Raw genomic sequence first — 56,302 nt, 5'->3', positions numbered from 1 at the left:
CCCGTAGTCCACCTCGCGGACGGCCACCCCGCGCCCGGCCCAGGCGGCGGCCTTCTCGGGCGAGCGCACCGCCACCGCCAGTTCGGCGGCGGGCACCTTCGCCAGCAGGCCCTCCACGACCAGGCGGCCCAGCTGTCCGGTGGCACCGGTGACGACGATCATGTCCTTGCTCCCTCGCTCGTTTCCGCTTCGACAACGAACGTAGGCGGGACACTAACTTCTGGTAAGTACGCACTTCGAAGTACGGTACTGACGTGAAGGTGAGTGAGACCGTCCCGGACCTGTACGACCGCAACTGCCCGCACCGCCTGGTGCTGGAGCACGTCACCAGCAAGTGGGGCGTCCTCGTGCTGTCCGCCCTCCAGGACCGCGGCCACCGCTTCAGCGAGCTCCGCCGCCGGGTCGCCGGGGTCAGCGAGAAGATGCTCGCGCAGACCCTGCAGACCCTGGAGCGCGACGGCCTGGTGCACCGCGAGGCGCACCCCGTCATCCCGCCCCGGGTCGACTACACCCTCACCCCGCTCGGCCGCGAGGCCGCCGAGGCGCTCAGCGGCCTCACCCGCTGGGTCGCCCTGCGGATGGACGACGTCGACGCCGCCCGCGAGCGCTACGACGCACAGCGGTGAAAGGCCGGGGGCGCGGGGGGCTGCGCGTCCGGCCGTGCGCCCCGGGAGGGCGGTGGCCGGCCGCGCGGCCCCCCGCGCCCCTGCCGGGCCGCTAGACGACCGCCCAGGTGTCGTTGCCGGTGAGGAGGCCGGCCAGGTCGCCCCGGCCCTTCTCGGTGGCGGCGCGGGCCAGCTGGTCGGCCATCAGCGTGTCGTAGACCGGACGGCCGACGGACCGCAGGACGCCGATCGGGGTGTGGTGCAGGGTGTCCGCGTCGGCGAGCCGGGTGAGCGCGAAGGCGGTGGCCGGCCCGGCGGCCGCGGCGTCGTGGACCAGGACGGCGTCCCGGTTCGCGTCGGTCACGGTGTCCACGTGGAGCTCGCCGTCCGGGCGGCGGAAGACGCCCTGGTCGGTGCCGAAGCGGATCGGCTGCCCGTGTTCGAGGCGGATCAGCGCCTCGTCCCTGGTCCCGGGCTCCTTGAGCACCTCGAACGCGCCGTCGTTGAAGATGTTGCAGTTCTGGTAGATCTCCACCAGCGCCGTGCCCTCGTGCTCGGCGGCGGCCCGCAGCACCGAGGTCAGGTGCTGCCGGTCGGAGTCGATGGTGCGGGCGACGAAGCTCGCCTCCGCGCCGATCGCCAGCGACAGCGGGTTGAACGGGGCGTCCAGCGAGCCCATCGGGGTGGACTTGGTGATCTTCCCGACCTCGCTGGTCGGCGAGTACTGGCCCTTGGTCAGCCCGTAGATCCGGTTGTTGAACAGCAGGATCTTCAGGTTGACGTTCCGGCGCAGCGCGTGGATCAGGTGGTTGCCGCCGATCGACAGCGCGTCGCCGTCGCCGGTGACCACCCACACCGACAGGTCGGGGCGGGAGGCCGCGAGGCCGGTGGCGATCGCCGGGGCACGGCCGTGGATGGAGTGCATCCCGTAGGTGTTCATGTAGTACGGGAAGCGCGAGGAGCAGCCGATGCCGGAGACGAAGACGGTGTTCTCCCGGCGGATGCCGAGCTCCGGCATGAAGGACTGGACGGCCGCCAGGATGGCGTAGTCACCGCAGCCCGGGCACCAGCGCACCTCCTGGTCGGTCTTGAAGTCCTTGGCGGTCTGCGGCTCGTCGCTCCTGGGCACCAGCCGGAGCGAGGGGAAGCGGTGCTGCTGCTCGGTCATCGGTTGTCCTCCTCGTCCAGGTTGCCGATCGCGGCCCACAGGACGTCCGCCAGCTGGGCCGCCTTGAAGGGGAGTCCGCGCACCTGGTTGTAGGACTGGGCGTCCACCAGGTACTTGGCGCGCAGCAGCAGGGCGAGCTGGCCGAGGTTCATCTCCGGCACGATCACCTTGTCGTAACTGCGCAGCACCGCGCCGAGGTTGGCGGGGAAGGGGTTGAGGTTGCGCAGGTGCGCCTGGGCCACCGCGCCGCCGTCCGCCCGGACCCGGCGGGCCGCCGCCGCGATCGGGCCGTAGGTGGAGCCCCAGCCGAGCACCAGGACGCGGGCGTTGCCGCCGGGGTCGTCGACCACCAGGTCGGGGACGGTGATGCCGTCCACCTTGGCCTGCCGGGTACGGACCATGAAGTCGTGGTTGGCCGGGTCGTAGGAGATGTTGCCGGTGCCGTCCTGCTTCTCGATGCCGCCGATCCGGTGTTCGAGGCCGGGCGTTCCGGGGACGGCCCAGGGGCGGGCCAGGGTCGCCGGATCGCGCAGGTAGGGCCAGAAGGTGCCGTCCGGGCGGTTCGGCTCGGTGGTGAACTCCACCGTCAGGTCGGGGAGTTCCCCGACGTCGGGGATCTTCCACGGCTCGGAGCCGTTGGCCAGGTAGCCGTCCGAGAGCAGGAAGACCGGGGTGCGGTAGGTCAGCGCGATCCGGGCCGCCTCCAGTGCGGCGGTGAAGCACTCGGCCGGCGTCGCCGGGGCGACGATCGGCACCGGCGCCTCGCCGTTGCGGCCGAACATCGCCTGCAGCAGGTCCGCCTGCTCGGTCTTGGTCGGCAGGCCGGTGGACGGGCCGCCGCGCTGGATGTCCACCACCAGCAGCGGCAGCTCCAGCGAGACGGCCAGGCCGATGGTCTCCGACTTCAGCGCCACCCCGGGCCCGGAGGTGGTGGTGACGCCCAGCGCGCCGCCGAACGCCGCGCCGAGCGCCGCGCCGATGCCGGCGATCTCGTCCTCCGCCTGGAAGGTCCGCACGCCGAAGTTCTTGTGCTTGGACAGCTCGTGCAGGATGTCGGAGGCCGGGGTGATCGGGTACGAGCCGAGGAACAGCGGCAGCCCGGAGCGCTCCGCGGCGGCGATCAGGCCGTAGGAGAGCGCCAGGTTGCCGGAGATGTTGCGGTAGGTGCCCGGCGGCAGCGAGGCGGGGGAGATCTCGTAACTGACCGCGAAGTCCTCGGTGGTCTCGCCGAAGTTCCAACCGGCCCGGAACGCCGCGATGTTGGCCTCGGCGATGTCCGGCTTCCCGGCGAACTTCTGGCGCAGGAAGGTCTCGGTGCCGTGCGTCGGCCGGTGGTACATCCAGGACAGCAGGCCGAGCGCGAACATGTTCTTCGCCCGCTCGGCGTCCTTGCGGGCCAGGCCGCTGTCCTTGAGCGCCTCCAGGGTCAGCGTGGTCAGCGGCACCTTGTGCAGGTGGTACGCCTCCAGTGAGCCGTCGGCGAGCGGATCGGCCGCGTAGCCGACCTTGGCCAGCGCCCGCTTGGTGAACTCGTCCGTGTTGACGATGATCTCGGCGCCGCGCGGCAGGTCGGGCAGGTTGGCCTTGAGGGCGGCCGGGTTCATCGCGACCAGGACGTTCGGCGCGTCGCCCGGGGTGAGGATGTCGTGGTCGGCGAAGTGCAGCTGGAAGGACGACACGCCGGGCAGGGTGCCGGCGGGCGCCCGGATCTCGGCGGGGAAGTTCGGCAGCGTGGAGAGGTCGTTCCCGAACGACGCCGTCTCGGAGGTGAAGCGGTCACCGGTGAGCTGCATGCCGTCACCGGAGTCACCGGCGAACCGGATGATCACCCGGTCCAGCCGCCGGATCGGCTTCGCCGGCCGGCCGTGGCGTCCTGGCGGGGAGACCGGGCCCGACCGGCCCTCCCCGTCCGAACCGTCCACTGCCTCTGACTGATCGACCTGACTGGTCACTGCCGCGGACCTCCTCGTGGGCGCCAGCCGCGGGCGTGAGCCGTGTGCCCCGTCCGCCTGGTGCACCGAATCGCATCCTAAGCGGGCCGAGCTTGGCTGGAGGGGAACTCAGGCACACGGCCCGGCGCCGTCGGACCCCACCGGACGCTTCTTCCCCTACGACCAGGTACAACGCGTCACCGGCCGCCGAACTTCCCCGGGCGGCCGCGGTCAGGACTCCAGGTAGGTCAGCACGGCCAGGACCCGGCGGTGGTCGTCCGTGCTCTGACCGAGGCCGAACTTCTGGAAGATGTTCGACACGTGCTTCTCCACCGCGCCGTCGGAGACCACCAGCTGCTTGGCGATCGCCGCGTTGCTGCGGCCCTCCGCCATCAGACCCAGCACCTCCCGCTCGCGCGGGGTCAGCCCGGCCAGGGAGTCGCCCTGCCGGCTGCGGCTGAGCAGCTGCTGCACCACCTCCGGGTCCAGCACGGTGCCGCCCCCGGCCACCCGGACCACCGCGTCGGCGAACTCCCGGACCTCCGCCACCCGGTCCTTCAGCAGGTAGCCGACCCCCCGGGTGGAGCCCGCCAGCAGCTCGCCGGCGTAGCGCTCCTCCACGTACTGCGACAGCACCAGCACACCCAGCAGCGGGTACCGGGCGCGCAGCGCCACGCAGGCCCGCACGCCCTCGTCGGTGTGGGTGGGGGGCATCCGGACGTCCGCCACGACGACGTCGGGCAGCGCGTCGGCGGCGGCCAGCTCGTCCACCGTCTTCAGCAGCGCCTCGCCGTCCCCGACCCCGGCGACGACCTCCATCCCCCGGTCCGTCAGCAGCCGCGTCAGCCCCTCCCGGAGCAGTACCGAATCCTCGGCGATCACCACTCGCAACATGGGGTCACCCTAGCGGGAACCACCGGGGGCGCGGTCTCACATGGTGCGGATGGCCACGGAGTCGCAGAGCTCCTGGAGGGCCGCCTTGGCCGGGCAGTCCGGGAGCGGGTCGAGCAGGGCGCGGGCCTCCTCGGCGTAGCGCAGCGTCTCGCGGCGGGCCCGCTCCAGCGCCGGGTGCCGGCGCAGCAGTCGCAGGGCCTCGGCGTGCGCCGCGTCGTCCGCCGCGAGGTCGGTGTCGAGGAGCTCGCGCAGTCGCGCGTCGTCGGGGTCCGCGGGGTCGGCGGGCAGCTGGCGCAGCAGCAGCACGGGCAGGGTGGGGACGCCTTCGCGCAGGTCGGTGCCGGGGGTCTTGCCGGACTCGTGGCCGTCGCTGGCGATGTCGAGGACGTCGTCGGCGAGCTGGAAGGCGGTGCCGATCTTCTCGCCGTACTGGGCGAGGGTGTCGACCATCCAGCGCTCGGCGCCGGCCATCATCGAGCCGAAGCGGCAGGAGACGGCGATCAGGGAGCCGGTCTTGCCGGAGATGACGTCGAGGTAGTGGCGCAGCGGGTCGTCCTCCGGCCGGGGGCCGGCGGTCTCCAGGATCTGGCCGGTGACCAGGCGCTCGAAGGCGTCGGACTGGATCCGGACGGCCTCGGGGCCGAGGTCGGAGAGCACCTGGGAGGCGCGGGAGAACAGGAAGTCGCCGGTCAGGATGGCGACCGAGTTGTCCCAGCGGCTGTTGGCGCTGGGGGCGCCGCGGCGCACGGGCGCCTCGTCCATCACGTCGTCGTGGTAGAGCGTCGCCAGGTGGGTGAGCTCGACGACCACGGCGGACGGGACGACGCCGGGGGCGGCGGGGTCGCCGAACTGGGCGGCGAGCATCACCAGCAGCGGCCGGAAGCGCTTGCCGCCGGCCTCGATCAGGTGGCTGGCGGTGACGGTGATGAAGGGGACGTCGCTCTTCACCGCCTCGATGAGGGCGGCCTCCACGGCGTCCATTCCGGCCTGGACGTCACGGGTCAGATCGCGGTCCTGCACGCTCAGCCCGAAGGGCCCCACGACGGTCACGAAGACCACTCCTGTCCCTGATCTATCCAGCGAGGCGGTCCCTGACCCCCGCCGTTGCACGTAACAGGCAGCGTATCCGGTCACGAGTGGATCACTGCACGGGCGTGCTGGTCCGGCCGGTGCCGGATCGGTCTGCGCAGGTCAGGCGGGGGAACATCGGTCCGGCCCCCGCCCGTGGCGGGCGGGGGCCGGAGGTACTGCGGTCGAGGGCTCAGCGGACGAAGACGGAGGCCTTGGTCGCCAGGTCCAGGAAGTACTGCGGGAGCAGGCCGAGGCCCAGGGTGACCAGCACGCCGACGCCGATGGCGGTGGCGGTGAGCGGGCTGGGCACCGCGACGGAGGGGCCGCCGGGCTGCGGGTCGGAGAAGAACATCAGGACGATCACCCGGATGTAGAAGAACGCGGCGACCGCCGAGCTCAGCACACCGACGATCACCAGCGGGGTGGCCCCGCCCGCGGCCGCGGCCTGGAAGACCGCGAACTTGCCGGTGAAGCCGCTGGTCAGCGGGATGCCGGCGAAGGCGAGCAGGAAGAGTGCGAACACCGCGGCCAGCAGCGGCGAGCGTCGGCCGAGACCGGCCCAGCTGGAGAGGTGGGTGGCCTCGCCCTTGGAGTCGCGGACCAGGGTCACCACGGCGAAGGCGCCGAGGGTGACGAAGGAGTACGCGAGCAGGTAGAAGAGCACCGCGCTCAGGCCCTGCTTGTCGGTGGCGATCAGGCCGGTGAGGATGAAGCCGGCGTGCGCGATCGAGGAGTACGCCAGGAGGCGCTTCACGTCCTGCTGGGTGACGGCGAGGATCGCGCCGACCACCATGGTGAGGATCGCGACGCCCCACATCACCGGCCGCCAGTCCCAGCGCAGGCCGGGGAAGGCGACGTAGAACAGCCGCAGGAAGGCGCCGAAGGCGGCGGTCTTGGTGGCGGCGGCCATGAAGCCGGTGACCGGCGTCGGGGCGCCCTGGTACACGTCCGGGGTCCAGGAGTGGAACGGGACGGCGCCGACCTTGAAGAGCAGGCCGACGGAGACCATGGCGAGGCCGATCAGCAGCAGCGCGTCGTTCTGCGTGGTGACGGCGAGCGCCGGGGTGACCGGGGCCACGCCGGAGATCACGTCGGCGATGTCGGGCAGCGCGACCGAGCCGGCGTAGCCGTACAGCAGCGCGGTGCCGAACAGGAAGAACGCCGAGGCGAAGGCGCCGAGCAGGAAGTACTTGACCGCGGCCTCCTGGGAGAGGAGGCGGCGGCGCCGGGCCAGCGCGCAGAGCAGGTAGAGCGGGAGGGAGAAGACCTCCAGCGCCACGAACATGGTCAGCAGGTCGTTGGCGGCGGGGAAGAGCAGCATGCCGCCGACCGCGAACAGGGTGAGCGGGAAGACCTCGGTGGTGCGGAAGCCCTCCCGGGTGGCGTCGCGCTCCTGCTCGCCGCCGGGGGCGGCGGCCGCCTGGGCGGTGAAGGCGTCCACGGTGTGGCCGTTCAGGCGCGGCTCCAGCCGGCCCTCGGCGAAGGTGAGCACCGCGAGGACGGCGGTCAGCAGGATCACGCCCTGGAGGAAGAGCGCCGGGCCGTCGATCGCGACGGCACCCATCGCCAGCAGGCCGGCCTTGGTGGTGCCGTGGCCGGTGGCGGCGAGCACCACCACGGCGGCGAAGGCGCCGCCGAGGCCGAGCAGGGCGGTGGTGACCTGGGCGGTGAAACGCATCCGGCGGGGCAGGAAGGCCTCCAGCAGGATCCCGACCAGGGCCGCTCCGAAGACCACCAGCATCGGGGAGAGCTGGCCGTACTCGACGTGCGGCGCGGGGATGCTGGGGCTGTTGCCGCCCGCAGCAGCGAGCCAACTCACTTCTGCTCACCTCCGGTGGTGGCGGCGACCGGGTGGGCCGGTGCCGGGTCGGTCTCGTGGACCTGGGAGAGGGTGGCGTCCACCGCCGGGTTGACGATGTCGGTCAGCGGCTTGGGGTAGACGCCCAGCAGCAGGGTCAGGGCCACCAGCGGGACGACCACGGCGAGCTCGCGGGCCTTCAGGTCGGGCATGCCCTCGACGGAGGCCTTCACCGGGCCGGTCATGGTGCGCTGGTAGAGCAGCAGCGCGTACAGCGCGGCCAGCACGATGCCGAAGGTGGCGGCGATGCCGATCGCAGGGTACCGGGTGAAGGTGCCCACCAGGACCAGGAACTCGCTGACGAACGGCCCCATGCCGGGCAGCGAGAGGGTGGCCAGGTTGCCGATCAGGAAGGTGCCCGCCAGGACCGGCGCGACCTTCTGCACGCCGCCGTAGTCGGCGATCAGGCGCGAGCCGCGGCGGGAGATCAGGAAGCCCGCGACCAGCATCCACGCGGCGGTGGCGACGCCGTGGTTGACCATGTAGAGGGTCGCCCCGGACTGCGCCTGGCTGGTCATCGCGAAGATGCCCATGATGATGAAGCCGAAGTGCGAGATCGAGGCGTACGCCACCAGGCGCTTGATGTCCTTCTGGCCGATGGCCACCAGCGCGCCGTAGACGATCCCGATCAGCGCCAGCACGGCGATCACGGTGGAGAAGTTCCGGGACGCGTTGGGGAACAGGCCGAGGCAGAAGCGCAGCATCGCGAAGGTGCCGACCTTGTCGACCACCGCGGTGATCAGCACGGCCGTTCCGGCGGTGGACTCGCCCATCGCGTTCGGCAGCCAGGTGTGCAGCGGCCACAGCGGCGCCTTGACGGCGAAGGCGAAGAAGAAGCCGAGGAACAGCGCCCGCTCCGCGTTCGGGTCGATGGCGAGCTTGCCGCTCGCGACGGCGTCGGTCAGCGTCGGCAGGTCGAAGGTGCCGAAGCCCTGGCCGGCGGCGATCACGTACAGGCCGATCACGGCGGCCAGCATCACCAGGCCGCCGAGCAGGTTGTACAGCAGGAACTTGACCGCGGCGTAGGACCGCTGCCGGTCCGACTCGGGGCCGCCGGCCCGGTCCCCGAAGCCGCCGATCAGGAAGTACATCGGGATCAGCATGGCTTCGAAGAACACGTAGAACACGAAGACGTCGGTGGCCAGGAACGACACGATCACCATCGCCTCGACGGCGAGGATCAGCGCGAAGAAGCCCTGGGTGCGGCGCTTGGACTCGAAGCCGCCCTCGACGGCCGCCGGGTCGGCGTCGTGCCAGCCGGCCAGCATCACCAGCGGGACCAGCACGGCGGTGAGCAGGACGAGCACGGTGCCGATGCCGTCGGCGCCGAGCGAGAAGCTGATGCCGAAGGAGCGGATCCAGCTGTGGGACTCGGTCAGCTGGTAGCGCGCCCCGCCGGGTTCGAAGGACGCGGCGACGGCGGCGGCCAGCGCCAGGGTCGCGGCCGAGACCGCCAGCGCGACGGTCTTGGTGGTGCGGCGGCGGGCCTCGGTGGTGCCGGCCGGCAGCGCGGCGGTGAGCACCGCGCCGGCCGCCGGCACCGCGCAGGTGGCCGAAAGCAGGTAGCTCATGACGACACCTCCGAGCACGGGTGGGTCCCGCGGAGCGGGCGGAGTACAGCCATCAGACCGACCTCATCAGGAGAGTGGAGGCGACCAGCACCAGCGTGCCGCCGAACATGGAGAGCGCGTACGTGCGGACGAAACCGGTCTGCACCCGGCGGAGCCGGGAGGAGACGCCGCCGATGGTGGCGGCCAGGCCGTTGACGAAGCCGTCCAGGCCCCTGCTGTCGAACCAGACCAGGGTGGCGGCCAGCGCGGTGCCCGGGCGGACCAGGACGGCGTGGTTGAAGTCGTCCTGGAGCAGGTCGCGGCGGGCCGCGCGGGTCAGCGGGGAGCCGACCGGCGGGATCACCGGCACCGGGCTGCGGCCGTACATCAGGTACGCGACCGCGACGCCGACCAGCATGCAGACGGTGGTGATCGCGGTGACGGTCAGCGCGGAGAGCGGCGAGTGGCCCTCGGAGAAGCCGGTGACCGGCTCCAGCCAGTCGACGAAGGAGTCGCCGTAGACGAAGAGCCCGCCGGCGAAGACCGAGCCGAAGGCCAGCACGACCATCGGCAGGGTCATGGTCCTCGGGGACTCGTGCGGGTGCGGCTCGTGGCCCTCGGCGTCGGTCTTCCAGCGCTTCTCGCCGAAGAAGGTCAGGACCATCACGCGGGTCATGTAGAACGCGGTGACGGCGGCGCCGACCAGGGTGCACAGGCCGAGGATCCAGCCCTCGGTGCCGCCCTTGGCGAAGGCCGCCTCGATGATCTTGTCCTTGGAGAAGAAGCCGGACAGGCCGGGGAAGCCGATGATCGCCAGGTAGCCGAGGCCGAAGGTGGCGAAGGTGATCGGCATGTACTTGCGCAGGCCGCCGTAGTGACGCATGTTCACTTCGTCGTCCATGCCGTGCATGACCGATCCGGCGCCGAGGAAGAGCCCGGCCTTGAAGAAGCCGTGGGTCACCAGGTGCATGATCGCGAAGGCGTAGCCGATCGGGCCGAGGCCGGCCGCCAGGATCATGTAGCCGATCTGCGACATGGTCGAGCCGGCCAGCGCCTTCTTGATGTCGTCCTTGGCGCAACCGACGATCGCACCGAAGAGCAGGGTGACCGCGCCGACCACGACCACCGCGGTCTGCGCGTCCGGCGCCAGGTTGAAGATCGCCGAGGAGCGGGTGATCAGGTAGACGCCGGCGGTCACCATGGTGGCGGCGTGGATCAGGGCCGAGACCGGGGTCGGGCCCTCCATCGCGTCGCCGAGCCAGGACTGCAGCGGCACCTGGGCGGACTTGCCGCAGGCGGCCAGCAGCAGCGTCAGGCCGATCGCGGTGAGCCTGCCCTCGCTCGCCTCCCCGGCGCCCTGGAAGACCGGCCCGAAGGCGAAGGAGCCGAACTCGGCGAACATCAGCATGATCGCGACCGACAGGCCGATGTCGCCGACCCGGTTGACGATGAACGCCTTCTTGGCGGCCGTCGCGGCGCTCGGCTTGTGCTGCCAGAAGCCGATCAGCAGGTACGAGGCGAGGCCCACGCCCTCCCAGCCGACGTACAGCAGCAGGTAGTTGTCGGCCAGCACCAGCAGCAGCATGGCGGCCAGGAACAGGTTGAGGTAGCCGAAGAAGCGGCGGCGGCGCTCGTCGTGGGCCATGTAGCCCACCGAGTAGAGGTGGATCAGGGTGCCGACGCCGGAGATCAGCAGGACGAAGGTCATGGACAGCTGGTCGAGCTGGAAGGCCACGTCGGCCTGGAAGCCGTTGACCGGGATCCAGCTGTACAGGTGCTCGGTGACCGCGCGGTCCTCCGGGGCGCGGCCCAGCATCTGTGCGAACAGGGTCAGGCCGAAGCCGAAGGAGAGCGCGGCGGCCAGCGTGCCGAGCCAGTGACCGAAGCGGTCCAGGGCGCGGCCGCCGAGCAGCAGCAGGGCAGCTCCGACCAGGGGCGCTGCGACCAGCGCCGGAATGAGAGAGTTCACCGAAGGCCCTCCGCCTACAGCTTCATCAGGTTGCTGTCATCGACCGAAGCCGAGTGCCTGGTCCGGAAGATGGACACGATGATGGCGAGGCCGACCACGACCTCGGCCGCCGCGACCACCATGGTGAAGAACGCGATGATCTGGCCGTCCAGGTTCCCGTGCATCCGGGAGAAGGTGACCAGCGCCAGGTTGGACGCGTTGAGCATCAGCTCCACGCACATGAACAGCACGATCGCGTTCCGCCGGATCAGCACGCCGGAGGCGCCGATGGTGAACAACAGGGCGGCGAGATAGAGGTAGTTGACCGGATTCACTCCGCGGCCTCCTCGTGGTTCGGCACGGTCTCCAGCGCCTGCCGGGGGCCGGTCACCGGGGGCCGGGCGGAGGACGGCCGGCCGAGCAGGTCGGCCGTGGTCTCCTCCAGCTCGGCCATCCGCCGCAGCATGTCCTGGCTGACGTCGCGGATCTGGCCGCGCTCGCGCAGGGTGGCCATCACCGAGTCCTCGGCGATGGTGCCGTCCGGCAGCAGCGCCGGGATGTCCACCGCGTTGTGCCGGGCGTACACGCCGGGCGCCGGCATCGGCGGCACCTGGATGTTGTCCTTGACCCGCTGCGCGGCGAGCTGGCGCTGGGTCAGCGGCTTGCGGACCCGCTCGCGGTGGGTCAGCACCATCGCGCCGACCGCCGCGGTGATCAGCAGGGCGCCGGTGACCTCGAAGGCCCAGACGTACTTGGTGAAGATCAGCCGGGCCAGGCCCTGCACGTTGCCTTCGGCGTTGGCCGCGGACAGCCCGGTGAAGTCCTTCAGCCCGGCGTTGGCGATGCCCGCGATCAGCAGGACGCCGAAGCCGAGCCCGCAGAGCACCGCGGCGACCCGCTGGCCCTTCAGCTGCTCCTTCAGCGAGTCGGCGCTGGTCACGCCGACCAGCATCACGACGAACAGGAAGAGCATCATGATCGCGCCGGTGTAGACGACGATCTGCACCACGCCGAGGAACACCGCGCCCTGCGCCAGGTAGCAGACCGCCAGGGCCAGCATCGTGGCGGCCAGGCAGAGCGCGCTGTGCACCGCCTTCTTCATCAGCAGCATGCCGAGCGCACCGCCGACGGCGATCACGGCGAGGATCCAGAACTGGACGGCCTCTCCGGTGGAGGTCATGACTGCACCTCCTTCTCGTGCCGGTGCTTCTCCTGCTGCACCGTGCCGGGCGCCGCACCGGTGATCTCGCCCCGGTAGTACGCGCCCTCGTCGGCGCCGGGGAAGATCGAGTGCGGGGAGTCGACCATGCCCTCGGTCAGCCCGACCAGCAGCTGCTCCTTGGTGAAGATCAGGTCGGCCCGGCTGGAGTCGGCCAGCTCGTACTCGTTGGTCATGGTCAGCGCCCGGGTGGGGCAGGCCTCGACGCACAGCCCGCACAGGATGCAGCGGGCGTAGTTGATCTGGTAGACCGCGCCGTAGCGCTCACCGGGCGAGTAACGCTCCTCTTCCCGGTTGTCGGCGCCCTCGACGTAGATCGCGTCGGCCGGACAGGCCCAGGCGCACAGCTCGCAGCCGACGCACTTCTCCAGCCCGTCCGGGTGCCGGTTCAGCTGGTGGCGGCCGTGGAAGCGCGGCGCGGTGGGCTTCTTGTGCTCCGGGTACTGCTCGGTGAGCCGCTTCTTGAACATGGCCTTGAAGGTCACGCCGAAGCCGGCCGCCGGGCCGAGGATCGACTTCTCGGATGACTCGTCGGACATGTGCGGCTCAGCTCCCTTCGGAATGGTCGGCCCCGTTGAGGGCGTCCTGGAGTTGCGGGGCCCGGCTGCGCCGGCGCGGGACGGGCGGTAGCTCCTGGCCCGGCAGCGGCGGTACGGGGTAGCCGCCGGCCATCGGGTCGAAGCCGCCGTCCTCCTTGGGCTTCTCCACCTCGGGCTTGCGCCGCATCAGGTCCCAGACCAGCGCGAGCAGCAGGACCGCGCCGAGCGGGGCGCCGACGTACAGCACCACCCGGGCGAAGTCGTAGCCCTCGTTGCGCAGCGCCCGGACGCTGGAGACCATCACCAGCCAGACCAGCGAGACCGGGATCAGCACCTTCCAGCCCAGCTTCATGAACTGGTCGTAGCGCAGGCGGGGCAGGGTGCCGCGGAGCCAGATGAAGAAGAACAGCAGCAGCTGGATCTTCAGGGTGATCCAGAGCATCGGCCACCAGCCGTGGTTCGCCCCCTCCCAGAAGGTGGAGATCGGCCACGGGGCCCGCCAGCCGCCCAGGAAGAGCGTGGACGCCACCGCCGAGACGGTCACCATGTTGACGTACTCGGCCAGCATGAACATCGCGAACTTCAGCGAGGAGTACTCGGTGTTGAAGCCGCCGACCAGCTCGCCCTCGGCCTCCGGGAGGTCGAACGGCGCCCGGTTGGTCTCGCCGACCATCGCGATGATGTAGACGATGAACGAGACCGGCAGCAGTACCGCGAACCAGGTCGGTTGCTGGGAGGCGACGATCTCCGAGGTGGACATCGAGCCCGAGTAGATGAACACCGCCGCGAAGGACAGGCCCATCGCGATCTCGTAGCTGATCATCTGGGCGGAGGAGCGGATGCCGCCGAGCAGCGGGTAGGTCGAGCCGGAGGACCAGCCGGCCAGCACGATGCCGTAGATGCCGATCGAGGCGGTCGCCAGGATGTAGAGCAGGGCGATCGGCAGGTCGGTCAGCTGGAGCGGCGTCCGGGTGCCGAAGATCGACACCTGGTCGTCGGCCGGGCCGAACGGGATCACCGCGAAGGCCATGAAGGCCGGGATCGCGGAGACGATCGGCGCGAGGATGTAGACCGCCTTGTCGGCGCCCTTGACCACCAGGTCTTCCTTGAGCGCCAGCTTCACGCCGTCCGCGAGGGACTGCAGCATGCCCCAGGGACCGTGCCGGTTGGGGCCGATCCGCAGCTGCATCCAGGCGACGACCTTGCGCTCCCAGACGATCGCGATCAGCACCGTGCCGACCAGGAAGGCGAAGACGAACACCGCCTTCAGCAGCACCAGCCACCAGGGGTCGCGGCCGAAGTACCCGAGGGTCTCGTATGCGGCGAGAGTGTTCACTGGGCGTCCTCCGCCGGGGCGATGGTGACCAGGTGGCCGACCGTGGTGCCGAGCGAGCGGTGGACGCCGCCGCCCGGGGTGGAGTTGAGCGGCAGCCAGACCGTGCGGTCCGGCATCGCGTCGGTGACCTCCAGCGGGAGGACCAGCGAGCCGGCCGGGCCGGTGATCCGCAGGGCGCCCGCCGCGCCGATCTCCTCGGCGGTGGACGCGGAGATCCGGGCCACCGCCCGATGGCGGGTGCCGGCCAGGTGGGCGTCGCCGTCCTGCAGCGAACCGTTGTCCAGCAGCATCCGGTGGCCGGCCAGCACCGCCTGGCCGGTGGCCGGGCGGGGCAGCGGCGCCGGGTGCGCCGCCGGGGCGCCCGGCCGGTCGCCCGCCCAGGGGGCGAAGGCGTCCAGCTCCAGCCGGGCCGCCCGGACGTCGGGCAGCCGGATCGGGCGCTCCAGGGCGTCCGCGAGCATGGTCAGCACCCGGGTCTCGGCGTGCAGGTGGCGCTGCATCAACTGGTCCGGCTTGAGCGCCGGTTCGAACATCCGGACCCGGCCCTCCCAGTCCAGGAAGGTGCCGGCCTTCTCGGCGACCGCCGCGACCGGCAGCACCACGTCGGCGAGCGCGGTCACGGCGGACGGGCGCAGCTCCAGCGAGACCGTGAAGGCCCGGCCGAGCGCCTCCTCGGCGAGCGCCGGGTCCGGCAGGTCCTCGACCCCGACGCCGCCGACCACCAGCGCGTCCAGGTCGCCCTGGAGCACCGCCGCGAGGATCTGGTCGGTGTCCCGGCCGGGCCGGGACGGCAGTTCGGTGGTGCCCCACAGCTCGGCGGCCTCGGCCCGGGCGGCGGGCACGGTGACCGCGCGGCCGCCGGGCAGCAGGCCCGGCAGCAGGCCGGCCTCGACCGCGCCCCGCTCGCCGGCCCGGCGCGGCACCCAGGCGAGCTTCGCCCCGGTGGTGTGCGCGAGCCGCAGCGCGGCGGTCAGGCCTCCGGGCACCTGGGCCAGGCGCTCGCCGACCAGGATCACCGCACCCGGGCTGCGCAGCGCGTCCGCGCAGCGTCCGGCGTCGTCGGCCAGCACCTCGTCGCCGCCGAGCGCGTTCAGCCACTCGGCCTCGGTGCCGGGGGCGGCGGGCAGCAGCGCGCCGCGCAGCTTGCCCAGGCCCCGGGTGGCGTGCGAGGCGATCGCGAAGACCCGCAGGCCGGCGGCCCGGTTGGCCTTGCGCAGCCGCAGGAAGACGATCGGCGCCTCCTCCTCGGCCTCCAGGCCGACCAGCAGCACCGCCGGGGCGGCCTCCAGCTGGTGGTAGCTCAGCCCTTCGCCGTCCAGGTCGACGCCGCGGCCGGCGACCGCGGCGGCCAGGAAGTCCGCCTCCTCGCCGCTGTGCGGGCGGGAGCGGAAGTCCACGTCGTTGGTGCCGAGCGCGACCCGGGCGAACTTGCCGTACGCGTAGGCGTCCTCGACCGTCACCCGGCCACCGGTCAGCACCGCGGCGCGCGCGCCGCGCAGGCCCTCGGCCGCCGCGGCCAGCGCCTCCGGCCAGGAGGCGGGAACGAGTTCACCGCTGTCGTCGCGGACCAGCGGGGTGGTGATCCGGTCGCGCTGCTGGGCGTAGCGGAACGCGAAGCGGCCCTTGTCGCAGTTCCACTCCTCGTTCACCTCCGGCTCGTTGCCGGCCAGCCGGCGCAGCACCTTGCCGCGGCGGTGGTCGGTGCGCTGGCCGCAGCCCGCCGAGCAGTGCTCGCACACGCTCGGGGAGGAGACCAGGTCGAACGGGCGGGAGCGGAACCGGTAGGCCGCCGAGGTGAGCGCGCCGACCGGGCAGATCTGGATGGTGTTGCCGGAGAAGTACGAGGTCAGCGGCTCGTCGTCGCCGATGCCGACCTGCTGCAGCGCGCCGCGCTCGATCAGGTCGATGAACGGGTCGCCGGCGATCTGCTGGGAGAAGCGGGTGCAGCGGGCGCACAGCACGCAGCGCTCGCGGTCCAGCAGCACCTGCGAGGAGAGCGGGATCGGCTTCTCGTAGGTGCGCTTCATGCCCTCGAAGCGGGAGTCGGCGTCGCCGGTGGACATCGCCTGGTTCTGCAGCGGGCACTCGCCGCCCTTGTCGCAGACCGGGCAGTCCAGCGGGTGGTTGATCAGCAGCAGCTCCATCACGCCGCGCTGCGCCTTCTCGGCGACCGGCGAGCTGACCTGCGTCCTGACCACCATGCCCTCGGCGACCGGGATCGTGCAGGAGGCGACCGGCTTGCGCTGGCCCTCGACCTCCACGATGCACTGCCGGCAGGCGCCGGCCGGGTCGAGCAGCGGGTGGTCGCAGAAGCGCGGGATCTGGGTGCCGATCTGCTCGGCGGCGCGGATCACCAGCGTCCCCTTGGGGACCTGGACCTCGACGCCGTCGATGGTGAGCGTGACGAGCTCCACTGCGGTGGAGGACTCGGTGACGGTCACGCGTGCACCTCCCTCTCGGTGGCGGACTCGTGGACGTGCGCCCGGCCGGCCCAGACGGTGGACGCCGCCGGGTCGAAGGGGCAGCGGCGCTCGGTGATGTGCTGCTCGTACTCCTCGCGGAAGTGCTGCAGCGAGGAGACGATCGGGCTGGCGGCGCCGTCGCCGAGCGCGCAGAAGGACTTGCCGTTGATGTTGTCGGCGATGTCGAGCAGCTTCTCCAGGTCGCCGGCGACGCCCTGGCCCGCCTCGATCCGCTTGAGCAACTGCACCAGCCAGTACGTGCCTTCGCGGCACGGGGTGCACTTGCCGCAGGACTCGTGGGCGTAGAACTCGGTCCACCGGGTGACCGCCCGGACCACGCAGGTGGTCTCGTCGAAGACCTGCAGCGCCTTGGTGCCGAGCATCGAGCCGGCCGCGCCGACGCCCTCGTAGTCGAGCGGCACGTCCAGGTGCTCGTCGGTGAACATCGGGGTGGACGAGCCGCCCGGCGTCCAGAACTTGAGCCGGTGCCCGGCCCGGATGCCGCCGCTGATCTCCAGCAGCTGGCGCAGCGTGATGCCCAGCGGCGCCTCGTACTGGCCGGGGTTGGTGACGTGCCCGGAGAGCGAGTAGAGGGTGAAGCCGGGCGACTTCTCGGTGCCCAGCGCCTTGAACCACTCCTTGCCCTTGGCCAGGATCGGCGGCACCGAGGCGATCGACTCGACGTTGTTGACCACCGTGGGGCAGGCGTACAGGCCGGCGACGGCGGGGAACGGCGGGCGCAGTCGCGGCTGGCCGCGGCGGCCCTCCAGCGAGTCGAGCAGCGCGGTCTCCTCGCCGCAGATGTACGCCCCGGCGCCGGCGTGCACGGTGATGTCGAGATCGATGCCCGAGCCGAGGATGTCCTTGCCGAGGTAGCCGGCCTCGTACGCCTCGGCGACCGCGGCGTGCAGCCGGCGCAGCACCGGCACGACCTCGCCGCGCAGGTAGACGAAGGCGTGCTCGCAGCGGATCGCGTACGAGGCGATGACCATGCCCTCGATCAGCGAGTGCGGGTTGGCGAAGAGCAGCGGGATGTCCTTGCAGGTGCCCGGCTCGGACTCGTCGGCGTTGACCACCAGGTAGTGGGGCTTGCCGTCGTTCTGCGGGATGAACTGCCACTTCATGCCGGTCGGGAAGCCGGCGCCGCCGCGGCCGCGCAGGCCCGCGTCCTTGACCAGCCCGATGACCTCGTCGGGCTGCATGGCGAGGGCGGCGCGCAGGCCCTCGTAGCCGCCGTGGCGGCGGTAGGTGGCCATCGTCCAGGGGCGGGAGTCGTCCCAGGAGGCGGAGAGCACCGGCGAGAGCAGCTTCTCGGCCGGCTCGGCGGAGGTCATCACGCTTCCGTCCCTTCGTGCCTGGGGGATACCACCTTGGTGCCGGGGGTGCCGGGCAGCGCCTCGCCCTTGGCCAGGCGCAGGCCGGCCAGCGAGGGCGCGCCGCCGGCGCCGGACTCGTCGTTGGCGCCGGGCCGCTCGTCGGGGAAGCCGGCCAGGATCCGGGCGCTCTCCTTGAAGGAGCAGAGCTTGGCGCCGCGGGTCGGGCTGACCTCCTGGCCCTCGCGCAGCCGGTCGACCAGCTGCTTGGCGCTCTCCGGGGTCTGGTTGTCGAAGAACTCCCAGTTGACCATCACCACGGGGGCGTAGTCGCAGGCCGCGTTGCACTCGATGTGTTCGAGCGAGATCGAGCCGTCCTCGGTGGTCTGGTTGTTCTCGATGCCGAGGTGCTGCTTGAGCTCGTCGAAGATCTGGTCGCCGCCGAGCACCGCGCACAGCGTGTTGGTGCACACGCCGACGTGGTACTCGCCGGCCGGCCGGCGGCGGTACATGGTGTAGAAGGTCGCGACGGCGGTGACCTCGGCGGTGGTGAGGTCCAACTGCTCGGCGCAGAAGCGGATGCCGGTGGAGGAGACGTACCCCTCCTCGCTCTGCACCAGGTGCAGCAGCGGCAGCAGCGCGGAGCGGCCGACCGGGTAGCGGGCGATCAGCTCGCGCGCGTCGTCCGCCAGCCGCTCGTGCACCTCCGGCGGGAAGGGCTTGGCCGGCAGCGCCGGCAGGCCGAGTTCGACGTTGCTCACCGGTCCACGCCTCCCATCACCGGGTCGATCCCGGCCACCGCGACGATGACGTCGGCGACCTGGCCGCCCTCGCACATCGCCGCCATCGTCTGCAGGTTGGTGAACGAGGGGTCGCGGAAGTGGACGCGGTAGGGCCGCGTGCCGCCGTCGCTGACCACGTGCACCCCGAGCTCGCCCTTGGGCGACTCGACCGCCGCGTACGCCTGTCCGACCGGGACCCGGAAGCCCTCGGTGACCAGCTTGAAGTGGTGGATCAGGGCCTCCATCGAGGTGCCCATGATCTTCCGGATGTGGTCGAGCGAGTTGCCCATCCCGTCCGGTCCGACGGCCAGTTGGGCCGGCCAGGCGATCTTCTTGTCGGCGACCATGACCGGGCCGGGCTTCAGCCGGTCCAGGCACTGCTCGGCGATCCGCAGCGACTGCTTCATCTCCTCCAGGCGGATCAGGAACCGCCCGTAGGAGTCGCAGGTGTCGGCGACCGCGACCTCGAAGTCGTAGTTCTCGTACCCGCAGTACGGGTCGGTCTTGCGCAGGTCGTGCGGCAGGCCGGTGGAGCGCAGGATCGGGCCGGTGGCGCCGAGCGCCAGGCAGCCGGGCAGGTCCAGGTGGCCGACGTCGACCAGGCGGGCCTTGAACACCGGGTTGTCGGTGGCGAGCTTGTCGTACTCGTGCATCCGGGAGCGGAGCAGCTTGATGCCCTCGCGGATCTGGTCGACGGCGCCGGGCGGCAGGTCCTGGGCGAGTCCGCCGGGGCGGACGTACGCGTGGTTCATCCGCAGGCCGGTGACCAGCTCGAAGATGTCCAGGATGACTTCGCGGTCGCGGAAGCCGTAGATCATCAGGGTGGTGGAGCCGATCTCCATGCCGCCGGTGGCCAGCGCCACCAGGTGCGAGGAGATCCGGTTGAGCTCCATCATCAGCACCCGGATCACCGAGGCCCGCTCGGGCACGTCGTCGGTGATGCCGAGCAGCTTCTCGACCGCCAGGCAGTACGCCGTCTCGTTGTAGAGCGGCGTCAGGTAGTCCATCCGCGTCACGAACGTGGTGCCCTGGACCCAGGTCCGGTACTCCATGTTCTTCTCGATGCCGGTGTGCAGGTAGCCGATGCCGCAGCGGGCCTCGGTCACCGTCTCGCCGTCGATCTCCAGGATCAGCCGCAGCACGCCGTGGGTGGACGGGTGCTGCGGGCCCATGTTGACGATGATCCGCTCGTCGTCCGCGCGGGCCACCGCCTCGGCGACCTCGCCCCAGTCGCCACCGGTGACGGTGAAGACCCGCCCCTCGGTGGTCTCCCGCGAGCCTGCTTCGTGGTGAACGCTCATCAGGTGTACGACCTCCGCTGGTCGGGAGCCGGGATCTGGGCGCCCTTGTACTCGACGGGGATGCCGCCGAGCGGGTAGTCCTTGCGCTGCGGGTGGCCCAGCCAGTCGTCCGGCATCATGATCCGGGTCAGCGCGGGGTGGCCCTCGAAGACCAGCCCGAAGAAGTCGTAGGTCTCCCGCTCGTGCCAGTCGTTGGTCGGGTAGACCGACACCACCGACGGGACCGTCGGGTCCGCGTCGGGCGCGGTGACCTCCAGCCGGATCAGCCGGCCGTGGGTGATCGAGCGCAGGTGGTAGACGGCGTGCAGCTCGCGGCCCTTGTCGTGCGGGTAGTGCACGCCGCTCACGCCGAGGCACAGCTCGAAGCGGAGCGCCGGGTCGTCGCGCAGCGTGCGGGCGGTCCGCAGCAGGTGCTCGCGGGCGATGTGGAAGGTCAGCTCGTCCCGGTCGACGACGGTCTTCTCGATCACGTCGGAGACGTCGAGGCCCTGCTCCTCGAGCGCGCCCTCCAGCTCGTCGGCCACCTCGTCGAACCAGCCGCCGTAGGGGCGGGAGGAGGCGCCGGGCAGGGCGATCGGGGCCTGCAGGCCGCCGAAGCCGGAGGTGTCGCCGGTGCCCTGCGCGCCGAACATGCCCTGGCGCTTGCCGACCACCTCGATCGGGATCTCTTTCCGGGTCGCGGGGACCTGGGGCTCCTCGCTCATCGCAGCAGCCCCCGCATCTCGCTGGTCGGGGTGGCCCGCAGCGCGAGCTCCTCGGCGAGCTCCTCGGCGCGGCGCTTGTTCACGCCGAGCTTCTCGTGCTGGATCTTCTCGTGCAGCTTGATGATGGCGTCCATCAGCATCTCCGGGCGGGGCGGGCAGCCCGGCAGGTAGATGTCCACGGGGACGATGTGGTCGACGCCCTGGACGATCGCGTAGTTGTTGAACATGCCGCCGGAGGAGGCGCACACGCCCATCGAGATGACCCACTTCGGATTGGCCATCTGGTCGTAGACCTGTCGCAGCACCGGCGCCATCTTCTGGCTCACCCGGCCCGCCACGATCATCAGGTCGGCCTGCCGCGGCGAACCGCGGAACACCTCCATGCCGAAGCGGGCCAGGTCGTAGCGGCCCGCGCCGGTGGTCATCATCTCGATCGCGCAGCAGGCCAGGCCGAAGGTGGCGGGGAAGAGCGACGCCTTCCGCACCCACCCTGCGGCAGCCTCCACGCTGGTGAGCAGAAAGCCGCTCGGCAGCTTCTCCTCGATTCCCATCCGTTCCCTCTCAATACCCTCAAGTCCGGTGGCTTGTCCGCCCGTTCACAAGGTCAGGATTCAGTCCCACTCCAGACCGCCGCGACGCCAGACATAGGCGTACGCGACGAACACGGTGGCGATGAACAGGAGCATCTCGACCAGCCCGAAGATCCCCAGGGCGTCGAAGCTGACCGCCCACGGGTAGAGGAAGACGATCTCGATGTCGAAGACGATGAAGAGCATCGCCGTCAGGTAGTACTTGATCGGGAACCGACCGCCGCCCATGGGCTGCGGGGTCGGCTCGATGCCGCACTCGTACGCCTCCAACTTGGCCCGGTTGTAGCGCTTCGGGCCGGTGAGCGAGGCCATCACGACGGAGCCGACCGCGAACGCCGCCGCGATGGCACCGAGTACGAGGATCGGCGCGTAGGCATTCATAGCCCCCGCTCCCTCCGTCCAGTCGTCCTTGACTGCAGATCGGAACCGACGGGTCACCGTGGGGTGATCCCGTGATCCACTCCGTGAGATCCACCCCCATGTGAGGCAGTTCACAAAGCCCGGATCGAGCGCATCCTATGCCCGTCGGCTTGTGATCTGCGACACGCAGTTCCCGACGATCTTTGTGATCTGCGCCACCCGACAGACGGCCGCAAAGCGCGCCAAGTCCCAATCGGTCAACGCAAAGCAGGCGAACGGACACAATCTGTCGCATTCAAGTGTGAAGCGACTGGTCAGAGGCTCGGGCGCATATCAACCCCAGGGCGACCGAGGCAAATTTCTTCATGATCAGGTTGACGTGATAAGGGGTCTCACCCGCCAGGTGGACCCCGGATGTCAGCCGCTTGACCCTTCGTTCACAAGCTCACGAGAGGGCTCGGCATGCTGGGCCCGCGGGAGGCGCTCAGACTTGAGGCATGCCTCTCCCCCGCTACGGCGTGGCCATCGGTACCTTCCAGTCGTTCAGCCGGGACCCGAGTCACGACTTCGGGCACTGGTACCACGGCCACCTCGCCCTGAGCACGCCGCAGGGCACCTACCAGGCCGCGCTCGACGTGGACGCGCCGAGCAGCGTCGGGGTCTCCTACCGGATGGTGGACGACCTGCGGACGATCGACATCGCCGCCGTCCGGGCCCTCGGCGACGGATTCCACTTCCTCTCCTCCGACCCGTACTCCGGCGCGCTGGACTACGTCCGCAGCCCGATGCTGCGCGCCCCCGGCTGGCTGGACCGGCTCAAGGAGTTACTGCGCAGGCTGGGCCTGCTCTGGCGGCGCCCGGCGCCCGGCGACCCGGTGTTCCGGCCGAACCTCGCCGACCGGCTGGCCGGCCGGCTGGGGCGGCGCTCCGCGTTCCGGCTGTTCCCCTGGGTGTCCAGCGACGGCGACAACGCCCTCGACGTGCTGGAGCCGCACCTGCACGCCGCGACCCGGCTCTACGTCTTCGGCCAGTCCTTCGACGTCGGCCTCGGCGTGCACGACGTCCACCAGAACCAGGGCGACCCGCCCGGCGAGCACTACGCCGGGAACGGCGTCTGGCAGGACGGCGCGGTGGTCTGCGAGAACCCCGACGGCAGCGTGCTGGTCTGGCAGATCAAGTTCAACACCCAGACCCTGGACACCGACGCGAACGGCAACCCGCGATGATGGCGGCATGACCCGAAGCACCCCGGAGGTACCGCCCACCGCCCGGCTCGACCTGGTGCCGCTGCGGGTCGAGCACGCCGAGGAGATGGCCGGGGTGCTCGCCGACCCGGCGCTGTACGCCTTCACCGGCGGCGAGCCGCCGAGCGCCGAGCAGCTGCGGGCGCGCTACGAGCGCCAGACCGCGGGCTCGCCGGACCCGGCGGAGGCCTGGTTCAACTGGGTGCTCCGGGCGGACGGCCGCCTGTGCGGCTACGTCCAGGCCACCGTACGGGCCGGGGAGGCCGAGGTCGCCTGGGTGGTCGGCACGCCGTGGCAGGGCCGCGGCTACGCCGTCGAGGCCGTCCGCGCGCTGGTCGCCGCGCTGCCCGGGCCAACCGTCGTGGCACACGTCCACCCCGGCCACGCGGCCTCCGCCGCGGTCGCCCGCGCGGCCGGACTGCTGCCCACCGACCGCGAACTCGACGGCGAGGTCCGCTGGGAGCTCAGGCGCGCGGGGCGATCTTGGTGAGGCCGTTGATGACGCGGTCCATCGCGTCGCCGCCCTGCGGGTCGGTCAGGTTGGCGAGCAGCTTGAGGGTGAACTTCATCAGCAGCGGGTGCGTGAGGCCGCGTTCGGCGGCGGCCCGCATCACCTTGTCGTTGCCGATCAGCTTCACGAAGGCCCGGCCGAGCGTGTAGTAGCCGCCGTAGGTCTCCTTGAGCACCTGCGGGTAGTTGGCGAGCGCCTTCTCCCGGCCGGTGTCGGTGATCCGGGCCAGGGCCTGGACGATGACGCCGGCGGCGATCCTCCCGGACTCCATGGCGTACGCGATGCCCTCGCCGTTGAACGGGTTGACCATGCCGCCGGCGTCGCCGACCAGCAGCAGGCCGCGGGTGTAGTGCGGCTTGCGGTTGAAGGCCATCGGCAGCGCGGCGCCGCGGATCGGGTCGGTCATGTTCTCGGGGGTGTAGCCCCACTCCTCGGGCATCGAGGCGCACCAGCTCTTGAGCACCTCGCGCCAGTTGAGGTCGCCGAAGGCGGGCGAGGAGTTGAGGATGCCGAGGCCGACGTTGGAGGTGCCGTCGCCCATCGGGAAGATCCAGCCGTAGCCGGGCAGGAGCTTCTTCTCGCCGCCGCGGGTGTCCCACAGCTCCAGCCAGGACTCCAGGTACTGGTCCTCGCTGCGCGGCGAGGTGAAGTAGGTGCGGTAGGCGACGCCCATCGGGCGGGACTCGATCCGGTGCAGGCCCATGGCGAGCGAGAGCCGGGTGGAGTTGCCGTCGGCGGCGACCACCAGCGGGGCGGAGTAGGAGACTTCGCGCTTGTCCTCGCCCAGCTTGGCGGTGACGCCGGTGATCCGGCCGGTGCGGTCGTCCAGCACCGGGCCGGTCACGTTGCACTGCTCGACCAGGCGGGCGCCGGCCTTGACGGCCTGTCGGGCCAGCATCTCGTCGAAGTCGGCGCGCTTGCGGACCAGGCCGTAGCTGGGGAACTCGGCCAGCTCGGGCCAGTCGAGTTCCAGCCGGACGCCGCCGCCGATGATCCGCAGGCCCTTGTTGTGCAGCCAGCCGTTCTCCACCGAGACGTCGATGCCCATGTCGATCAGCTGCTTGGTGGCACGCGGGGTGAGGCCGTCGCCGCAGACCTTCTCCCGGGGGAACTCGGTCTTCTCCAGCAGGAGGACGTCGAGCCCGGCCTGGGCGAGGTAGTAGGCGGTGGTCGCACCGGCCGGACCGGCGCCGACCACGATCACATCGGCGGTGCTCTCGACGGCGCTCTGGGTCATGGCGGTTGTTCTCCCGATCACGGCTGGTAAGGGGCGGTCGCAGTCTACGGGGTGGGCTATTCGATGGGCTCGGAGGCGTTCCAGAGGTCGTTGAACCGCTGCATCCGGCGGGACACCCGGTCGGGGCTGGCCACCACCTGGATGCCGGCGATCATCGCCGGTCCGAGCGACTCGACGGGCAGACCGGGCGTCACCTCGTAGCTGACCGCCTGGTCGAAGACGATGAAGTCCATCATCGGGCCGAGCCGGGCGGCGTGCGGCAGGTCGCGGGTGGCGACGATCCGCACGGCGACGTTGAGCGCGGCCTGCGCCCGGCCGACCTGGCGGGCCTCCTCCAGGTCCTCGGGGCTGGGGTCGTCCAGGATGAACACCCGGCGGACCTTCACCCCGCGGGCGATCGCCTCGCGCTGCGCGGCCAGGTAGCGCAGGCCGAGTTCGGAGTTCCAGAAGCCGGCGTCGACGGCGGTGCTGGTGGCGTCGATGGAGACCGCGGTGGAGTCGGCCAGGGTGAGGATCCAGTCCCGGTCCTCGCCGTCGTAGCCGGCCACGCCGGCCTGCAGGCCCTCCATCAGGGCCACCACCCGGTCCACCACCCGCTGGACGAAGGCGTGCACGATCTCCGGCTGCCCCCCGAGGTGGGCGGCGCTGCGCACCAGCCGGTCGATCACCGCGATGTCCAGCTTGGACTCCTCCAGCCGGGCGTACAGCGCGGTGGCCTTGTTGATCCGGGCGAAGCCGCGGTCGACCAGCGACTCCACCTCGCGGGTGTGCGAGCTGAGCGCGCCCTCGTACGCGGCGAGCCGGCGTTCGAAGGAGACCAGGAAGTCGGCGATCAACACGGTCGCGCCGAGCACCGTGGTCAGCATGACGCTGGTGCTGACGTCCTGGGCGACCAGCTGGCTGATCACGAAGGTGAGCGCGCCGGTGAAGGCGCTGGTGAGCATCCGGCGCAGGGCCGGAGTGAGGCGTATGTCCACAGCTCCCCCGAGCTCGTGAGTGGTGTGAGGCCCCGGTCGGTCGCCCGGCCGGTCAGTCCCCCCGTACGGTCGGCGCGGTCAGGCCGACGGCCTGCAGCGCCAAGTGGTCGCGGACCCGCTGGACGGAGGCCGTCCACTGCCGGGTGAAGCCGGGACGGGTTTCCAGGCCCTCCCAGAGCGGCGCCAGCGGCCGGGCGACCCGGGCGCCGGGCATCCACAGGTGCATCAGGTGGTTCACGGCCGGGCGCAGCCGCTGCACCGGGCCGGGCCCCGGGTCGGAGCCGAGGCCGCTGCGCTCGATCAGTCTGCCCAGGGTGGACAGCAGCCAGTCGTGCAGCGCGAGGTCCTCGCAGAAGGCGGCGACCTCCACCGGGTCGACGCTCTCCAGGGTGAGCCGCAGGGTGCGCAGGGTGTCGTCCTCGACGGTGAGCCGGCCGCCGGGCTCCTCGCCGGCCAGGTCGGCGCGGACGGCGGTCCAGCGCAGCCGGGTGCGGCGGGAGCGGAACGGGGCGCGGCGGTCCAGCCCGGCCTCCCGCTGCACCTCGGTGAGCAGCCGTTCGGTGAGCCCGCCGAGGTCGAGTCCGGTGCCGGGCTCCGCCGCGGCGAGGTGGCCGGCGGCGAGCTCGGCCGCCTCGCCCCGGCCGATCACCTCGACGGTCCCGGGGTGGGCCAGGTAGTGGCCCCAGGGCCGGCGCCGGTCGCCGCCGGCCGCGATCCGGGCGAGGGCCGAGGCCTGCAGCACCCGGCCCTCGGTGAGCACGGCGTGGGAGAGCACGGTGCCGACGCCGCGGACGGCCCGGTGCGAGGTGGTGGCGAGCGGGCAGTCGACGCCGGTCAGCAGGTCGGGCGACTGGGCGCGGACGTTGGGCCGCTGCGAGGAGCGGACCCGTTCGCCGTGGCGCAGGCCGAGCATCTTCTCGGTGGCGGCGCCGGGCAGTTCCACGGAGTGCTGGAGCAGGCCGGTGCGGACCTCGCCGAGCAGCAGCGCCGGGCCCTCGCCCGGCCGGTCGGGCCTCATGGCTGCCCGTGGAAGAGGTAGCCGATCCGCCCGGTGAGCGCGTCGGGCAGCGGGACGCCCTCCTGCCGGGCCCGCTCGGCGAGCGCGTGCAGCACCGGCTCCTCGGGCGCCCACTGTTCGAGCAGCACGGTGACGGCGTGCTCGATCGGCAGGAAGCGCCGGGCGAGCACGGAGAAGGTCCGGTAGGCGGCGAAGGGGTCGGCGGCCGGGTTGAGCCGGACCAGCGGCGGCAGGGCGTCCCAGCTGTCCGGGAGGGTGTCCGGCCGGGGCGCCGGCGGGAACACCTCCTGGCCGCGGTCGCGCAGCAGGCCGAGCCTCAGCAGCTGCCAGACGGCGGCCAGGTAGGGGCAGGACCAGGTGCGCCCGCCGTGCCTGGTGTCCCAGAGTTCGACGTCAAGGAAGACCGAGTGGCGGCCGGCCTCGGTCTCCCGGGGCGGTCGCCAGCCGCCGCCGGCGGCGCCCATCGCCTCGTCCAGGTCGTCGGCGGGGGTGCGCTCGCCGTTGGAGAGCCAGCCGGTGGCGGTGGCGGGCGGCCGGGATCCGTTGGTGCCGGGCGGCGGGGACTCCACCAGCCGGGCCTCGACCAGCCGGGCGGGCCGGCGGCCGTCGGCCTCGGCGCAGGCGGACTCGCGGGCCAGGTAGTCGACGGTCAGGCCGCAGGCCTCGGCCTCGGCGACGATCTGCGGGACGACCTCGGCGGGGGTGGAGAAGCGGGTGAAGTAGTCGTCGATCAGGAAGCAGGTGGAGATCCGCGGCCGCCGCCCGGCGGGCACCGGGCAGGCCGCGCGCGCGGCGTCGACCCACGGCTTGACCTGGGCGAACTGCTCGCGCAGCCGCTCCGGGCCGGCCATGAAGTCGTCCATGTACAGGTGGCCGATCTCCAGGGACAGGTGGGAGAGCGGCACCGAGGCGGTGCGCGGGTCGGCCGAGACCTCGCGGAAGGTGGTGTCCACTGTGCTTGCTCACTCCTGGCGTTCGACACGGGCCGGGCGACGAGTGACCTGGGCGGCGGTCAGAGCGGGGTCTCCCAGGCCCGGTCGTGGGTGAGCGCGGCGGCCAGGGCGGCGAAGGCCTCGGCGGTCTCGGTGTTGGCGACCCGGCTGGCCAGCACGTCGTCGTCGGTGATCAGCTGCTCCTGCCACTGCAGGACCGGGTCGAGCGGGACGGTGCCGAGCACCAGGGTCTGGCCCAGCCGGTGCTGGGAGGCGAGCCGGGTCAGGTCCTCGTGGCAGGCCCGCAGCCAGGCGGCCTGGGCGGGCCGCAGCAGGGTGAACATCGGCGAGGCCGGGTCGGGCACGGCGGCCCGGACGAAGCGCACCCGGTCGCGCAGCTCCTCCTCGTCGTGGCCGCGGGCGGTGCCGGCCGCCATGATGCCGCGGTCGCCGTAGACCAGCCCGGAGGCGGCGATGATGTGCTGCCGGGTCCACCGGTGGAAGACCAGCCAGCGGCTGACCACCTCGGCCAGCTCGGGCCGGGAGGTGGCTTCCAGCACCATCTCGGCGGCGTACGAGCGGCCGGCGCTGAGGTCGACCAGGATGATGTCGAACTCCTCCTCCAGCCGCAGGAACAGCTCGGTGCAGCGGCGGACCGCGTCGCCGCCGGTGACGAACTCGCCGCCGCCGCGGTCGCCGGGCACCAGGACCAACTGGCCGCTGCCGGCCGGGCGGTTGCGCAGGCTGAGGCTGTCGGACTCGGCCCAGACGTTGACCCGCTTGGGTTCGGCGACGTTGCCGCGCAGGTAGGAGTGGAGGCCGGCCTGGTCGACGCCGCGCAGCGCGGTCGGCACGTCGAAGACCGCGGCGCTGGTCGGCGAGCCGAAGTCGAAGTCGAGGTAGCAGACGTCGTCGCCGAGCAGGGCCCGGCGGTAGGCGATGTTGGCACTGGTGACGGACCGACCGGTGCCGCCCTTGTCCGAGGTGGCGAAGATCAGCACGGGTCAGGACCTCCCGCCGGCCGCCCGGGCGGCGGCCAGGCCGTCCAGTTTGGCGAGCACCTCCAGGGCGAGCGCGCAGGCCGTTCCGGGGCGGTCGCGCAGGATCCTGCGGGCGCGCTGCAACTGCACCTCGGCCTCGTGCAGGGTGTCCTGGACCGAGCGGAAGCCGCCGGAGCTGAGCTGCATCATCTCCTTGTCGAGCAGATGGTCGGCCTCGCTGAGCAGGTCGGTGGCGACCTCGATCAGCCGGGGGCTGCGGATCGGGGTCTGCCCGATCACCCCGGCGGCCACCACCAGGCACTCGACCACGCGCTCGGTCATGCTCCAGGACAGCCGCGGCGGGCGCGGCTCGGAGTCGGGGAAGGCGGCGCTCAGGTCGTCCCAGAGCAGCGCGCCGGAGCCGTCGCCGATCCGGCGCTGCCACAGGTGGTCCATGACGCGTTCGGCGAGCCGGATCAGCCGGTCGTGGGCGCCGATGTTCCGGGACAGGCCGCCCAGTTGGAGGCTGCGCTTGAGCAGCTGGGCGGAGAAGTCGGAGACCGCCCAGCGCAGCAGCGGGCCGAGCTCCTCGGAGCCGTTCAGGGTGAGCACCACGCCGGGGTCGTGCAGCCGCAGCGCGCCGTCGTCGCGGCCCATCCGGCGGGTGGTGCGGGAGCGGACGGCCAGCTCCTCCATGACCGCGACGGTGCGGGTCAGGTCGTCGTCGGTGGCGCGCCGGCGGACCAGGTCCTGCACCAGGATGGAGGCGACCAGCAGCGAGAAGTACGCGGACTCCCGCTGGTCGGTGGTCCGCCAGGGGATGTCCTCCAGCGGCCAGGACTCGTCGTCGAAGCGGGCCAGCGCCGACCAGTACTGCTGGGTCAGTTCCCAGCGCAGCTGCAGCGCCTGGGCCATCCGCTGCTGGCCCTCGTTGAGCAGCCCGAGGGTCAGCGTGCGGTCGGAGAACAGGTCGGCGATGCCGTCGAGCGCGACCACGGTGAAGTACAGGTACGGGGCGGCCTCGGCCACGCCCTCGGGCTGGACGCCGACGTCCTCGCTGGTGACGACCGGCGGGTTGCCCTTCACGATGCCCCAGGACCAGCCGCACTCGAAGAGCAGGTTGTCGTTGTCCAGGTCGCCGGTGGTGGTCAGGCCGAGGGTGAAGTAGTCGCGGATGGTGGCGCGCAGCGGCTGCAGGCGGCGCTGGAGCTGCTGCACCACCACGCGGTTGGGGGCGCCGGTCTGGTTGACCATCGAGCACAGGGTGCGGCCGCGGTCGGAGTCCGGGTCGAAGACCGACACCGTGAAGCAGCGCAGCAGGGCGGCCATCGCGGCGGAGAGCCGCAGGTTGGTCGCCTCCTCCAGCTTGTCGGCCATCTCCCGCAGGTCGGCCCGGCGGACCGTGCGGCGGAAGATCTTGAGGAAGCCCAGGGTGGCCAGCGAGAGGGTGATCGACAGCGAGTAGGAGTCCACCACGCCGAGCCGGTACTGCTCGGGGGTGGGCACGTCGTCCTCGTCGAAGGCGGCCAGGTAGTGGCCGGCCGCGAAGCTGGGCGCGTCCTCGCCGCCGTGCTTGGCCATGAACTCGGTGATGGCGTCCAGCATCCGGCGCGGGATCTCCACGCTGTCGCCGAGGCCGCGCAGCGAGCCGAGCACGTCCTGCGCGGTCTCGTCGGGCACGTCCAGGCGCAGCGAGGGCAGCTCGGTGGCCGGGTAGAGCACGCAGAGCAGCTGCTCCGCGTCGCTGACACTGCTCGGGTCCCCCCCGGAGCCGAGTTCCCAGGCCTTGTCGCTGAAGCTCTGCCGCCCGAGGGCCTGCCAGATCTCCAGCAGCTGCTGGCGTGGCTGGATCCGCAACTCTCACCCCGATCCGTCGGTGGTGCCCGGTCGTCCGTCCCCCGGTCGCCCGGCGGTCACTGCCCCTTGCGCCGGCCGAGGGCCAGCAGCATCCCGGTGTAGCCCTCGCGCAGCACGGGCTCGCCGGGGATCGCGATCCGCTCGACCCGGAGGTCCTGGTCGGCGTAGTCGGCCAGGCTGGCCAGCACGTCGTCGGAGTCGATCCGGCAGGCCGGGAAGCGCAGGTCGCCGACGTCGTAGCCGAGCGAGTTCTCCATGAACGCCACCGCGAACGGGGCGCCCGGGGCCAGCGCGCCGGCGAACACGTCGACCGCGGTCTCGAACTCCTCGTGCGCCGTGGTCAGCGACTCCGCCACGAAGAACATCGTGCCGATCCCGTACCCGGAGCCGGGCAGCCCGTCGAACAGGTCGCCCTGCCGCACGTCGGCGGCCTCCGTCAGCCTCCCCCTCGGGTCCGCGAGTCGCGCGTAGACCCCGTTGCCGGCGCGCAGCACCTCCCAGAACGCGTCCCAGTTGTCGCCGTACCCGGTGACCGCGGTGCGCAACCACGCGACGTTGCGCGCCGAGCGTTCGAACAGCGTGATCTCCCGGCACCAGGGCAGCATCGCCAGCGACGGGTAGAGGTTGGTGCCCGCGCCGACGTCGATCCCGCGCAGCGAGCGGTCCGCGGTGCCGTCGAGTTCGGCCAGGAAGTGGTCGCGCACCGCCGCCAGGATCTGCGCGTCGTCCGACCGCAGGGACCGGTAGTTGTGCTCGAGGTACGCGTCCGAGTCGAACAGGTCCCAGGGGGCTTCGCTGTTCGTCCGCGCGGGCAGGATGTCCATGAGAGACCTTTAAGTCGACTCGTGACGCACTGTCAATCCCGCCAAGTTACCGCAGCCGGACCCAGGTTGACGACTCGTCGGGAACACTCGGTACGACCGATCCGTAGCCGCCGGTGGTACCACCCCTACCGGCCGCGAGCCGCCGGAGGTACAGGCGTGGAACAGCGCTTCGCACGAACGAGTGATGTGATCCGGGTCGCGGGCGAGTCCGACCTCGTCCAGCTCAGCCGGATCGACCACGAGATCTTCCCGCACGACGCCTACCCGTTCTTCGTGCTGCGCCAGCTGTTCGAGGTCCACGGGGAGCGGTTCCTGGTGCTGGACTGCGACAGCCGGATGTCCGGGTACTCGCTGCTGGCCACCACCCCGGACGGCAAGCAGAGCTGGGTGCTCGGCCTCGGCGTGGTGCCGCACGCCCGCGGGGTGGGCCACGGCAGGCGGCTGATGGTGGAGAGCCTGGACCGGCTCTCCGCCGACCGGGTCGCCGAAGTGCGGCTGAGCGTCGAGCCGGGCAACGCCGTCGCGCTCAACCTCTACGAGTCGCTCGGCTTCTCCCGGGTCGACCACCGGCCGGACTACTTCGGGGCGGGCAGCGACCGCCTGATCCTCCGGCTCTCGCTCAGCGGGTGACCCGCCGGGCGACCCGCCGCGTCAGAGCTTGAAGCCGCGGTGCAGGGCGACCACGCCGCCGGTCAGGTTGCGCCAGGCGACCTTGGACCAGCCGGCCCGCTGGAGCTCGGCGGCCAGCGCCGGCTGGTCCGGCCAGGACCGGATCGACTCGGCCAGGTACACGTACGCGTCGGGGTTGCTGGAGACCGCGGTGGCCACCGGCGGCAGCGCGCGCATCAGGTACTCGGTGTACACGGTGCGGAACGGCGTCCAGGTCGGCGTGGAGAACTCGCAGATGACCAGCTTGCCGCCGGGCTTGGCGACCCGGTGCATCTCGCGCAGCGCGGCCGCGGTGTCCTGCACGTTGCGCAGCGCGAAGGAGATGGTCACCGCGTCGAAGGAGTCGTCGGCGAACGGCAGCTTCGTCGCGTCGCCGGCGGTCAGCGCCAGCTCGGGGTGGCGGCGCTTGCCCTCGGCGAGCATGCCGATCGAGAAGTCGCACGGCACGACGTCCGCGCCGGCCTCGGCGAACGGCAGCGAGGAGGTGCCGGTGCCCGCGCCCAGGTCCAGGACGCGCTGGCCCGCGGTCGCGCCGACCGCGTCGGCCACCGCGCGCCGCCACAGGCGGGCCTGGCCGAGGGAGAGCACGTCGTTGGTGCGGTCGTACTTGGCCGCGACGTCGTCGAACATCGCGGCGACGTCCTGCGGCTGCTTGTCCAGATGGGCTCGGGTCACGCCCCCATTGTTCACCAAGCGGCCGCGGCCGATCGCAGCGCCCTGCGCAATCACCGCGGCGCGGGCCTGCGGGGCGTCGGCGCGGGGCCCGGCGGGGCCGTCAGCGCAGGGCCCGGCGGCCGCCCTTGCGGCGGCGGCGGGAGCGCTTGCCGTGGGTGATGGCCGGCATCCCCTCGGCGGCGAACACCGCGGTGGTGCGCACGCCGGACCGGCCGGACGGGCGGGACCGGTGGTGGCTCCGGATCCGCCACAGGCAGAACACCAGCAGCGCGAGCGCCACCGGGACGCTGGTCTGCGCCAGGCCGATCCCGACCGGCTGCGGGTAGCGCTCCCCGCACACCCGGACCGCCGCCGGGTCGTCGGCGGCACGCTCCAGGCAGATCCCGTCGCCGACCTTCGCGTCGGCCGGAAGCCACAGGTCGGCGGCGGAGAGCTTGCGGCCGTCCGCCTCGTAGGCGACCTGGCTGTAGGTGCCGGAGCCGCCGGGCAACTGGGTGATCACGCCCTGGACCCGGACCGGGTGGGCGGCGATCCGGTCCGCCTGGTCGGCCTGGCGCCAGCCGAGCAGGCACATCCCGACCGCGACCACGGCACTGAGCACCGCGCCGAGGTACCAGCCGCGGCCGCGCCGCGACATCGTCCGGGACACCGGGTTGCCGCGGGGGCGGTCGGGGGTCGCGGATCGCATGCTTCCTGTCCTGGCTCGGCAGCTCGGGGTGCTGAACCGGGATCGTAGCCGCTGGCGGCCCCTCAGGTCACGGCCGGGTCCGGCGGCTCCGTACGACCGTCACACGGCGGACGCGAGATCAGGCCACGGCGGCCGGATCGCTCCTCACGGCCCGTCACCGCCGCCGGTACAGCAGCCGTCCGCCGAGCACCGTCGCCAGGCAGCGGCCCGCCCCGCGCTCCTCCAGCTCCGCGACGGAGGCCGCGTCGAACACCGCGAAGTCCGCCGGGCCGCCGACCGCCAGCGGCCGGTGCACCAGCTCGGCGAGCCGCCCGCCGCCCGCCAGCGGGTCCAGCCCGCCCTCGCGGCCGTCCCCCGGCAGGGCCGCCAGGCCCGAGCGGGCCACCGCGGTGCGCACCGCCGCCCGTTCGAACGGCCCGGCCACCGCCGTCGTCCCGAACCCCAGCATCCGCTGCAGCCCGCGCCGGGCGCTCGGCCCGCGCTGCTCCTCCGGGACGTCCGCCGACAGCGGCTCGGCGCCCAGCTCCTCCCGCGGGTCCGGGTGGTACGCGACCTCCAGCAGCCAGTGCCCGGCCGGATTGCGCAGCCCGGGCACCAGCAGCCCGTCCCACTCGCGCACCCGGGCCCCGGCCACCGGCGCGTACGGGCCGACCGCGGCCACCACCGCGCCGTCCACCAGCACCGCCCCGTCGGTGATCGACGGGGCGGCGGCGGGATCGGGCAGGACGAGCCGGGCCCGGTGCAGCGTCAGCATCAGTTCGTGGACAGGATCTTCAGCTCGGGGTGCGCGGTGCCGCCCTCGATCGCGGTGGAGGCGATGTGCGAGGCCACCCGCGGGTCGACCGGGTCGTTCGCCGGGTCGTCCAGCACCCGCAGGTGCTGGTAGGTGGTGGAGCGCTGGGCCGGGACGCGGCCGGCGGTGCGGATCAGGTGGATCAGCTCGGTCAGGTTGGAGCGGTGCTTGGCACCGGCCGCCGAGACCACGTTCTCCTCCAGCATCACCGAGCCGAGGTCGTCCGCGCCGTAGTGCAGCGACAGCTGGCCCGCCTCCTTGCCGGTGGTGAGCCAGGAGCCCTGGATGTGCGCCACGTTGTCCAGGAACAGCCGGGCGATGGCGATCATCCGCAGGTACTCGAAGACCGTGGCCTGGGTCGAGCCCTTCAGGTGGTTGTTCTGCGGCTGGTAGGTGTAGGGGATGAACGCCCGGAAGCCGCCGGTGCGGTCCTGCACGTCGCGGATCATCCGCAGGTGCTCGATCCGCTCCGCGTTGGTCTCGCCGGTGCCCATCAGCATGGTGGAGGTCGACTCCACGCCCAGGCCGTGGGCGGTCTCCATGATCTCCAGCCAGCGCTCGCCGGACTCCTTCAGCGGGGCGATCGCCTTGCGCGGGCGCTCCGGCAGCAGCTCGGCGCCGGCACCGGCGAACGAGTCCAGGCCGGCCCGGTGGATCCGGGTGATCGCCTCCTCGACCGAGACGCCGGAGATCCGCGCCATGTGGTCGACCTCGGACGCGCCCAGCGAGTGGATCACCAGCTCGGGGAACTCCGCCTTGATCGCCGCGAAGTTCTTCTCGTAGTACTCCACGCCGTAGTCCGGGTGGTGGCCGCCCTGGAACATGATCTGGGTGCCGCCCAGCTCCACCGTCTCCGCGCAGCGGCGCAGGATCTCGTCCAGCTCCCGCGACCAGCCCTTGTCGCTCTTCGGCGGGACGTAGAAGGCGCAGAACTTGCACGCCGTCACGCAGACGTTGGTGTAGTTGATGTTCCGCTCGATGATGTACGTCGCGATGTGCTCGACACCGGCGTAGCGGCGGCGCCGCACCGCGTCGGCAGCCGAGCCGAGCGCGTGCAGCGGCGCGGAGCGGTACAGCTCCAGCGCCTCCTCCGGCGTGATCCGGCCACCGGCCGCCGCGCGGTCGAGGACGGCCTGCAGCTCAGCGGCGGACGGGGTCTGCTCGGACACCTGGCGGCCTTCTTTCTGTGCACTGTCTGGTCGACCGGGCCAGCCTACGCCCCTCCTACACCTGCCCGATCAGGGGCGCCGACTGCAGCAGCCGCACGTCGACGTCGGCCGGGAAGCCGCTGTCGTGAGCCACCCGGCGGGCGAACTCGGTGAGGCCGGCCAGCTGCCGCTCGCCGAGCGAGAAGTCCAGCGCCTCGCTGAAGTACGTCTGGAGCACCGGCGCGTCGAACTCCTCCCAGCGTGCCGCCTGCTCGGCGACCTTCCCGGCCTCCGCCAGCGACAGGTCGCGCGACTCGAGGAACGCCCGGTGCACCGCCGCCGTCATCTCCGGGTGGCGCTCCGCGTACTCGCGGCGGGCGGCCCAGACCGCGAAGACGAACGGCAGCCCGGTCCACTCCTTCCACATCGCGCCGAGGTCGTGCACCGCCAGCCCCTGCCGGGGCGCCTGCTCCAGCGAGGCGCGCAGCGCCGGGTCGCCGATCAGCACCGCCGCGTCCGCCTCGGCGAGCATCGCGTCCAGGTCGGGCGGGCAGGAGAAGTACTCCGGCCGGACGCCCTCCCGCTCCTCCAGCAGCAGCCGGGCGAGCCGCACCGAGGTCCGGCTGGTGGAGCCGAGCGCGACCCGCCGGCCGTCCAGCTCGCCGAGCGGGACCTTGCTGACGATCACGCAGGACATCACCGGCCCGTCGCTGCCCACCGCGATGTCGGGCAGCACGACCAGTTCCCGGGCATGCCGCAGGTACTCCACACAGGTGATCGGACCGATGTCGAGCAGACCGTTGACCAACTGGTCGCTGAGCTTCTCCGGAGTGTCCTTGGTGAGGTCCAGATCCAGCAGGTTGCCGGTCCGGGCGAGGCCCCAGTAGAGAGGCAGACAGTTGAGGAACTGAATATGTCCCACCCGTGGCCTGATCACCGTGTGCTCCCTTTGCCGTATCAGCTCTCCTGGCAGGGTATGCCCGGCTTACTCCAGGCCTTGCAACAGGTGCCCGACACACCGTCTCGCACCTGCGTTCACCCCTGGTAGGGGCAGCCCCCGCGTGCTACGGTTCCAACCAGTTGCAGTTTGATTCCCCTTGCAGTACTTGGAGCCTGCGGAGCATGTAACCGCGGGCTTTTTGTAATTTTTCAGTAGAAAACTCCGGTCAAGGCCGGAGGCAGGGCGATCAGCGCAGCGGACGGATGGTCACACGGTGTGGCCTCCCATACGTCCCTCGCAAGGAGAACGGCATGGCTCAGGGAACCGTCAAGTGGTTCAACGCTGAGAAGGGCTTCGGCTTCATCGCCCAGGAGGGCGGCGGCCCCGACGTCTTCGTCCACTACTCCGCCATCAACGCTAGCGGCTTCCGCTCGCTGGAGGAGAACCAGGCGGTCAGCTTCGACGTCACCCAGGGCCCGAAGGGTCCGCAGGCGGAGAACGTCACCCCCGTCTGACAGTCCTCTGATGTTCTGATCGCTCACGGCCCCCGACGGGTCCGTACGAGAGCAGTCCCAAGGGGGCCCGGCACGGTTCGTCCGTGCCGGGCCCCCTGCCTGTCTGCCCGTCACCTCGATGTGGAACCATCCGACCGGAGGGGGCGTCCCGATCAGGGACACGGCAACACACGGGGGAGTTCGTTCGGCATGCCAGCGGCCATCGGCGGGAATCGCACCCGCACCGCGGCGACTCGCGCCGCCCTGGCGGCCGTCGCCGTCCTCAGCATCGCCGGCGGCTCGCTCGCCCTGGGGCAGTACCGGGCGGACGCGCCGGCGGACCGGACGGTGACCACCTCCGCGACCACGCCGCAGGCCTGCTTCACCCCGCTCATCGCCGGCCACCGCGGCTCGCCGCGGCACGCACCCGAGAACAGCATCGCCTCGTACGCGGCCGCGCTCTCCGAGGGCGCCGACTGGCTGGAGACCGACGTCCGGGTCACCCGGGACGGCGTTCCGGTCCTGCTGCACGACCTGACGGTCGACCGGACCACCAACGGCACCGGCCAGGTCCAGGACCTCACCTACGAGCAGGTCTCCAGGCTGCGGACCAAGGACGGCCGGAACGCCCAGCCGATACCGCGGCTCGCCGACCTGCTGGAGTGGCTGAAGGGCCGCCACGCCCGGCTGCTGATGGAGATCAAGGAACTCCGCAACCCGCAGGACGCCGCCAGGATCGCCCGGATGGCGTCGACCAGCGGCGTGGACGTCGAGCTGTACTCCTTCTACGCCCCGGCCCTGCGGATCGCCCACGCCGCCGCCCCCGAGATGCCGACCACCCTGCTGCAGAGCAGCTGGTACGCCGAGGATCCGGGCACCCTCCCGCTGCGGGCGCTCTCCCTGGAGGCCCCGATGGCGGGCAAGGGACGGGTGGACACCGAACACGGGCGCGGACGCCTGGTCTACGCCTGGACGGTGGACGACACCCGGGGCTGGACCCAGCTCGCCGCCGCCGGGGCGGACGTGGTGATCACCGACGACCCCCAGGGCGCCAAGGCCTGGCGGGACCGGCGCTGCCAGGCGGCGCGGGCGGCGCTCGCCCCGTCCGGCGGCTGAGCCGGCCGGGTACGGCGACGGCCCGCCCCCGGGTGGGGGACGGGCCGCGGCGGGTGGCGGGCGGTCAGACGGCGGCCGGCTCCGTGGTGGTCTGGGCCGGGATCGCGGTCGGGCGGTCCGCGGCCAGCAGGTCACCGGTGGGGTTGTCGTAGGCGGCCAGGTCGAGGGTCTTCTCCCGGGCCGAGACCAGGATCGGGACGACCACCTGGCCGGCCACGTTGGTCGCGGTGCGGATCATGTCCAGGATCGGGTCGATGGCGAGCAGCAGGCCCACGCCCTCCAGCGGCAGGCCGAGGGTGGAGAGGGTCAGGGTCAGCATCACGATCGCGCCGGTGAGGCCGGCGGTGGCGGCGGAGCCGATCACCGAGACGAAGGCGATCAGCAGGTAGTCGCCGATGCCGAGCTGGATGCCGTACACCTGGGCGACGAAGATCGACGCCAGCGCGGGGTAGATCGCGGCGCAGCCGTCCATCTTGGTGGTGGCGCCGAACGGCACGGCGAAGGACGCGTACTCGCTCGGGACGCCGAGGCGCTCGGTGACGCGGCGGGTGACCGGCAGGGTGCCGACCGAGGAGCGGGAGACGAAGGCCAGCTGGATGGCGGGCCAGGCGCCCTTGAAGAAGTTCAGCGGGTTGACGCCGCCGACCAGGCGCAGCAGCACCGAGTAGACGCCGAACAGGACCAGTGCGCAGCCGATGTAGACGTCGGCGGTGAGGGTGGCGAAGGGCTCGAGCAGGTCCCAGCCGTAGACCGCGACGGACTTGCCGATCAGGCCGAGGGTGCCGAGCGGGGCGAGCCGGATGACCCACCACAGGGCGGTCTGGGTGAGTTCGAGGACGGCCTCGCCGAGCTTCAGCGCGGGGGCGGCCTTCTCGCCGATCTTGAGGATGGCGGCGCCGACCACGACCGCGAGGAAGACGATCTGCAGGACGTTCACCTTGAGGAAGGCGTCCGCGATGTTGGTCGGGATGATGCCGGTCAGGAAGTCGACCCAGGTGCCCGCCTTCTCCGGGGCCTTGAGGCCCTGGGTGGAGAGGTTCGCGCCCTTGCCGGGGTCGGTGAGCAGGCCGAGGCCGAGGCCGATCGCGACCGCGATCAGCGAGGTGGCCAGGAACCAGAACAGGGTGCGGGCGGCGAGGCGGGCCGCGTTGGTGACGTTCCGCAGGTTGGCGACGCTCACCACGATCGCGGTGAAGACCAGCGGCGGCACGGCCAGCTTGAGCAGCTGGACGAAGGTCTTGCCGATGGTGTCCAGGGTGGTGGTCAGCCAGGAGACGTCCCCGGCGCGGGCGATCCAGCCGAGCAGCAGGCCGAGGACGAGGCCGCCGACGATCTGCACCCAGAACGGGGTCTTCCGGACCTTCGCGAGGAAGGCGGGGGTGGTGCGTGCTGTGGACATGGAGGTGCGACTCCGGGTGGGGAGGGACAGGCGGGGGGAGATGGGGGGGACGGCGACACGCGGACGCCCATCCGGCAGCAGAGGTGCCGGGGCGTCAGGAGAGGCGTGCCGCCCGCGTACAGCGACAGTCCACAGCACCGCACGGGCACGCGCAGCGGCCGGTGGGCGGGGTGCCCGTCCGGCGCTGGAGCGCGGTGCCTGCGGTGGTCATGGCCGAGAGACTAGCAACAAACCTTTGAGATGTTCAAAGTAGAAGTTTTAGGTGAGCTTTGACGCTCGTCCGGTTATACGTATAACTTGGGGGACGATCCGGACGATCCGGCCTTCCTGCCCGCCCACCGGAGGACGACGACCCATGGGCTACGCCGCCCTGCTCCGCGCCCCGCACGTCACCCGGCTCCTCCTGGGCACCCTGCTCGGCCGCCTCCCCGCCGGCATGACCGCGCTGGTGATAGCCCTCGCGCTGCGCGAGGCCGGCACCCCGTACAGCCGGATCGGCCTGGCCACCGCCGCGTACGCCGTCGCCGCCGCCGCCGGCGGGCCGGTCCTCGGCCGGATCGTCGACCGCACCGGGCAGCCGCGCGTCCTGCTCGGCTCCGCCGTGGTCGCCGCCCTCGGGTACGCGCTGCTCGCCGTCGCCCCCGGTTCCGCGCTCGCCGCGCCGCTGGGCGCCGCGCTCGCCGGCCTGTTCATGCCGCCGCTCGAACCCTGCCTGCGCGCCCTGTGGCCCGACGTGGTGGAGGAGAGCCGGCTGGACACCGCGTACGCCTTCGACTCCGCCTCGCAGCAGGTGCTGTACGTCGCCGGACCGCTCGCCGTGGCCGGCATCGCCGCCTGGTCCTCCCCGTCCACAGCCCTGTGGACGGCCGCCGCGCTCGGCGTCCTCGGCTCGCTCGTGGTCGCCACCTCCGCACCCGCGCGCGGCTGGCGGGCCCCGCAGCGCGCCGCCTCCGCCGGGTTGCTCGGCCCGCTCCGCTCGCCCGGACTGGTGCTGCTGCTGATCGGCCTCGCCGGGGCCGGCTGGACGGTCGGCGCGCAGAACGTCCTCTTCATCGCGTACGCCGAGCGGCACCCCGGCGGCCTGCCCGGCGGGGCCGGCACCCTGCTCGCGCTCGCCGCGCTGGCCGGGCTGCTCGGTGCCCTGCTGTACGGCGCGGCCCGGTGGCGGGCGACCACCGCGACCCGGACCTGGGTGCTGGCGCTCGGCATGGCCGTCAGCTACCTGCCCCTGGTCCTGCTCCCCGGCCCCGGGCCGATGGCCGCCCTCGCCTTCCTCTCCGGCATCGGGCTGGCCCCGCTGCTCGCGGCCGCCTTCGTCCTGGTCGCCGAACTCGCCCCCGCCGGTACCGTCACCGAGGCCTTCGCCTGGCTGGTCACCCTCTTCGCCACCGGCAACGCGGCGGGCTACGCCGTCTCCGGCACCCTGGTCGACACCTCGCTGACCGCGGTCGCCCTGTGCTCCGTCGGCGGCATCACCCTCGGCGGCCTGCTCCTGCTGGCCACCCGCCGGTACCTCGCGCCGCGCCCGGCGGCGCACCCCGCCGCGCCCGCGGCGCGTCCGGCCGAGGCCGTCCGGGCCCACTGACCGGGGGGCGACCGCCGGTGCGGCGGCCCCTCATCCGGCCGGCGCGGTCGATCCCCTGACGATCAGCCGGGTCTCCAGCGGCGGCACGGCCGGCGGCGGGGTGCCGCGCAGCAGGGTGGCGAGGGCGGTGACGCCCGCCCGGCCGAGGGCTTCGCCGGGGAGGTCGACGGTGGTCAGCGGCGGGGCGAGGAGCTCGGCGACCGGGATGTTGTCGATGCCGGCGACGGAGAGGTCCTCGGGGATCCGCAGGCCGAGTTCGGCGGCTGCCCGGTAGAGGCCGGAGGCGAGCACGTCGTCGTCGCAGAGCACGGCGTGCGGCCGGTCGGGCCGGCCGAGCAGCGCGCGGCCGGCGGCGACGCCGGCGGACGCGCCCTCGTTCAGCGGGACGCCGACCTCCAGCACCTCCAGCCCGGCGGCGGCGGACTCGAAGGCGGCGTGCCGGACCCGGAAGGTGTGCGCGGAGAGGGTGGAGCGCAGGTGGCCGATCCGGCGGTGGCCGAGGGCGGCGAGGTGGCCGACGGCGGCGCGCACGCCGCCGGCCATGTCGAGCTCGACGGTGGGCCGGTCGGGGTGGCGGGCCGGGTCGGCGTCGAGCAGGACGGCGGGGGTGTCGGCGGGCAGCCCGCCGAGCTGGCCGTCGTCCGGGGAGCAGATCAGCAGGCCGTCGAAGCGGCCGGTGGCGGCGGCGTCGGCGAGCGTGGCGGCGTCCCAGCCGCTGCTGACCACGACGGCCAGGCCCAGCGGTCCGGCCTCGGCGTGGACGCCGGTGAGGACGCGGCCGAAGAACGGGCCGAGCAGGTTGGGGACGGCGAGCAGGACCATGCCGCTGCGGCCGAGCCGGAGCTGGCGGCCGGCGGCCTGCGGGCGGTAGCCGAGGGCGTCCGCGGCCTCGCGGATCCGCTGCCGGGTGGCGTCGGACACCCGGTGGCCGGTGTCACCGCCGGAGAGGACCAGCGAGACGGCGGCCTGGGAGACCCCGGCGAGCCGGGCGACGTCCCGTCCGGTGGGCCGCTTGCCGCCGGAAGCGGCGGGCGGCCCGCCGGGGGCTCCCGGGCCGGACGGGGTCACTGCCGGGCGGAGGCGGCCCGGGCGGCCTCGTCGGCGGCGTCCTCCTCGGCGTTCTGCGCGGCGATCCGGGCGGAGGTCCGGGAGCGCATGGTCTCCACCCGGCCCGCGATCTGCTCGGACATCGCGTCGCGCTGCTTGGCCAGCACCACGTAGCTGATCGGCGCGGAGACCAGGCCGGCCAGCAGGACCAGGAAGACCACGCCGGTGGAGCCGACCACCGGGATGACGCCGAAGTGGCCGAGCACCAGGAACATCAGCAGGCAGCCCAGGAAGATGCTGGCCCGCAGGGAGGTGTAGCGGAGCGTGGCGTGCTTCTTGCTGCTCACGGGAGGAGGTCCTTTGCTGCCGGGGGTACGACGACGCGGTCCGGGGGACACGGGCCTCCCAGTGAAGCACGTCCTGCCCCCGGGTCAGTCGCGGAGGTCCAGCCACATGGTGACGTCGTCGCGCTCGTCGCCCGGGGCGACCCGGATCGCGCCGGGCACCCGGCCGACCTCGGTGTAGCCGGAGCGGCCGTAGAACTTCTCCAGGCCGTGCCCGCCGCGCAGGGTGAGCCGCAGGCCGGCCAGGCCCCAGCCGCGGGCGACCCGCTCGGCCTCGGCGAGCAGCTCGGCGCCGTAGCCGCGGCCCTGGAAGCCGGGGTGGACCATGACGCGCTTGAGCATCCGCCAGTGGTCCATGAGGTTGAAGCGCATCGACTCGAAGAAGACCAGGGCGGCGACCCGCCCGGACTCCGGCTCGACCCCGATCAGCAGCCGGTCGGGCTGCCCGGGCCCGAGCCCGGCGAACTGCTTCTCGGCGGTGACCCAGACCTCGTCCTCGGTGACCGGGGGGACGAAGCCGACGGCGCCGCCCGCGTTGCTGACGTCGGCCCACAGGGTGACGATCTCGGCGCGCAGCTCGGGGGTGAGCTCGGGGTCCAGGGTGAAGCGCAGGGTCATGATCGGTCAGCCTACGCGGCCGCGCCGGCGGCGCCGGTGGCGCCCGACCGCCGGCGCAGGGCGAGGCAGAGCAGGACGGCGACGGCGCACAGCCCGCCGGCCGCGTACCAGGTGGCGTCGTAGTCGCCGAAGCGGTCGCGGGCGAGGCCCGCCAGGCCCGCGACGGCGGCGGCGCCGATCTGGTGGCAGGCGAGCACCCAGCCGAAGACGATCGGGGCGTCCTCGCCGAAGTACCGGCGGCAGAGCGCGACGGTGGGCGGGACGGTGGCCACCCAGTCCAGGCCGTAGAAGATGACGAAGGCCAGGATCGGCGGGCGGAGCGAGTCGCCGAACAGCTGCGGCAGCAGGAGCAGCGAGACGCCGCGCAGCCCGTAGTAGGCGACCAGCAGCCGGGTGGAGTCGAAGCGGTCGGTGAACCAGCCGCTGGCGATGGTGCCGACCACGTCGAAGACGCCGACCAGGGCGAGCAGGCTCGCGCTGGTGGTGTTGGGCATGCCGTGGTCGTGGGCGGCCGGGACGAAGTGGGTGCCGACCAGGCCGGCGGTGGTGGCGCCGCAGATCGCGAAGGAGCCGGCCAGCAGCCAGAACGGGCGGGTGCCGGCGGCGTCCTTGAGGACGCGCAGCGAGCGGGCCAGGGCGCTGCCGGCGGCGGGCGGGGCGGGCGGCGGTTCGGTGGCGCCGTACGGGAGCAGGCCGAGGTCGGCGGGGCGTTCGCGCATCAGCAGCAGGACCGGGACGGCGACGGCGCTGGCCGCGACGGAGACGGTGACCACGGCGGCGCGCCAGCCGTGGTTCTCGACGAGGGCGGCGAGCACCGGCAGGAAGACCAGGTTCCCGGCCGCGCCGGCCGCGGTGAGCACGCCGGTCACCAGGCCCTGGCGGGCCTTGAACCAGCGGCCGGAGACGGTGGTGGCGAAGGCGCCGGCCATCGAGCCGCTGCCGAGGCCGACCAGCACGCCCCAGCAGAGGACCAGCTGCCACGGCTGTGTCATCAGGATGGTGAGTCCGGCGCCGGTGGCGATGGTGAGCAGGGCGCAGACCACCACCAGCCGGACGCCGAAGCGGTCCATCAGGGCGGCGGCGAACGGCGCGGTCAGGCCGTACAGGGTGAGGTTGACCGAGACGGCGCTGGAGACGGTGGCGTGCGACCAGCCGAACTCGCCGGAGAGCGCGTCCATCATCAGGCCGGGGGTGGAGCGGAAGCCGGCCGAGCCGACCAGCACCACCAGCGAGACACCGAAGACGACCCAGGCGTAGTGCGGGCGGGACGACCGGGTGGGGGCGGGCGCGGGCGGCTGCCGGGTGGTGACGTCGTTCACCCGCCGAGTCTCGGGGATCCGGGCCGCCCGCCGCGAGGGGTTTTGCTGCCAGGGACCGTCAGGATGCGGACAGTGCGGCCGCGTCGTCCGGCACCCGGCGCAGCCGTCGGATCGGGGCGGCCAGCAGCAGCGCGGCGGCCACCAGCAGGGTCACCGCTCCCCCGCCGGCCAGCACCTCGCGCGGGCTGAACGCCTCGGCGGCCGGGCCGGCCAGGGCGGCGCCGAGCGGGAACATGCAGACCGAGCCGGCCACCTCGTAGGCGTGCACCCGGTTGAGCACCTCGCCGGGCACCTGGGTCTGCACGCTGGTGGCCCACATGACGCCCCAGAAGGTGATGCCGACTCCGGAGAGCAGCGCGGCGCCGGCCAGCGCGGCCACCGGCAGGTCGAGGGCGAGCGCGAACTGCTGGGCGGGGAAGGCCAGCAGGGCGAGCGCCCCGCCGGCCAGCGGCCTGGCGGGCTTGACCCGGATCGCGATCAGTCCGCCGACCACGGTGCCCGCGCCGAACGCGCAGTTGAGCAGTCCGTACGCGGTCGCGCCGTGTCCGGGCACCACCAGGCCGGCGGCGAGCGGCATCAGCGGCCCCCAGGAGAGGACGGTGAAGAACATCCAGATCACGATCACGCCCCACATCCAGCTGCGGGAGCGGAACTCGTGCCAGCCGACCACCAGGTTGCGCCACAGGCTGTCGCCCGCCGGCGGGGCGGGCACCGGTCCGAGCCGCAGCAGGAACAGGCAGAGCGCGCTGATGCCGTAGGTGACGGCGGCGATCACCATCACCCAGCCGGTGGCCGCGCCGGCCAGCAGTCCGGCGACGGCCGGGCCGAGCAGGGTGGTGGCGGCCTCGGAGATCCGCAGCACGCCGTTGGCGCCCTGCACGTCCCGGGCGACCAGCGGGACGGTGGAGGCGGCGCCGGGCTGGAACATCGCGGCGGCGGTGCCGGCCACCACGAGCAGGGCGTAGAGCTGCCAGAGCTGGTCCACGCCGCGGAAGAACAGCACCGCGAGCAGCACCCGGGTGACCAGGTTGACCAGGTCGGCGAGGATCATCAGGCGGCGGGCGGTGAAGCGGTCCGCCAGGACGCCGCCGACCAGCACCAGGCCGGCGAACGGGCCGAGCACGCAGGCCATCGCGTAGCCAACGGTGGAGAGCGGGTGGCCGGCCGCCAGCAGGCCGACCGAGACGGCGACCGGCAGCATCGCGTCGCTCAGCAGGCCGGCGGAGCGGGCGGTGAAGTAGAGCCGGAAGTTGCGGGACCAGATCGCCGGTGGGAGTCGTCCGTCGGCAGGCGCGGCGGGGGCGGCGTGCTGGAGTTCGGGTACGGTCACGGACTCAGTTTTGGTGTAGACCACTGGGGTTTTCCAGTGGTTTTGGGTCACGATGCGGAACCGGCCCGCCCGGATCCCGGACCGGCCGGACGGCGGCCCTCCGCACGCACCCCGAGCACGGTACGGCGGACCGCCATCCGGCGGGGCGCCCGCGGGCCCTGAAGCCGGGGCGCCTGCGCTCCGCACTCGCCGAGGAACCGGCCGGCGGGCAGCCAACGACCCCCTGTGTGTCGGCACCGCTCGGTGTCCCTCGGCGTCCCCTCGCGACGGAGAGCTGCACCCAAGAGTGATCAGTCGGATACGTCACGTCAATGGGTAGTCCGAAATTCGGAAGGTTTCCCGCCAGTTCCGGGTTCGCGGGGGCACGGCCCCGGCGCGGAGGGCGTGGAGGGCACGCGCCCGGCGCACACCGGGGTGCGGATCACAGCACGGAGGCGACCGGCTCCTGCCGTTCGACGTGGATGCTCGCGACCGGGTCGATCTCGCACCAGACCCGCTTGCCGGAACCGTCCGGGTACCAGCCCCAGCGGTCGCACAGCAGCTCCACCAGCTCCAGGCCGCGGCCGTTGGTGGCGTCCTCGTCGCAGCCGGCCCGGCGCGGGGCGGGGGCGGCGTGGCTGCTGTCGGCGACCTCCACCCGGACCGTCGAGGCGACCGCGTCGGCGACCACCGGCAGGGTGAGCCTCAGCACCGCGGGCGAACCGGTGTGCACCACCGCGTTGGTCACCAGCTCCGAGACCACCAGCACCAGGGTCTCGGCGACCGACGCGTCCGGGTCGAGGCCGTTGCCCGCGAGCCGGGCCCGGACCCACTTCCGTGCGCGACCGACCTCGGCCGGGTCCGCCTGGACCGCCAGCTGTACCTGAAGTACCTGCACCGCTCCACCACCCGCACTCGGTATTCGGCCCGCGTGACCACGCCGGCCGGCCGGCCGCGCACCGCTGGGACGCCTGCTCGGTCCGCCCTTCGCATCGACACGAATACGCCTCAGAATGATTCGGCGGGGAGGACGCAGCAAGCGCTTCGGGCATATTCCAGCGATCGGGGGACAGCTCGGTGCATACTGTCCCGCTCACCCTGCCGGGCTTCGCACGACCGGTCGGTGGAGCCCTGCCCGAGTACGACGAAGGTACCGCCACGGGGCGGTGCGCAAGGGGTCGCCACGAGCGAACCACCCTTGCTACGTATGTCCAGCGGCGCTCGAACAGCACCGAGCGCCCTGGCCTGGGCCGGGCGCGGGCCGGGCGCGGGCCAGGCGCGGGCCGCGCCGGGCGGACGCCGGGCGGACGCTAGGCGAAGACCACCGTGCGGGAGCCGTTCAGCAGCACCCGGTGCTCGCTGTGCCACTTGACCGCGCGGGCCAGCGCCTGGCACTCCACGTCCCGGCCGAGCGCGACCAGCTGGTCCGGGGTCACGTCGTGGGTGACCCGGGCGACCTCCTGCTCGATGATCGGGCCCTCGTCCAGGTCGGCGGTGACGTAGTGCGCGGTGGCGCCGATCAGCTTCACGCCGCGGGCGTGCGCCTGGTGGTACGGCTTGGCGCCCTTGAAGCTCGGCAGGAAGGAGTGGTGGATGTTGATCACCCGGCCGGACAGCTCCTTGCACAGGTCGTCCGAGAGCACCTGCATGTACCGGGCCAGCACCACCAGGTCCACCCGCTCCTCGGCGACCAGGTCGAGCAGCTGCCGCTCCGCCTGCGGCTTGGTCTCCCGGGTGACCGGAAGGTGGTGGAACGGGATCCCGTACGACTCGGTGAGCGCCCGGAAGTCGGTGTGGTTGGAGACCACGCCGGCCACCTCGATCGGCAGCGCGCCGATCCGGGTGCGGAAGAGCAGGTCGTTCAGGCAGTGGCCGAACCGGGAGACCATCAGCAGCACCCGCATCCGGTCGGTGCTCGCGTGGATCTGCCAGTCCATCCGGAACGAGGCGCCGATCGCCGCGAAGCTGGCCCGCAGCTTGTCCGCGGTGACCGGCTCCTCGGCGGAGAAGTGCACCCGCATGAAGAACAGACCGCTGCCGGCGTCCCCGAACTGCTGGCTGTCGATGATGTTGCAGCCCGTCATGAAGAGGTAGCTGGAGACCGCGTGCACGATCCCCTGCTTGTCCGGGCAGGACAGCGTGAGGACGTACTGGGTGCTGGCGGTCGGCTCTTCCACGGTACGGGCCCCGATTCTGGCTTGGTCTTGGCGCGGATGGACAAGACTGTCACAGAACGGACACCCCCCGCGCGACCGCCCGAACCCCGAGACCGGCCCGCGCCGGCGGGCCCCTCCCCCGGGGTCAGGACACCCGGGTGAGCAGGTGCAGCGCCTCCAGCGGGGCGGGCGGCAGGTCCGGGTCGTCGCCGTCGGCGGCGGCCATCCGGACGTGCGCCTCGCGGGCGGACCGGACGGCGTCCGGCCAGTCCCGGTGGCCGAGGTACCCGGTGGCCGGGGCGTCGGCGCCGACCTCGTGCAGGATCCGCAGCACCCGCAGCACCACGGCGTCCACCGCGACCGCCTCGGCGGAGTCGCGGAAGATCGTGCCGACGTACTTCTCGGCCGACCAGCGGTCCAGCCAGGTGTCCTCGACCAGGCGGTAGACGGCGTCGGTGGCGTCGCCGTAGCCGCCCGGGCCGCCCAGCCACGCCTCCTGCTGGAACGCGGGGTCGGACAGCATGTGCAGCGCCGAGCGGATCCGGGCCCGCCAGCGCCACCAGGGCAGGTCAGTCAGGGGCATGCCGCCCATCGTGCTGGAGCCGCGGCCCGTTCGAGAAGGGGTTCGGGCGGACCGATACCGAGTTTCATCCATGGTGTCCGACACAGCAGTCGATCGTACGTCCCCCGACGGTCCGGCTTCTACACGCGTCACCCCCCGGTGTTCCCACCCCGTTGGCCGGCCGTTCACCAGGATTCCCATTCGCCTTGCCCGCACAGGTCAACGCTTGATCCGGCCAGTCGCAGCGCTTCTGGAGCACGGGCACCCATTCCCGGGGAGGGGACCAGCATGTCGAGGATCGGAGCGTCCGACCACCGTCGCAGCGCCGGACGGGGTGACCGCCGCCGTCCGGCCAGAGCGCTCGCCGCCGTCGCCGCGCTGCTCCCCGCGGTCCTCGCCGCCTCCGCCTGCGGAGGCCCGGCCGGCGCCGCCGACGTGGCCCAGGACCTCACCGTGATGACCTGGGCGCCCTCCGGCACCGGCTCCACGGACCGGCCGGGCATGACCGCCCTCGCCGACGCGATCGGCCGCGAGCTCAACGCCAAGGGCGGGATCAACGGCCACAAGGTGCGGGTGCTCACCTGCAACGAGCACAACACCTCGGACGGCGTCGCCGCCTGCGCCCGGCAGGCCGTGGACGCGCACGTCGCGGCGGTGATCGGCTCGGCCAGCCAGTTCGGCACCAACTTCATGTCCACCCTGGAGAGCGCCGGCATCCCGTACCTGGGCGGCTACGGCCTCTCCAGCCCGGAGTTCACCAGCCCGCTCTCCTACCCGGTGGCCGGCGGCATGCCCGCACTGGTCGCCGGCAGCGGACGCCAGCTGGTCGAGGCCGGCTGCAAGAGCCTGGCGCTGATCCGGCCCGACACCCGGGGCGGCGACACCCTGGCCGGCTACCTCGCCGGGGCGATCAAGCAGACCTCGGTGAAGCTGACCGACGTCAAGGCTCCGGAGATGTCCAACGACTACTCCGCGGTCGCCAGGAAGGCGATCGGCGACGACCGGCCCGGCACCTGCGTGATCAGCGCGCTCGGCGCCGAGCCCACCTCCAACCTGCTCGACCCGTACCGCCGGCTCGCGCCGAGGAACACCCAGCTCGCCTCGGTGATCGGCAGCTTCCAGCAGTCCGTGGTCGACTCCACCGGCGGCGACAGCGGCCCGCTGCGCGGCGCCTACGCCACCGCCTGGTTCCCCGCCGAGTCCTCGCCGGTCTGGGACAACCTGCGCGCCACCGCCCGCGCCTACGGCAACGGCGCCACCATCGACGTCGCCGACCCCGGCGTGCAGACCACCTGGGTCGCCTACGAGGTCTTCCGGCAGGCCGCCGAGCGCACCGACAGGAGCAGGCAGCTCACCGCCAAGGCGCTGCGCGCCGTGCTGGACAGCGGCGACCCGATCGACACCGGCGGCGCCACCCCGCCGCTCGGCTGGGGCATGACCAACATGCTGCCGAGCGCCGACTCGCCGCGCCTGGTCAACACCTCGGTCACCTTCCAGCAGGTGCAGGGCGGGCGGCTGGTCGAGCAGCACAAGGGCTTCATCGACGTCCGCTGGGTGCTGACCGGGGGCAGGGCCCCGGCGTGATCCACGGCAGTGCGGCAAGGGGGCGGGGACCGGTCGGTCCCCGCCCCCTTGCCGCACTGCCGGTCAGAGCTCCGACTTGTCCTTGGTCGGCAGGCCCGCCTTGCCCGCGATCGCGTTCCACAGCTCGGACGCGGAGGACTTCGCGGTGGTCGCCTGGCCGCTGGCGTCGTTGCCGTTCTTGTAGTGCGGGTTGTCCTTGGCCTTGGCCGGGTCGCAGCCGCCGGCCACCGAGTCGCCCGCCCACAGCGCGTACTCGGAGTCCGCGTTGGACGAGGCCTGCCAGGCCTTCTGCAGCTGCTCGGCCAGCTTGCCGCCGTCCGGCAGCTTGTCGACCTTGAGCGCGGCCAGCTTGGTCAGCAGCTCCTGGCGCTGCGCGGCGGCCGCGGTCAGCTTGGCCTGGGCGTCGGGCAGGTTCTCGCACTTGGTGGCGGCGGCCACCGCGGAGACCACCGCCTGGCGGCTGGAGCTCGCCGTTCCCAGCAGATCGGACAGCGCCTGCGCCTGGGCCTTCGCCTCCGGGCTCAGCGCGCCGTCCCCGCCGGCCTGGGCCGACTGCGAGGAGCTGCTCTTGGCCACCGGCGCGGCGGCGCCCTTGCCGCCCTCGTCGCCGCCGCCGCTCATCAGCACCGCGACCAGCACGCCGGCCGCGACCACACCGGCCACCACACCGCCGATGATCAGCTTCTGGTTGTTCGGCCGGCCCGGCGCGGCGGGCGCGCCGTACGACGGCTCGTACGCCGGCTGCGCGGGCTGGGCCGGCTGCCCGTACGCCGGGGTGCCGAACGACTGCTGCCCGCCGAAGGTCTGCTGCCCGCCGAAGGTCTGGCCGGGCTGCTGGTACGGCTGCGCGGGCTGCCCGTACGCGTCGAAGGACTGCTGCCCGCCGAAGGTCTGGCCGGGCTGCTGGTACGGCTGCGCGGGCGCGGCACCGCCCACCGACGGGTCGGCGGCCGGGTAGGGCGGCAGGTACTGGGTCTCCGGGGCGTGGTCCGCCGCCGGAGCCTGCGGGACGCCCTGGGCGGCCTGCGGCGGCGGGCCCCAGTACTCGGGTCCGCCCTGGCCCGCCACCGGCGGTGCCGCCTGCTGCTGCGGCACCGCGGGCGGCTGCTGGGCCGCGGGGGGCTGCTGGGCGTCCCCGGGCTCCGGCCTGAACAAGTCGTCCAGGTTGAAGTCCCCGGAGTTCGAATACGAGCGGCGCTGGCTCAACGCGATTCCTCACCTGTGCTTGTCCCGCACGCTCGCTGACGGCGGACCACAACTGCGGCCCCACGCTACCTGCTCACCGCCGCAGGTGACTACGCCGGGTTTGCCCGCTCAGGCGGCCTCCCCGTCCATCCGGGCGTGGAACTCCCTCACCGCCCGGTGCCCGCGGTACGGCTCCAGCCTGCTGCGGAAGTCGTCCAGGTACTCCACGCCCCGGTTGGAACGCAGTCCGCTGAGCAGCCGGACCGCCTCCGCGCCGGTCTCGCAGGCCCGCTCCAGGTCGCGCTGCTGCAGCTGCGCGGTGGCCAGCAGCACCAGGTCGACCGCGCGCCGGCGCACCCGGTGCGCGGGGTGCAGTTCGAGGGCGGTGCGGGCGTACCGCTCGGCCTGCTCGCCCTGCTGCAGGTCGCGGTGGCAGTGCGCCAACTCGTCCGCGAGGTAGGCCTCGTCGAAGTGGACGATCCAGTCCGGGTCCTCCTCCGGGTTGCGCCGCTCCATCGCCTCCAGCGCCCGGGAGGCGACCAGCTCGCAGGAGACCGCGTCGCCGAGCAGCGCGTGGCCGCGCGCCTCGGCCGCGTAGAACATCGCCATCGCCGTCGGGGTGGCGACCGAGCGGGCGCCCTCCTGCGCGGCGCGGGCGAGTTGGGCGATCTCCCGCGGATTGCCCAGGGTGGCCGCCAGGTGGCTCATCGAGGCGGCCAGCACGTAGCCGCCGTAGCCGCGGTCGTCGGCGGCCTGGGCGAGGCGCAGGGCCTGGATGTAGTAGCGCTGGGCGAGGCCGGGCTGGCCGGTGTCCACCGCCATGTAGCCGGCCAGCTCGGTCAGCCGGGCGACCGCCCCGAAGAGTTGACGGCCGGTCTCCTCCCGGTACGAGCCGCCGAGGAAGCCGGAGACCACGCTGTTGAGGTAGTGCACCACCACGGGGCGCACGTGGCCGGAGCCGAACCGGTGGTCCAGGTCGACCAGCATCTGGGTGGTGGCGCGGATCGCCGCCACGTCGGCCGGGCCCACCCGGGTGCCGCCGCTGCGGGCCACCACCGGGTCGGGCGGGGTGATCAGCCAGTCCCGGCTGGGCTCGACCAGCGCGGAGGCGGCCACCGTCGCGCCGGCCAGGAAGTCCCGGCGGCCGACGTCGCTGCGCCACAGCTCGCAGATCTGCTCCAGCGCGGCGGCCAGGCTGGGCGCGAACTGCAGGCCCACGGCCGAGCTGAGGCTCTTGCCGTCGGCCATGCCGATCTCCTCGACCGTGACGCCCCGGCCGAGCTTGCGGCCGAGCGCCTCGGCGATCACGGCGGGTGCCTGGCCGCGCGGCTGCTGGCCGCGCAGCCAGCGGGCCACCGAGGTCTTGTCGTAGCGCAGGTCGAGGCCGTGTTCGGCGCCGCAGAGGTTGACCCGGCGGGCGAGGCCCGCGTTGGAGCAGCCCGCTTCCTGGATCAGCTGCTGCAGACGCTCGTTGGGCTCTCGTGCGACGAGTGGTCTCGCGGCCATGGGCTTCGCCTCCCCAACGCCACCGGCCCCGACCGGCGGCGACGACTGTGCAAACAACCATCGGAATACCCACGGTGACGGATCCACTCCCCACGCGCCCTGACGAATGCCCCTGTGCGCCCCCACTGCGCCCGTTACCGCCCCTGGTCCGCAACCCGCACGTCCCGGCCCGTAACCCCACTCACCGACGGTAGTTGAACCCCGTGTGGAAGACACCCCAGGACCCCCCGAGCAGGGCCTGCCCCCGCTCCTCATCGAAGCCGTCAGTTACGCCGAGGACCGCCACTGGGAGGTTGCCCCCGGCACCTGGTTGATCGACGGCGACGGCCCGGCGCGCTGCTCCTGCGGCGAGCCGCGCTGCGAGCTGCCCGGCGCGCACCCGGCCGGCGGCGCCGACTGGCGCCGCCGGGCGAGCGCGGGGCCCGGGGTGGTCCGCAAGTGGTGGACGGAGCACCCGCAGGCCTCGATCCTGCTGCCGACCGGCCGCTCCTTCGACGTGCTGGACGTCCCGGAGGTGGCCGGCTGCCTGGCGCTGGCCCGGATGGAGCGGATGGGCCTGCAACTCGGTCCGGTGGTCGCGGCGCCGATGGCGGCCGGGCAGGTCGGGCGGCGGCTGCACTTCCTGGTGCTGCCGGGGGTGCTGACCAAGCTGCCGGAGATGCTCCGCAAGCTCGGCTGGGCGCCCGGGCGGCTCGACCTGGTGGCGCGCGGCGAGGGCGACTGGATCGTCGCCCCGCCGTCCCGGATCGGCGGCTACAGCTTCGCCCAGTGGGCCCGGCCGCCGTCCGCGATCAACCGCTGGCTGCCGGACGCCGCGGAGCTGATCAGCCCGCTGGCGTACGCCTGCGGCCGGGAGGTCCCGGCCGCCCGGCCCGCGCCGAGCCAGCCCGTGGGAGTGCGTTGACCACTCCTTCGAGAACGGTGCCCTACGCCTAACAGGTGAGGGGCGCGGACCGCGCGACACCCCGTGCGGCGCCGACGGGCCTTGTCTCCCACCGGAGACGGGGCCCGTCGGTCGTCCGGGCGGGAAAGGACCGGTGTACCCGCAGGTCAACCCGGCAAGCCCCTCGGACGAGTGACAGCGCTCAAGGATTGGCCGGATGTGCCGAGGGGATCATCCTCCTCGACAGCGCAGGGAGCGGACGGGAGCGAGGAGGGCCGCCGAGGAGCAGAGACCGGGCAGGGGGCACGAGGGGGCGCGGGGGCACCGGGGCCGGGGGGCTGCCGGCGGGGCGTTCGGACGGGGAAGCCGAACGACGAGGCAGCAGGGGAGGAAACAGAGGGGGAACGGGTCGCACCACCTTCCGAGCTCGGGGTGGGAGGTGGGGCGGCCGGGGGCGGGGGGAAAGGGTGGGAGCACCCGAGGCCCGGTGCGTGGGGACGCACCGGGCCTCGGGTCTGCCTGCGCGTCGTGCGGGCGCTACGGCTGGGCGACGAAGACGTGCACGGCGATGTCCTTGTGCAGCTCGGCGGCGCTCTCACCGGTGCCGACCAGCACCCCGCCGACGCCCGCGGACACCTGCACGGTCGCCCCGGGGCGGACCCCGGCCCGGCGCAGCGTGCGCATCAGCTCGCCGTCGGTCTGGATCGGCTCGCCGATCCGGCGGACCACCACGTCGGCCGCCCCGGCCGCGGCCACCGCGTCCAGCGTGACCAGGCCGGCGTCGAAGCCCTCGCCCTCGGCCTTGGCGTCGCCGAGCTCGTCCAGCCCCGGGATCGGGTTGCCGTACGGGGACTGGGTCGGGTGGCCGAGCATGGCGAGCACCTTGCGCTCCACCGTCTCGCTCATCACGTGCTCCCAGCGGCAGGCCTCCTCGTGGACCTGCTCCCACTCCAGGCCGATCACGTCGACCAGCAGGCACTCGGCGATCCGGTGCTTGCGCATGACCCGGACGGCCAGCTTGCGGCCCTCGCCGGTCAGCTCCAGGTGCCGGTCCTCGGCGACCTGGAGGAGGCCGTCGCGCTCCATCCGGCCGACGGTCTGGCTCACCGTGGGGCCGCTCTGCTCCAGTCGCTCGGCGATCCGGGCGCGCATCGGAGTGATGCCCTCTTCCTCCAGCTCCAGAATGGTGCGGAGGTACATCTCAGTCGTGTCGATCAGCCCAGACATCGGCCCCTGCGCTCCCATTCTTCGGTGTCCTCACCGCCAATTCTGACGTACCGCACTGACAACCGAGTCCGCCCGGCCCCTATGCCCGGACCTTTTCGTAGCGGTTGACAGCGAGCCGTCCCGCGCATCACGGTGCGAGCCGTATCTTTCTCCATTGCGCGGTCTGGACCACCCGGCCGCCCACACTCTGGACGGACTGGACGGAGCCCCTGATGACCGACCTGGTCGGGCAGTACCTCGACGCCGCCATCGCGCACCTGGAGCGGGTCCGCAGCGAGGAGGCGGCCGGGATCGACGCCGCCGCCGAGCTGCTCGCCGAGGCGGTGCAGAACGGTCGCCGGATCTTCACCTTCGGCGCCGGGCACTCCTCGCTGCCCGCACAGGACGTGGTCTACCGGGCCGGCGGCCTGGTGGTGATCAACCTGCTGAACGTCCCGGGGATGACCGGCGTCAACGTGATGCCGGCGCCGCTCGGCAGCGCCCTGGAACGGGTCTCCGGGCTCGCCACCGCCACCCTGGACCTCACCCCGGCCGGCCCGGGCGACCTGCTCTTCCTGATCTCGCTCTCCGGCCGCCAGGTGATGCCGGTCGAGCTGGCCCGGCACGCCCGCGAGCGGGGCATGACGGTCATCGGCGTCACCTCGCTCGCGTACCCCGAGGAGGTGTCCTCCCAGCACCCGTCCGGGACGTACCTGAAGGACAACTGCGACCTGGTGCTGGACAGCAAGATCGCGGTCGGTGACGGGGAGCTCGACCACCCGGCGGCCGGCGCCCCCTTCGGCTCGGTCTCCACCATCGTCACCAGCGCGCTGATGCAGGCCGTGGTGGCCTCGGCGATCGGCCGGCTCGCCGACCGGGGCGTCACCCCGCCGCTGTTCCGCAGCGGCAACGTCGACGGCGGCACCGCGTGGAACGCCAAGGCGATGGCCGACAACGCCGACCGCATCTTCTACGCCTGGTAATTCCTCCGTCACGCGGGTAGTACTTGTCCGACCGGTGCGGTGGCGACGGGGGGTCGGGGTGGCTGGGTCGATCGGGTTCGTCCGGGAGCAGGACCTGCTGCCCCGGCTGTTCTGGGCGGCGGACGGCGCCTCCGTCCAGGGCCAGGGCCGCGCCGTCACGCTCTCCCGCTGGGAGCTGCTGCTGCTGGTCGCGGCCGCCGCGACCGGCTCGGCGGACGGCGCCGGCTGGGCCTGGGCGGCCGCCGCCGCGTACCTGGGCGCGTTGACGACGGCCGCCCTGATGGCCCGGCAGAACCCGCAGCGGCTGTGGTACGACGGCCGGGCGGTCGCCGAGTCGGTGAAGACCCTGGTGTGGAAGTACGCGGTGCGCGCCGACTCCTACCTGCCGCCGCCCCGCCGGCTGCCGGACGCCGAGCGGCTGTACGACATCCAGCTCAACGGCATCCTGGGCGAGTTCGACACCGAGCAGGTGATCCCGGGGATGTCCGGGATGGCCGTCGAGCTGAACGGCTGGCGCGCCCCGACCCGCCACCCGCAGATCACCGAGCGGATGGAGCAGCTGCGCGGCCAGCCGCTCTCGGTGCGCCGCGAGGTGTACGTCCGGGAGCGGGTCCGCACCCAGCGGGACTGGTACCAGGGCAAGGCGCAGTACTGCCGCAACGCCTCCCGCCGGGCCGGGCGGCTGGCGATCGTGCTGCCGCTGGTGGGCCTGGGGCTCGCGGTGGCGCGGGCGGTCGGCTGGTTCACCTTCGACGCGCTGGGCGCGGTCTCCGCGGTGGCCGCCTCGGTGGCGGCCTGGGCGCAGCTGCGCCAGTACCGGCCGCAGGCCGCCGCGTACGCCCTGGCGGCCGCGGAGCTGGCCAAGGTGGAGGTCCAGCTGGC

At 72.6% G+C, this 56,302-nt stretch carries 54 protein-coding genes (2 of these 54 only partly in view); 11 read left to right on the top strand and 43 right to left on the bottom strand.

Going from position 1 to position 56,302, the window contains the following annotated elements; translation table 11 throughout:
• A protein-coding gene (locus ABEB06_RS22190) for an SDR family oxidoreductase (RefSeq protein ID WP_345698627.1) crosses the window boundary here: on the bottom strand, nt 1–162 show its start. The gene continues 693 nt to the left of window position 1, outside the view; only the first 162 of its 855 coding nucleotides appear in the window; the start codon lies at nt 160–162; its stop codon lies off the left edge, out of view.
• Between the two features lie 92 nt (nt 163–254).
• Between ABEB06_RS22190 and ABEB06_RS22185 the strand changes: the two genes are divergently transcribed.
• Nucleotides 255–626 carry a winged helix-turn-helix transcriptional regulator gene (locus ABEB06_RS22185; RefSeq protein WP_345698626.1) on the top strand — a complete coding sequence of 124 codons (372 nt, stop codon included), beginning with the start codon at nt 255–257 and terminating at the stop codon, nt 624–626.
• A gap of 91 nt (nt 627–717) precedes the next feature.
• Here ABEB06_RS22185 and ABEB06_RS22180 read toward each other — a convergent pair whose 3' ends face one another.
• From ABEB06_RS22180 to ABEB06_RS22095, 18 genes are all read right to left on the bottom strand, one after another.
• Nucleotides 718–1,773, bottom strand: coding sequence for a 2-oxoacid:ferredoxin oxidoreductase subunit beta (locus tag ABEB06_RS22180; RefSeq protein ID WP_345698625.1), 1,056 nt, complete (start codon nt 1,771–1,773; stop codon nt 718–720).
• On the bottom strand, nt 1,770–3,695 hold the full coding sequence (locus ABEB06_RS22175) for a 2-oxoacid:acceptor oxidoreductase subunit alpha (RefSeq protein ID WP_425559673.1): 1,926 nt from the start codon (nt 3,693–3,695) through the stop codon (nt 1,770–1,772). The genes ABEB06_RS22180 and ABEB06_RS22175 overlap by 4 nt, the downstream gene beginning before the upstream one ends.
• A gap of 240 nt (nt 3,696–3,935) precedes the next feature.
• Nucleotides 3,936–4,595 (bottom strand): response regulator transcription factor, encoded by a 660-nt coding sequence (locus ABEB06_RS22170; RefSeq protein ID WP_345701940.1) that lies wholly within the window; start codon nt 4,593–4,595, stop codon nt 3,936–3,938.
• 39 nt (nt 4,596–4,634) lie between these two features.
• Nucleotides 4,635–5,648 (bottom strand): polyprenyl synthetase family protein, encoded by a 1,014-nt coding sequence (locus ABEB06_RS22165; protein WP_345698623.1) that lies wholly within the window; start codon nt 5,646–5,648, stop codon nt 4,635–4,637.
• A gap of 211 nt (nt 5,649–5,859) precedes the next feature.
• Nucleotides 5,860–7,488: an NADH-quinone oxidoreductase subunit NuoN gene (gene nuoN / locus ABEB06_RS22160; protein WP_345698622.1), complete on the bottom strand. Its 1,629-nt coding sequence runs from the start codon at nt 7,486–7,488 to the stop codon at nt 5,860–5,862.
• A complete protein-coding gene (locus tag ABEB06_RS22155) occupies nt 7,485–9,098 on the bottom strand; it encodes an NADH-quinone oxidoreductase subunit M (RefSeq protein WP_345698621.1) in 1,614 nt (537 codons plus the stop codon). Before ABEB06_RS22155 ends, nuoN begins: the two co-directional genes overlap by 4 nt.
• Before the next feature lie 52 nt (nt 9,099–9,150).
• Complete coding sequence (nuoL, locus tag ABEB06_RS22150; protein WP_345698620.1) at nt 9,151–11,046, bottom strand: NADH-quinone oxidoreductase subunit L; 1,896 nt, start codon at nt 11,044–11,046, stop codon at nt 9,151–9,153.
• A 14-nt stretch (nt 11,047–11,060) separates the two neighbouring features.
• Nucleotides 11,061–11,360 carry an NADH-quinone oxidoreductase subunit NuoK gene (gene nuoK, locus ABEB06_RS22145; protein ID WP_280698134.1) on the bottom strand — a complete coding sequence of 100 codons (300 nt, stop codon included), beginning with the start codon at nt 11,358–11,360 and terminating at the stop codon, nt 11,061–11,063.
• Entirely contained in the window at nt 11,357–12,205 is an 849-nt protein-coding gene (locus tag ABEB06_RS22140) for an NADH-quinone oxidoreductase subunit J (RefSeq protein WP_345698619.1), read from the bottom strand. The genes nuoK and ABEB06_RS22140 overlap by 4 nt, the downstream gene beginning before the upstream one ends.
• Nucleotides 12,202–12,783, bottom strand: coding sequence for an NADH-quinone oxidoreductase subunit NuoI (gene nuoI, locus ABEB06_RS22135; protein ID WP_345698618.1), 582 nt, complete (start codon nt 12,781–12,783; stop codon nt 12,202–12,204). The genes ABEB06_RS22140 and nuoI overlap by 4 nt, the downstream gene beginning before the upstream one ends.
• Nucleotides 12,784–12,790: 7 nt before the next feature.
• Nucleotides 12,791–14,119, bottom strand: a complete 1,329-nt coding sequence (gene nuoH, locus ABEB06_RS22130) for an NADH-quinone oxidoreductase subunit NuoH (protein WP_345698617.1) — start codon at nt 14,117–14,119, stop codon at nt 12,791–12,793.
• A complete protein-coding gene (locus ABEB06_RS22125; RefSeq protein WP_345698616.1) occupies nt 14,116–16,560 on the bottom strand; it encodes an NADH-quinone oxidoreductase subunit G in 2,445 nt (814 codons plus the stop codon). Before ABEB06_RS22125 ends, nuoH begins: the two co-directional genes overlap by 4 nt.
• Nucleotides 16,557–17,915, bottom strand: coding sequence for an NADH-quinone oxidoreductase subunit NuoF (gene nuoF / locus ABEB06_RS22120; protein ID WP_345698615.1), 1,359 nt, complete (start codon nt 17,913–17,915; stop codon nt 16,557–16,559). The genes ABEB06_RS22125 and nuoF overlap by 4 nt, the downstream gene beginning before the upstream one ends.
• Complete coding sequence (gene nuoE / locus ABEB06_RS22115) at nt 17,915–18,634, bottom strand: NADH-quinone oxidoreductase subunit NuoE (RefSeq protein ID WP_425559794.1); 720 nt, start codon at nt 18,632–18,634, stop codon at nt 17,915–17,917. Before nuoE ends, nuoF begins: the two co-directional genes overlap by 1 nt.
• A 17-nt stretch (nt 18,635–18,651) precedes the next feature.
• Entirely contained in the window at nt 18,652–19,977 is a 1,326-nt protein-coding gene (locus ABEB06_RS22110) for an NADH-quinone oxidoreductase subunit D (RefSeq protein WP_345698613.1), read from the bottom strand.
• Nucleotides 19,977–20,681: an NADH-quinone oxidoreductase subunit C gene (locus ABEB06_RS22105; protein ID WP_345698612.1), complete on the bottom strand. Its 705-nt coding sequence runs from the start codon at nt 20,679–20,681 to the stop codon at nt 19,977–19,979. Before ABEB06_RS22105 ends, ABEB06_RS22110 begins: the two co-directional genes overlap by 1 nt.
• A complete protein-coding gene (locus ABEB06_RS22100) occupies nt 20,678–21,232 on the bottom strand; it encodes a NuoB/complex I 20 kDa subunit family protein (RefSeq protein WP_345698611.1) in 555 nt (184 codons plus the stop codon). The genes ABEB06_RS22105 and ABEB06_RS22100 overlap by 4 nt, the downstream gene beginning before the upstream one ends.
• A gap of 60 nt (nt 21,233–21,292) precedes the next feature.
• Entirely contained in the window at nt 21,293–21,652 is a 360-nt protein-coding gene (locus tag ABEB06_RS22095) for an NADH-quinone oxidoreductase subunit A (protein ID WP_345698610.1), read from the bottom strand.
• A 476-nt stretch (nt 21,653–22,128) separates the two neighbouring features.
• On the opposite strand from ABEB06_RS22095, the gene ABEB06_RS22090 reads away from it, so the two are divergent.
• Both ABEB06_RS22090 and ABEB06_RS22085 read left to right on the top strand, forming a co-directional pair.
• The gene (locus ABEB06_RS22090) at nt 22,129–22,857 is read left to right on the top strand and encodes a DUF2278 family protein (protein ID WP_345698609.1); all 729 of its coding nucleotides are present in this window, start codon (nt 22,129–22,131) and stop codon (nt 22,855–22,857) included.
• A 7-nt stretch (nt 22,858–22,864) separates the two neighbouring features.
• Nucleotides 22,865–23,365 carry a GNAT family N-acetyltransferase gene (locus ABEB06_RS22085; protein ID WP_345698608.1) on the top strand — a complete coding sequence of 167 codons (501 nt, stop codon included), beginning with the start codon at nt 22,865–22,867 and terminating at the stop codon, nt 23,363–23,365.
• Here the strand turns inward: ABEB06_RS22085 and ABEB06_RS22080 are convergent.
• The 7 genes from ABEB06_RS22080 to ABEB06_RS22050 are packed head-to-tail and all read right to left on the bottom strand — an operon-like array spanning nt 23,340 to nt 31,211.
• Nucleotides 23,340–24,623, bottom strand: a complete 1,284-nt coding sequence (locus ABEB06_RS22080; RefSeq protein WP_345698607.1) for a geranylgeranyl reductase family protein — start codon at nt 24,621–24,623, stop codon at nt 23,340–23,342. The genes ABEB06_RS22085 and ABEB06_RS22080 overlap by 26 nt on opposite strands.
• 56 nt (nt 24,624–24,679) lie before the next feature.
• Nucleotides 24,680–25,600 (bottom strand): DUF6879 family protein, encoded by a 921-nt coding sequence (locus ABEB06_RS22075; protein ID WP_345698606.1) that lies wholly within the window; start codon nt 25,598–25,600, stop codon nt 24,680–24,682.
• Nucleotides 25,601–25,652: 52 nt separating this feature from the next.
• Nucleotides 25,653–26,618, bottom strand: a complete 966-nt coding sequence (locus ABEB06_RS22070; RefSeq protein ID WP_345698605.1) for an SCO2521 family protein — start codon at nt 26,616–26,618, stop codon at nt 25,653–25,655.
• Nucleotides 26,615–27,571 (bottom strand): SCO2522 family protein, encoded by a 957-nt coding sequence (locus ABEB06_RS22065; RefSeq protein ID WP_345698604.1) that lies wholly within the window; start codon nt 27,569–27,571, stop codon nt 26,615–26,617. The genes ABEB06_RS22070 and ABEB06_RS22065 overlap by 4 nt, the downstream gene beginning before the upstream one ends.
• Before the next feature lie 59 nt (nt 27,572–27,630).
• Nucleotides 27,631–28,551 carry an SCO2523 family variant P-loop protein gene (locus ABEB06_RS22060; RefSeq protein ID WP_345698603.1) on the bottom strand — a complete coding sequence of 307 codons (921 nt, stop codon included), beginning with the start codon at nt 28,549–28,551 and terminating at the stop codon, nt 27,631–27,633.
• A gap of 3 nt (nt 28,552–28,554) precedes the next feature.
• Nucleotides 28,555–30,387, bottom strand: coding sequence for an SCO2524 family protein (locus tag ABEB06_RS22055; RefSeq protein WP_345698602.1), 1,833 nt, complete (start codon nt 30,385–30,387; stop codon nt 28,555–28,557).
• Nucleotides 30,388–30,443: 56 nt separating this feature from the next.
• The gene (locus tag ABEB06_RS22050; protein WP_345698601.1) at nt 30,444–31,211 is read right to left on the bottom strand and encodes an SCO2525 family SAM-dependent methyltransferase; all 768 of its coding nucleotides are present in this window, start codon (nt 31,209–31,211) and stop codon (nt 30,444–30,446) included.
• 156 nt (nt 31,212–31,367) lie between these two features.
• Here ABEB06_RS22050 and ABEB06_RS22045 point away from each other — a divergent pair, with 156 nt between their 5' ends.
• On the top strand, nt 31,368–31,841 hold the full coding sequence (locus ABEB06_RS22045) for a GNAT family N-acetyltransferase (RefSeq protein ID WP_345698600.1): 474 nt from the start codon (nt 31,368–31,370) through the stop codon (nt 31,839–31,841).
• Between the two features lie 21 nt (nt 31,842–31,862).
• Here ABEB06_RS22045 and ABEB06_RS22040 read toward each other — a convergent pair whose 3' ends face one another.
• From ABEB06_RS22040 to ABEB06_RS22020, 5 genes are all read right to left on the bottom strand, one after another.
• Nucleotides 31,863–32,555 (bottom strand): demethylmenaquinone methyltransferase, encoded by a 693-nt coding sequence (locus ABEB06_RS22040; RefSeq protein ID WP_345698599.1) that lies wholly within the window; start codon nt 32,553–32,555, stop codon nt 31,863–31,865.
• Between the two features lie 100 nt (nt 32,556–32,655).
• Nucleotides 32,656–33,243, bottom strand: a complete 588-nt coding sequence (locus ABEB06_RS22035; protein ID WP_345698598.1) for a hypothetical protein — start codon at nt 33,241–33,243, stop codon at nt 32,656–32,658.
• 154 nt (nt 33,244–33,397) lie between these two features.
• The gene (locus ABEB06_RS22030; RefSeq protein ID WP_345698597.1) at nt 33,398–33,997 is read right to left on the bottom strand and encodes a hypothetical protein; all 600 of its coding nucleotides are present in this window, start codon (nt 33,995–33,997) and stop codon (nt 33,398–33,400) included.
• A complete protein-coding gene (mqnC, locus tag ABEB06_RS22025) occupies nt 33,997–35,205 on the bottom strand; it encodes a cyclic dehypoxanthinyl futalosine synthase (RefSeq protein WP_345698596.1) in 1,209 nt (402 codons plus the stop codon). The genes ABEB06_RS22030 and mqnC overlap by 1 nt, the downstream gene beginning before the upstream one ends.
• A gap of 55 nt (nt 35,206–35,260) precedes the next feature.
• Nucleotides 35,261–36,142, bottom strand: coding sequence for a menaquinone biosynthetic enzyme MqnA/MqnD family protein (locus ABEB06_RS22020; RefSeq protein WP_345701939.1), 882 nt, complete (start codon nt 36,140–36,142; stop codon nt 35,261–35,263).
• Nucleotides 36,143–36,435: 293 nt separating this feature from the next.
• Here ABEB06_RS22020 and ABEB06_RS22015 point away from each other — a divergent pair, with 293 nt between their 5' ends.
• Both ABEB06_RS22015 and ABEB06_RS22010 read left to right on the top strand, forming a co-directional pair.
• Nucleotides 36,436–36,639 carry a cold-shock protein gene (locus ABEB06_RS22015; RefSeq protein ID WP_345698595.1) on the top strand — a complete coding sequence of 68 codons (204 nt, stop codon included), beginning with the start codon at nt 36,436–36,438 and terminating at the stop codon, nt 36,637–36,639.
• A 189-nt stretch (nt 36,640–36,828) separates the two neighbouring features.
• Nucleotides 36,829–37,734, top strand: coding sequence for a glycerophosphodiester phosphodiesterase (locus ABEB06_RS22010; RefSeq protein ID WP_345698594.1), 906 nt, complete (start codon nt 36,829–36,831; stop codon nt 37,732–37,734).
• Nucleotides 37,735–37,798: 64 nt separating this feature from the next.
• On the opposite strand, the gene ABEB06_RS22005 is transcribed toward ABEB06_RS22010, so the two are convergent.
• Entirely contained in the window at nt 37,799–39,133 is a 1,335-nt protein-coding gene (locus ABEB06_RS22005) for a dicarboxylate/amino acid:cation symporter (RefSeq protein ID WP_345698593.1), read from the bottom strand.
• 355 nt (nt 39,134–39,488) lie between these two features.
• Here ABEB06_RS22005 and ABEB06_RS22000 point away from each other — a divergent pair, with 355 nt between their 5' ends.
• Nucleotides 39,489–40,718, top strand: a complete 1,230-nt coding sequence (locus tag ABEB06_RS22000) for an MFS transporter (RefSeq protein ID WP_345698592.1) — start codon at nt 39,489–39,491, stop codon at nt 40,716–40,718.
• A gap of 30 nt (nt 40,719–40,748) precedes the next feature.
• On the opposite strand, the gene ABEB06_RS21995 is transcribed toward ABEB06_RS22000, so the two are convergent.
• The 8 genes from ABEB06_RS21995 to ABEB06_RS21960 all read right to left on the bottom strand — a co-directional run bounded on the left by ABEB06_RS21995 (nt 40,749) and on the right by ABEB06_RS21960 (nt 48,166).
• A complete protein-coding gene (locus ABEB06_RS21995; protein WP_345698591.1) occupies nt 40,749–41,786 on the bottom strand; it encodes a LacI family DNA-binding transcriptional regulator in 1,038 nt (345 codons plus the stop codon).
• Nucleotides 41,783–42,112 carry a DUF4229 domain-containing protein gene (locus tag ABEB06_RS21990; RefSeq protein ID WP_345698590.1) on the bottom strand — a complete coding sequence of 110 codons (330 nt, stop codon included), beginning with the start codon at nt 42,110–42,112 and terminating at the stop codon, nt 41,783–41,785. The genes ABEB06_RS21995 and ABEB06_RS21990 overlap by 4 nt, the downstream gene beginning before the upstream one ends.
• Nucleotides 42,113–42,196: 84 nt before the next feature.
• Nucleotides 42,197–42,727, bottom strand: coding sequence for a GNAT family N-acetyltransferase (locus tag ABEB06_RS21985; RefSeq protein WP_345698589.1), 531 nt, complete (start codon nt 42,725–42,727; stop codon nt 42,197–42,199).
• 11 nt (nt 42,728–42,738) lie between these two features.
• Nucleotides 42,739–44,046: an MFS transporter gene (locus ABEB06_RS21980; protein WP_345698588.1), complete on the bottom strand. Its 1,308-nt coding sequence runs from the start codon at nt 44,044–44,046 to the stop codon at nt 42,739–42,741.
• A gap of 58 nt (nt 44,047–44,104) precedes the next feature.
• On the bottom strand, nt 44,105–45,376 hold the full coding sequence (locus tag ABEB06_RS21975; protein ID WP_345698587.1) for an MFS transporter: 1,272 nt from the start codon (nt 45,374–45,376) through the stop codon (nt 44,105–44,107).
• Nucleotides 45,377–45,797: 421 nt separating this feature from the next.
• Complete coding sequence (locus ABEB06_RS21970) at nt 45,798–46,253, bottom strand: ATP-binding protein (protein ID WP_345698586.1); 456 nt, start codon at nt 46,251–46,253, stop codon at nt 45,798–45,800.
• Nucleotides 46,254–46,665: 412 nt separating this feature from the next.
• Complete coding sequence (purU, locus tag ABEB06_RS21965; RefSeq protein ID WP_345698585.1) at nt 46,666–47,532, bottom strand: formyltetrahydrofolate deformylase; 867 nt, start codon at nt 47,530–47,532, stop codon at nt 46,666–46,668.
• A 124-nt stretch (nt 47,533–47,656) separates the two neighbouring features.
• Nucleotides 47,657–48,166, bottom strand: coding sequence for an SCO4402 family protein (locus tag ABEB06_RS21960; protein WP_345701938.1), 510 nt, complete (start codon nt 48,164–48,166; stop codon nt 47,657–47,659).
• A gap of 195 nt (nt 48,167–48,361) precedes the next feature.
• Here ABEB06_RS21960 and ABEB06_RS21955 point away from each other — a divergent pair, with 195 nt between their 5' ends.
• Nucleotides 48,362–49,657 carry an ABC transporter substrate-binding protein gene (locus ABEB06_RS21955; protein ID WP_345698584.1) on the top strand — a complete coding sequence of 432 codons (1,296 nt, stop codon included), beginning with the start codon at nt 48,362–48,364 and terminating at the stop codon, nt 49,655–49,657.
• 63 nt (nt 49,658–49,720) lie between these two features.
• On the opposite strand, the gene ABEB06_RS21950 is transcribed toward ABEB06_RS21955, so the two are convergent.
• Nucleotides 49,721–50,812, bottom strand: coding sequence for a hypothetical protein (locus tag ABEB06_RS21950; RefSeq protein WP_345698583.1), 1,092 nt, complete (start codon nt 50,810–50,812; stop codon nt 49,721–49,723).
• Nucleotides 50,813–50,971: 159 nt separating this feature from the next.
• On the bottom strand, nt 50,972–52,348 hold the full coding sequence (locus ABEB06_RS21945; protein WP_345698582.1) for an NsdA family TPR-like regulatory protein: 1,377 nt from the start codon (nt 52,346–52,348) through the stop codon (nt 50,972–50,974).
• Between the two features lie 205 nt (nt 52,349–52,553).
• Here ABEB06_RS21945 and ABEB06_RS21940 point away from each other — a divergent pair, with 205 nt between their 5' ends.
• A complete protein-coding gene (locus ABEB06_RS21940) occupies nt 52,554–53,252 on the top strand; it encodes a bifunctional DNA primase/polymerase (RefSeq protein ID WP_345698581.1) in 699 nt (232 codons plus the stop codon).
• A gap of 516 nt (nt 53,253–53,768) precedes the next feature.
• Here the strand turns inward: ABEB06_RS21940 and ABEB06_RS21935 are convergent.
• Nucleotides 53,769–54,458 (bottom strand): iron-dependent transcriptional repressor DtxR, encoded by a 690-nt coding sequence (locus ABEB06_RS21935; protein ID WP_345698580.1) that lies wholly within the window; start codon nt 54,456–54,458, stop codon nt 53,769–53,771.
• Nucleotides 54,459–54,670: 212 nt separating this feature from the next.
• Here ABEB06_RS21935 and ABEB06_RS21930 point away from each other — a divergent pair, with 212 nt between their 5' ends.
• Both ABEB06_RS21930 and ABEB06_RS21925 read left to right on the top strand, forming a co-directional pair.
• Nucleotides 54,671–55,420 (top strand): sugar isomerase domain-containing protein, encoded by a 750-nt coding sequence (locus ABEB06_RS21930; RefSeq protein ID WP_345698579.1) that lies wholly within the window; start codon nt 54,671–54,673, stop codon nt 55,418–55,420.
• Between the two features lie 58 nt (nt 55,421–55,478).
• On the top strand, nt 55,479–56,302 hold the 5' portion of the coding sequence (locus ABEB06_RS21925) for a DUF4231 domain-containing protein (RefSeq protein WP_345698578.1). 133 nt of this gene lie beyond the right edge of the window; only the first 824 of its 957 coding nucleotides appear in the window; it begins with the start codon at nt 55,479–55,481; the stop codon falls past the right edge of the window.

This window comes from Kitasatospora terrestris (assembly GCF_039542905.1).
Classification (GTDB): Bacteria; Actinomycetota; Actinomycetes; order Streptomycetales; family Streptomycetaceae; genus Kitasatospora; species Kitasatospora terrestris.
The sequence above is the reverse complement of the archived record's forward strand: the minus strand, read 5'-3'. Positions and strand labels throughout refer to the sequence as shown.

Excerpts from the sequence above, each read along its gene's own strand:
- ABEB06_RS22180 (WP_345698625.1), bottom strand. The coding sequence starts at position 1,773 with ATGACCGAGCAGCAGCACCGCTTCCCCTCGCTCCGGCTGGTGCCCAGG.
- ABEB06_RS22155 (WP_345698621.1), bottom strand. The coding sequence starts at position 9,098 with ATGAGCTACCTGCTTTCGGCCACCTGCGCGGTGCCGGCGGCCGGCGCG.
- ABEB06_RS22140 (WP_345698619.1), bottom strand. The coding sequence starts at position 12,205 with ATGACCTCCACCGGAGAGGCCGTCCAGTTCTGGATCCTCGCCGTGATC.
- nuoI (WP_345698618.1), bottom strand. The coding sequence starts at position 12,783 with ATGTCCGACGAGTCATCCGAGAAGTCGATCCTCGGCCCGGCGGCCGGC.
- nuoF (WP_345698615.1), bottom strand. The coding sequence starts at position 17,915 with ATGACCTCCGCCGAGCCGGCCGAGAAGCTGCTCTCGCCGGTGCTCTCC.
- ABEB06_RS22110 (WP_345698613.1), bottom strand. The coding sequence starts at position 19,977 with ATGAGCGTTCACCACGAAGCAGGCTCGCGGGAGACCACCGAGGGGCGG.
- ABEB06_RS22105 (WP_345698612.1), bottom strand. The coding sequence starts at position 20,681 with ATGAGCGAGGAGCCCCAGGTCCCCGCGACCCGGAAAGAGATCCCGATC.
- ABEB06_RS22100 (WP_345698611.1), bottom strand. The coding sequence starts at position 21,232 with ATGGGAATCGAGGAGAAGCTGCCGAGCGGCTTTCTGCTCACCAGCGTG.
- ABEB06_RS22095 (WP_345698610.1), bottom strand. The coding sequence starts at position 21,652 with ATGAATGCCTACGCGCCGATCCTCGTACTCGGTGCCATCGCGGCGGCG.
- ABEB06_RS22090 (WP_345698609.1), top strand. The coding sequence starts at position 22,129 with ATGCCTCTCCCCCGCTACGGCGTGGCCATCGGTACCTTCCAGTCGTTC.
- ABEB06_RS22085 (WP_345698608.1), top strand. The coding sequence starts at position 22,865 with ATGACCCGAAGCACCCCGGAGGTACCGCCCACCGCCCGGCTCGACCTG.
- ABEB06_RS22080 (WP_345698607.1), bottom strand. The coding sequence starts at position 24,623 with ATGACCCAGAGCGCCGTCGAGAGCACCGCCGATGTGATCGTGGTCGGC.
- ABEB06_RS22070 (WP_345698605.1), bottom strand. The coding sequence starts at position 26,618 with ATGAGGCCCGACCGGCCGGGCGAGGGCCCGGCGCTGCTGCTCGGCGAG.
- ABEB06_RS22050 (WP_345698601.1), bottom strand. The coding sequence starts at position 31,211 with ATGGACATCCTGCCCGCGCGGACGAACAGCGAAGCCCCCTGGGACCTG.
- ABEB06_RS22035 (WP_345698598.1), bottom strand. The coding sequence starts at position 33,243 with ATGCGATCCGCGACCCCCGACCGCCCCCGCGGCAACCCGGTGTCCCGG.
- ABEB06_RS22030 (WP_345698597.1), bottom strand. The coding sequence starts at position 33,997 with ATGCTGACGCTGCACCGGGCCCGGCTCGTCCTGCCCGATCCCGCCGCC.
- ABEB06_RS22015 (WP_345698595.1), top strand. The coding sequence starts at position 36,436 with ATGGCTCAGGGAACCGTCAAGTGGTTCAACGCTGAGAAGGGCTTCGGC.
- ABEB06_RS22010 (WP_345698594.1), top strand. The coding sequence starts at position 36,829 with ATGCCAGCGGCCATCGGCGGGAATCGCACCCGCACCGCGGCGACTCGC.
- ABEB06_RS22005 (WP_345698593.1), bottom strand. The coding sequence starts at position 39,133 with ATGTCCACAGCACGCACCACCCCCGCCTTCCTCGCGAAGGTCCGGAAG.
- ABEB06_RS22000 (WP_345698592.1), top strand. The coding sequence starts at position 39,489 with ATGGGCTACGCCGCCCTGCTCCGCGCCCCGCACGTCACCCGGCTCCTC.
- ABEB06_RS21985 (WP_345698589.1), bottom strand. The coding sequence starts at position 42,727 with ATGACCCTGCGCTTCACCCTGGACCCCGAGCTCACCCCCGAGCTGCGC.
- ABEB06_RS21960 (WP_345701938.1), bottom strand. The coding sequence starts at position 48,166 with ATGGATGAAACTCGGTATCGGTCCGCCCGAACCCCTTCTCGAACGGGC.
- ABEB06_RS21955 (WP_345698584.1), top strand. The coding sequence starts at position 48,362 with ATGTCGAGGATCGGAGCGTCCGACCACCGTCGCAGCGCCGGACGGGGT.
- ABEB06_RS21945 (WP_345698582.1), bottom strand. The coding sequence starts at position 52,348 with ATGGCCGCGAGACCACTCGTCGCACGAGAGCCCAACGAGCGTCTGCAG.
- ABEB06_RS21935 (WP_345698580.1), bottom strand. The coding sequence starts at position 54,458 with ATGTCTGGGCTGATCGACACGACTGAGATGTACCTCCGCACCATTCTG.
- ABEB06_RS21930 (WP_345698579.1), top strand. The coding sequence starts at position 54,671 with ATGACCGACCTGGTCGGGCAGTACCTCGACGCCGCCATCGCGCACCTG.